A 56,892-nucleotide genomic window follows, 5' to 3' on the forward strand; every position below is an offset into this window, starting at 1 on the left:
GGAAGCTAAGCCTTTCAGCGCCGATGGTACTGCAGGGGGGACCCTGTGGGAGAGTAGGACGCCGCCGAACTATTATTGGCCTCAGGCCCTGGACTTCGTGTCCGGGGCCTGAGGCTTTTCTGCGTTCCGGCACAAGCCGGCAAGGTGGCCGGGCGGGCAGTTGAGGGGCGGTCAGCTTGCCCCACAGGACGCCGACTTCGGGGCGCACGGTCCGTCAGCGCCCGGTTAGGCGAATCCGTTCCTTCGAGGTATGCTTTAGCTCGTTGCCGAGGGGAAAACCCCGGAGCGACAAGCCGGCCCCTATAGCTCAGTCGGCAGAGCGTCTCCATGGTAAGGAGAAGGTCAACGGTTCGATTCCGTTTGGGGGCTCCGATACGAAGAAGGCCCCCGCCCAAGTGGCGGGGGCCTTCTTCGCGTTGACGGACAATCATTCCTGGTGGGGCTCCGGGACGCGCATCGCGAGGATGGCCATGTCGTCGGAGGGCGGCTCGGCGGCGAAGCGTTCGACCGCGCGCATGATGCGGGCGGTGACCGCGCCGGCCGTCAGGCCCGTACACGTGGTGAGGACTTCGGCGAGGCCGTCGTCGCCCAGCATGCGGGGGCCTTCGCGGCGCTCGGTGACGCCGTCGGTGACGCACAGGAGGACGTCGCCCGGGTCGAGGGTGACGGTCTGCTCGTACAGCTCCAGGTCCTCCATGACGCCGAGCAGCGGCTGCGGCTCGGCCGCCGGTTCCACCGAGCCGTCCTGGCGGAGGCGCAGGGGAAGCGGGTGGCCCGCGCAGACGACCTTGAGGAGGGCGCTGCCGTCCGGCTGGGGCCACAGCTCGCCGTACAGGAGGGTGAGGAAGCGGCTGCGGGCGCCCTCGTCGAGGATCGCGGCGTTCAGGCGCTCCAGGACCGCCGGGCCGCCGAAGCCCTCGCGGGCCAGCAGGCGCAGCGCGTGGCGGGCGAGGCCGGTGACGGCGGCCGCCTCCGGTCCCGTACCGCAGACGTCGCCGATGGCGAAGCCGTAGGCGTTCTCCCGGATGGGGAAGAGGTCGTAGAAGTCGCCGCCGACCTCGTTGCCCTCGCCGGCGGCGCGGTAGATGACGTCGACCTCGACGCCGGGGATCTGGGGGAGGCCCGGGGGCAGGAGGCTGCGCTGGAGGGACTGGCTGATGGCCGTGCGCTCCGAGTACAGCCGGGCGTTGTCCAGGGCGAGGGCGGCCCGGCGGGAGAGGTCCTCGGCGAGCTCCAGGATCTCCTGGCGGAAGTGGTCGTCGGAGGGCTTGCCGAGGGTCAGCATGCCGATGACGCGGTTGCGGGCGACCAGGGGGAGGACGACGGTCTCGCCGCCGACCGCGGAGGCCGTGGCCAGCGTCGTGCCGATGCCGGAGGACAGCGGGGTGGAGCCCAGGCCCAGCTCGCGCATGGAGGTGCGCAGCGCGGCCTGGTGGGCGGCGTCGGCGGGGGCGGTCCAGACGCGCGCTCCGGGGGACGGGACCGGCTCCGGTGGGGGGATCTTGGACAGGAGGGCCTTGAGGCCGTCGATACGCTCCTCGTCCTCGTGGAGGACGTACGACAGGTACGGCTCGGAGGTGGGGTCGGCGATCGTGTAGACGGCGCACCAGGTCGCGAGTGTGGGGACCGTCATCTGGGCCATGAGGGCGAGCGTCTGGTCGCGGTCGAGGGTGCCGGCGAGCAGGTCGGAAGCCTCGACGAGGAAGCTGAGCGAGCCCCGGCGGAGGCGTTCGAGCTCGCCGAGCCGGGCGGACTCGACGGCGAGGGCGATGCGGTCGGCGGCGAACTGGAGGCGGAGGGCCTCCTCGTTCGAGTACCGCCCGGAGGCTTCGGCGGCGACGCCGAGGGAGCCGGTGAGGCGGCCCTCGACCTTGAGGGGGACGGTGACCACGGACCGCATGCCGGTGCCGTTGAGCAGCGGGACGGAGCCGGGGACGGCGAGGAGGTCCTCGTGGACGGCGGGCATGCGGGCGGAGGAGTACCGGCCGGTGCCGGCGGCCTCGACGGGGACGCGGGCGAAGCGCTGGCGGGCGGAGGGCAGGCCCGTGGTGGCCCGTACCTCCAGCTCGGTCTCGTCGTCGGTGGCCAGGAGGAGGAAGGCGGCGTCGCCGTCCAGCATGTCGCGGGCCCGTTCGACGGTGCGCTGGAGGAGGCCGTCGAGGTCGTCGGGGGCGGGGGAGCCGATGAAGACCTCGAACGGGTCGGTGGTGCGGCTCTCGTTGCTGGAGTCGACGGGGGTGCGCGGCGGGGACTGGAGGATGGCGCGCTCGTAGTCCCGCACGAGGAGGCAGACGGTGGACGGCTCGCCGTTGGTGTCGCGTACGCGCAGGTGGGAGGCGTAGACGGGGATGACGCGGCCGTCGGTGCCGCGGATGCCGTAGCTGCCCTCCCAGCGGGAGAGGCGGAGGGCCTCGGCGATGCCGGTGCCGATGCCGGGGGTGTGCGGCCAGGCGGCGAAGTCGCCCAGTGGCTTGCCGACGACCTGGTCGGCGGCGTACCCGAAGAGGCGCTCGGCGTCCTCGTTCCAGGCGGTGATGCAGCCGCTGCGGTCGATCTGCGTGACGGCGACGCGGACCCGGTCGTCGGCGACGGGGAGGAGGTCGGTGGCCAGCAGGGGGCCGGCGGCGCGGGTGCCGACGGGGCGCTCGGGGAGGTCGAGCTGGAACCAGACCTGTTTGTGGGTCGGGGAGTACTCCACGCCCCAGCGGGAAGCGAGGGCGGCGCACAGGAGGAGGCCGCGGCCGTTCTCGCTGTCGGGGCTGGTCGCGGAGCGGCCGGTGCCCTGAAGGGGGACCTCGCGCTCGGGGTAGCGGTCGGCGACCTCGATCCGTACGCCGTTCTCCGTGCGGAGGCACAGGACGTCGGCGGCGGTGCCGGCGTGGATGACGGCGTTGGTGACGAGTTCGCTGGTCAGGACCACCGCGTCGTCGACGACGTCGGTGTACCCCCAGCCCTGGAGGGTGTCCCGGACGAAGGCCCGGGCGGTCGCCACGGACCGTCCCACGGGTTCGAAGGTGGCGGCCGCCCGAGCGGTGATCACAGAACTCCTCGTACGCGTCTCGACGCCCGGCTCTGCCATGATCGGCCCTGCCCCTCCCCCGTGCCCGGTGGTCGTGCGGCGTCGCGCCGCCCCTGCCGGGCGGACCGGGGCGGTTGGACAGCCGGATGCCAGGTTACTTACCTTCGCTGTCCGGGCGGATGGTGGTCACCGCTGTTTCCGTCCCCCGGGGACGGGGACGTTATGCGAAGCTGCCGAACTGTTATGGCCTGGTTCTGTCGTGGTGAAACACTGGGAAGGCTTCCAGCGGCAGAGGGAGCGGTAATGCCCGAGCAGTACGGTCAACCCCTTCGGGAGGGACACGGTGGAGTCTGGCGTGACGGCGCGGGGCGGTAGCACGCGCGCGAAGGGCGGACGGTCCCGGAGCGGCGGGACCGTCGAGGTGGACGCCGCCGCGCTGGAGCGGCTGCTGGCGGCCCTGGTGTCGATGCGGGACGGCAACGTCCGCAAACGCCTGACCGTGACCGGTGACGGCGTGATGGCGGAGATCGCCTCCGTCTTCAACGAGGTCGCCGACCGGCAGATGCACCTGACCGGTGAGCTGTCGCGGGTGCGGCGGGTCGTCGGGCGTGAGGGCAAGCTCTCGGAGCGGCTGGAGGTGGGGCCGGGCGAGGGGGCGTGGGCCCAGGCCGTCGAGGCCGCGAACGCCCTGGTGGACGACATGACGCGGCCGGTGTCCGAGGTGGGCCGGGTGCTGTCGGCGGTCGCGGAGGGTGACCTCGACCAGCGGATGGAGTTGCGTTCTGACGGCGCGGACGGGTCGGCGCGGCCGCTGCGGGGCGAGTTCCTGAAGGTCGCCCGTACGGTGAACAACCTGGTCGACCAGTTGTCGGCGTTCACCGACGAGGTCACGCGGGTGGCGCTCGAGGTCGGTACCGAGGGCAAGCTGGGCGGCCAGGCGCAGGTGCGCGGTATGTCGGGTTCGTGGAAGGACCTGACCGACTCGGTCAACACGATGGCGTACCGGCTGACCGCTCAGGTGCGTGACATCGCCCTGGTGACGACCGCGGTGGCCAAGGGCGACCTGTCGCGGAAGGTCACCGTCCATGTGGCCGGTGAGATGCTCCAGCTCAAGAACACCGTGAACACCATGGTGGACCAGCTCTCGTCGTTCTCCTCCGAGGTCACGCGGGTGGCGCGTGAGGTGGGTACGGAGGGTGAGCTGGGCGGTCAGGCCGAGGTGCCGGGCGTCGCCGGTGTGTGGAAGGACCTGACCGACTCCGTCAACACGATGGCGGGGAACCTGACGTCCCAGGTGCGCGGTATCGCCGAGGTGACGACGGCGGTGGCGAACGGTGACCTGTCGCAGAAGGTGACGGTGAGCGCACGGGGCGAGGTGGCGCAGCTCGCCGACACGATCAACCAGATGACCGAGACGCTGCGGACGTTCGCCGACGAGGTGACGCGGGTGGCCAGCGAGGTCGGTGCCGAGGGGCTGCTGGGCGGTCAGGCGCAGGTGCCGGGCGCGGCGGGGACGTGGAAGGACCTGACCGACTCGGTCAACACCGTCTTCCGGAACCTGACGACGCAGGTGCGGGACATCGCGACGGTGACGACGGCGGTGGCGAACGGCGACCTGTCGCAGAAGGTCACGGTCGATGTGGCCGGTGAGATGCTGGAGTTGAAGAACACCGTCAACACGATGGTGGACCAGCTCTCGGCGTTCGGTTCCGAAGTGACCCGTGTGGCGCGGGAGGTGGGCGTCGAGGGCCGGCTGGGCGGCCAGGCGGAGGTGCCGGGTGCGGCGGGGACGTGGAAGGACCTCACCGATTCGGTGAACACGGCCTTCCGTAACCTCACCGGCCAGGTGCGGGACATCGCGCAGGTGACGACGGCGGTCGCCAACGGCGACCTGTCGCAGAAGGTCACCGTCGACGTGGCGGGCGAGATGCTGGAGTTGAAGAACACCGTCAACACGATGGTGGCCCAGCTCTCGTCGTTCGCCGACCAGGTGACGCGGATGGCGCGGGACGTGGGTACGGAGGGCCGGCTCGGCGGCCAGGCACGCGTGCCGGGTGTGTCCGGTACGTGGAAGGAGCTCACCGACTCCGTCAACTTCATGGCCGGCAATCTCACCTCGCAGGTGCGTCAGATCGCGCAGGTGACGACGGCGGTGGCGCGGGGCGACCTGTCGCAGAAGATCGACGTGGACGCCCGGGGCGAGATCCTGGAGCTGAAGAACACCATCAACACGATGGTGGACCAGCTCTCCGCGTTCGCCGAGCAGGTGACGCGGGTGGCCCGCGAGGTGGGTACGGACGGCCGGCTGGGCGGTCAGGCGCAGGTGCCGGGCGTCGCCGGTGTGTGGCGCGACCTGACGGACTCGGTGAACGGCATGGCCGGCAACCTCACCGCCCAGGTGCGCAACATCGCGCAGGTCGCCACCGCGGTGGCGCGGGGTGACCTGTCGCAGAAGATCGACGTGGACGCCCGGGGCGAGATCCTGGAGCTGAAGAACACGCTCAACACGATGGTGGACCAGCTCTCCAACTTCGCCGAGCAGGTCACCCGGGTGGCCCGCGAGGTGGGTACGGAGGGCATCCTGGGCGGCCAGGCCGAGGTGCAGGGCGTCTCCGGCACCTGGAAGGACCTGACCCAGTCCGTCAACTCGATGGCGAACAACCTCACCTCCCAGGTGCGCAACATCGCCGAGGTGACCACGGCGGTCGCCAAGGGCGACCTGTCGAAGAAGATCACCGTCGACGCGCGCGGCGAGATCCTCGACCTGGTGACCACGGTCAACACGATGGTCGACCAGCTCTCCAACTTCGCCGACGAGGTGACCAGGGTCGCCCGCGAGGTGGGTACGGAGGGCATCCTCGGCGGCCAGGCCCGGGTGCGGGGCGTCACCGGCATCTGGAAGGACCTGAGCGACAACGTCAACGTGATGGCCAACAACCTGACGTCCCAGGTGCGGAACATCTCGCGGGTGTCGTCGGCGGTCGCCAACGGTGACCTGACCAAGAAGGTGACGGTGGAGGCGCGCGGCGAGGTGGCCGAGCTGGCCGACACGGTCAACACGATGGTGACGACCCTGTCCTCGTTCGCCGACGAGGTGACGCGAGTGGCCCGTGAGGTGGGTACGGAGGGCGAGCTGGGCGGCCAGGCACGGGTGCCCGGCGTCTCCGGTACGTGGAAGGACCTGACCGAGTCGGTGAACTCGATGGCGTCCAACCTGACCGGTCAGGTGCGCCAGATCGCCACGGTCACCACCGCCATCGCCAAGGGCGACCTCACCAAGAAGATCGACATCGACGCGCGCGGTGAGATCCAGGAGCTGAAGAACACCATCAACACGATGGTCGACCAGCTCTCCTCCTTCGCCGAGGAGGTCACCCGGGTCGCCCGCGAGGTGGGCACCGAGGGCATCCTGGGCGGCCAGGCGCGCGTGCGGGACGTCGACGGCACCTGGCGCGACCTGACCGAGTCGGTGAACGAGATGGCCGGCAACCTGACCCGCCAGGTGCGGGCCATCGCGGCCGTCGCCACGGCCGTGACCCGGGGCGACCTGAACCTGAAGATCGACGTGGACGCGGCGGGCGAGATCCAGGTCCTCCAGGACAACATCAACACCATGATCGCCAACCTGCGCGACACCACCCTCGCCAATGAGGAGCAGGACTGGCTCAAGGGAAACCTGGCCCGGATCTCCGGCCTCATGCAGGGGCGGCGCGACCTCGACGACGTGGCCTCGCTGATCATGAGCGAGCTCACCCCGGTCGTCTCGGCGCAGCACGGCGCGTTCTTCCTGGCGATGCCGACCGGTGGCGGCGAGATCGGGGCGGACGAGGACGGCTCGTACGAGCTGGTCATGCGCGGCAGCTACGGCTACTCGTCCGGGTCGATGCCCACGTCGTTCCGGCCGGGCGAGACGCTGATCGGTACGGCGGCCGAGGAGAAGCGGACCATCCAGGTCAATGTGCCGCCGGGCTACCTGCGGATCTCCTCCGGTCTCGGTGAGGCCGCCCCGGCGCACGTGGTCGTGCTGCCGGTGCTCTTCGAGGGGAAGGTCCTCGGGGTGATCGAGCTGGCGTCGTTCCAGCCCTTCACCCAGATCCAGCGGGACTTCCTGAACCAGATCGCGGAGATGATCGCGACCAGCGTCAACACCATCAGCGTCAACACCAAGACCGAGGTGCTGCTGAAGCAGTCGCAGGAGCTGACCGAGCAGCTCCGCGAGCGCTCCGCCGAGCTGGAGAGCCGGCAGAAGGCCCTCCAGGACTCCAACGCCGAGCTGGAGGAGAAGGCCGAGCTGCTGGCGCAGCAGAACCGCGACATCGAGGTGAAGAACACCGAGATCGAGGAGGCCCGGCAGGTCCTGGAGGAGCGGGCCGAGCAGCTCGCGGTCTCCATGCGCTACAAGTCCGAGTTCCTGGCGAACATGTCGCACGAGCTGCGTACGCCGCTGAACTCGCTGCTCATCCTGGCGAAGCTGCTCGCCGACAACGCGGACGGGAACCTGTCGCCGAAGCAGGTCGAGTTCGCCGAGACGATCCACGGGGCGGGCTCGGACCTGCTCCAGCTCATCAACGACATCCTGGACCTGTCGAAGGTCGAGGCGGGCAAGATGGACGTCAGCCCGACCCGGATCGCGCTGGTGCAGCTCGTCGACTACGTGGAGGCGACCTTCCGGCCGCTGACCGCCGAGAAGGGGCTCGACTTCTCGGTGCGGGTCTCGCCCGAGCTGCCCGCCACGCTCCACACCGACGAGCAGCGGCTGCTCCAGGTGCTGCGGAACCTGCTGTCGAACGCGGTGAAGTTCACCGACAGCGGGGCGGTGGAGCTGGTGATCCGGCCGGCCAGGGCGGACGTGCCGCCGTCGATCCGGGAGCAGCTCCTGGAGGCGGGTTCGCTGCGCGACCCGGAGGGCGACCTGATCGCCTTCTCGGTGACCGACACCGGTATCGGTATCGCGGCCAGCAAGATGCGGGTGATCTTCGAGGCGTTCAAGCAGGCGGACGGCACGACCAGCCGGAAGTACGGCGGTACGGGACTGGGGCTGTCGATCAGCCGGGAGATCGCCCGCCTGCTGGGCGGCGAGATCCACGCGGCGAGCGAGCCCGGCCGGGGGTCCACCTTCACGCTGTACCTGCCGCTGCACCCGAGCGAGCTTCCCCCGCAGGGCTACGGGCACGGTTCCGGCGCGGAGCTGCGCCAGGGCGTCGAGGACGGCGTACTGGAGGGCCACGTGGAGCGGCACGGCGACGGCGGGCGCCCCGAAAGGTCCGAGCGGCGCTCCGGCGCGGGTGCCCTGTTCCGGCACCGCCGCCGGGCGGCCCTGGGCGCCGCGGAGCAGCGGACGGCCCTGCCGGGCCAGCCCGGTCAGTCCGGCCAGTCCGGTGGGGCCGGCCAGGCGGGCGGGGCGGTGGGTGCGTCCGATGCTTCTGGTGTGCCGACCGGCGCGGCGACCGGGGGCTCAGGGGCTGCCGGGGCGGCGGAGACGTGGGCGGCGGCGGGGCAGGAGGCGCACGAGCCGAGGCCCAGCTTCGCGTTCCACGGCGAGAAGGTGCTGATCGTCGACGACGACATCCGCAATGTCTTCGCGCTCACCAGCGTGCTCGAGCAGCACGGGCTGTCGGTGCTGTACGCGGAGAACGGCCGGGAGGGCATCGAAGTCCTGGAGCAGCACGACGATGTGACGGTCGTACTGATGGACATCATGATGCCGGAGATGGACGGCTACGCGACGACGACGGCGATCCGCCGGATGCCGCAGTTCGCCGGGCTGCCGATCATCGCGCTCACGGCGAAGGCGATGAAGGGCGACCGGGAGAAGGCCATCGAGTCGGGCGCTTCCGATTACGTTACGAAGCCGGTGGATCCGGATCATCTGCTCTCCGTCATGGAGCAGTGGATGCGCGGAGAGTGAGCAGAGGAGGGCCTTTTCCTGGCGAGTTGCTGACTGACTGTGGTCGAAAGCGTGTGAGAGGGCGGGATTCGGGGAACCTTCTGGTCTCCCACCGCGTTTCTGCTACGTGCACAGTGACATCGCGGTGACAGGGTGTGGTGACAGGCGGGGTGCGGCTACCATGACCGGCACAAGGACGGACGGCGCAAGGGAGTCGTCCCCTGGGGCGGCGCCCGGCCAACTGCCGGGGCGAGGAGGACGGGCCATGGTGCAGAAGGCCAAGATCCTCCTGGTCGATGACCGACCGGAGAATCTGCTGGCGCTGGAGGCCATCCTCTCTGCGCTCGATCAGACACTGGTGCGGGCATCGTCAGGGGAGGAAGCGCTCAAAGCGCTGCTGACGGACGACTTCGCGGTCATTCTGCTGGACGTCCAGATGCCAGGTATGGACGGTTTCGAGACCGCCGCGCACATCAAGCGTCGGGAACGGACACGGGACATCCCGATCATCTTCCTGACGGCGATCAACCACGGGCCGCACCACACCTTCCGGGGGTACGCGGCCGGTGCCGTGGACTACATCTCCAAGCCCTTCGACCCCTGGGTGCTGCGCGCGAAGGTCTCCGTCTTCGTCGAGCTCTACATGAAGAACTGTCAGCTCCGCGAGCAGGCCGCGCTGCTGCGGCTCCAGCTCGAGGGCGGCGGCCAGGGCGGAACCGTCAAGGAGTCGCCGGGCCTGCTGGCCGAACTGTCCGCGCGGCTCGCGGCGGTCGAGGAGCAGGCGGAGGCGCTGTCCAAGCAGCTCGACGACGACTCGGCGGACGCCGCGGCCGTCGCCACCGCCGCCCACCTGGAGCGCAAGCTCACCGGACTGCGCCGCGCGCTGGACGCACTCGAACCGGGCACCGGGAGCGGCGGCTCCCCCACGCTGCCCGCGCAGAACTGACCCCCGGCCACCGGCTCCCGGCCACCGTGGCCGCCCGGTTGAGCGGCCGTCAGACCCTCGTACGCCGCACAGACGACACGAACGGGTGAAGCGGTGGGCACACGTGTCCACCGCGCCCCACACCGGTAACCTCACCCCCATGGCCTCACGTACGTCCGGCAAGGGTTCCCCAGGCACGGCGGGCACCGCGAAGCCGCGCGCCGGCCGTACGACCGGCGCAGCGAAGAAGGCGGCCCCAGGGATGCCTCCCGCGAAACCCGCGCGCACCGCGCAACCCGCGAAGAAGACCGCGCCCGCGGCGAAGGGCCCGGCCAAGGGCCCCGCCAGGAGCGCCAGGAAAGCACCCGCGAAAAGGGCGGCGGCCAAGAAGGCCGCGCCCAAACCCGCACCCTCACCCACCGGGGGCGTGTACCGGCTCGTGCGCGCCCTGTGGCTGGGCCTCGCACACGCGGTCGGCGCCATGTTCCGCGGCATAGGGCGCGGCGCCAAGGGACTGGACCCGGCGCACCGCAAGGACGGCCTGGCCCTGCTGCTCCTCGGCGTCGCCCTGATCGTCGCCGCAGGGACGTGGGCCAACCTGCACGGGCCGGTCGGCGACCTCGTCGAGATGCTCGTGACGGGCGCCTTCGGCCGGCTCGACCTGCTCGTGCCGCTCCTCGTCGGCGCGGTCGCCATCCGGCTGATCCTCCACCCCGAGAGGCCCGAGGCCAACGGCCGGATCGTCATCGGTCTGTCGGCACTCGTCGTCGGCGTGCTCGGCCAGGTCCACATCGCCTGCGGCTCGCCCGGCCGCGACCAGGGCAGCGAGGCGGTGCGGGACGCGGGCGGACTGATCGGCTGGGGTGCCTCCAAGCCGCTGATCTTCATGATGGGCGAGGTCCTCGCCGTACCGATGCTCGTGCTGCTCACCGTCTTCGGGCTGCTCGTCGTCACGGCCACGCCCGTGAACGCCATCCCGCGGCGCCTGCGGGCGCTCGGTGTGCGGCTCGGGATCGTCGAGCCCGGCGTACGGGACGTGACCGAGGACGACGAGCGCTACGACGACCAGTGGCGCGAGGCGCTGCCCGCCCGGTCGCGGCGGCGCGGTGCGGGGGCGGCCGCCGACGGGGCGTACGGCCCGGATCAGGCCGAGGAGGAGGCGCTCACCCGGCGCCGGCGCCCCCGGAAGGCCGTCGCGCCCGAGGACCCCGACTTCGACCGGCCCATGGACGCCGTGGACGTCGCGGCCGCCGCGGCCGCCGCGCTCGACGGGGCGGTGCTGAACGGCATGCCGCCCTCGCCGCTGGTGGCCGACCTGACCCGCGACGTCACGGGGGAGCGGGCGGGGCAGGCCCGCCAGGCCCGGAGCGGCCGGACGGCCAAGGTGGGCGACACCGGTTCCGTACCGCCCGCGCGGGAGCCCGCCGGGGAGGCGGAGGAGCCGGAGGGCCTCGTACCGGACCTCACCAAGCCGGCGCCCGTCCGCGAGGAGCCCGAGGGCGGCCTGCCCGCGCGCGCCGAGCAGCTCCAGCTCGCCGGGGACATCACGTACTCCCTGCCCTCCCTGAACCTGCTGGAGCGCGGCGGGCCCGGCAAGACCCGCAGCGCCGCCAACGACGCGATCGTCGCGTCCCTGCGGAAGGTCTTCGAGGAGTTCAAGGTCGACGCGGCCGTCACCGGCTTCACGCGCGGCCCGACGGTCACCCGGTACGAGGTGGAGCTCGGCCCGGCCGTGAAGGTCGAGCGGATCACGGCGCTGACGAAGAACATCGCCTACGCGGTCGCCAGCCCCGACGTACGGATCATCTCGCCGATCCCCGGCAAGTCCGCCGTCGGCATCGAGATCCCCAACACCGACCGCGAGATGGTCAACCTCGGCGACGTGCTGCGCCTCGCCGACGCCGCCGAGGACGACCACCCGATGCTGGTCGCGCTCGGCAAGGACGTCGAGGGCGGCTACGTGATGGCCAACCTCGCGAAGATGCCGCACATCCTGGTCGCCGGCGCCACCGGCTCCGGCAAGTCGTCGTGCATCAACTGCCTGATCACGTCCGTGATGATAAGGGCGACCCCGGAGGACGTCCGGATGGTCCTCGTCGACCCCAAGCGGGTCGAGCTGACCGCGTACGAGGGCATCCCGCACCTGATCACGCCCATCATCACCAACCCCAAGCGGGCCGCCGAGGCCCTCCAGTGGGTCGTGCGCGAGATGGACCTGCGGTACGACGACCTCGCCGCGTACGGCTACCGGCACATCGACGACTTCAACGCCGCCGTACGGGCCGGGAAGGTCACGCCGCCGGCGGGCAGCGAGCGGGAGCTCCAGCCGTACCCGTACCTGCTGGTCATCGTCGACGAGCTGGCGGACCTGATGATGGTCGCGCCCAGGGACGTCGAGGACGCGATCGTCCGCATCACGCAGCTCGCCCGGGCCGCCGGCATCCACCTGGTGCTCGCCACGCAGCGGCCGTCGGTGGACGTCGTCACGGGCCTGATCAAGGCCAATGTGCCCTCCCGGCTCGCCTTCGCCACCTCGTCGCTCGCCGACAGCCGCGTCATCCTGGACCAGCCGGGCGCCGAGAAGCTGATCGGCAAGGGCGACGGCCTGTTCCTGCCCATGGGGGCCAACAAGCCGGTCCGGATGCAGGGCGCCTTCGTGACCGAGGAAGAGGTCCAGGCGGTCGTCCGGCACTGCAAGGAGCAGATGGCGCCGGTCTTCCGCGACGACGTCACCGTCGGTACGAAGCAGAAGAAGGAGATCGACGAGGACATCGGCGACGACCTGGACCTGCTGTGCCAGGCCGCCGAACTGGTCGTCTCCACGCAGTTCGGCTCGACGTCGATGCTCCAGCGCAAGCTGCGCGTCGGCTTCGCCAAGGCCGGGCGGCTGATGGACCTGATGGAGTCGCGCAACATCGTCGGACCGAGCGAGGGGTCCAAGGCGCGGGACGTCCTTGTCAAACCCGATGAGCTGGACGGAGTACTGGCTGTCATCCGTGGGGAGTCGGACTCCTAGGACTCTCACTCGTTAGGGAACCGTGAGCAACCGTTTCCCACCTTCGTACGTCAAGTTGGAGGGAGGGGCGGAGAATAGGTGTCCCGTCCCTCGGGCGCGCGGCCATTCCGATGGCCTACAAAGTGCGTCCGCCCGGTTGCTCCACCCTTTCGTACCACCCATAGACTGAACCTCCAGCAGGTGGTTACACGCTCGAAAGGCGCCCCCGTGTCCATCGGCAACTCCCGCGAAGACGACCGGCCTTCGACCCCTGACGACGTTTCCCCGGACGCCAAGGACGCTCCGGCGGCCCCGGACGCCCCGGCTGCCCGGGACGCCTCGGACGCCCTGGACGCTCCGGAAGCCCCGGACGCTCCCGAGGACGCCCGGCCCTCGATCGGCCGTGTGCTGCGGCAGGCACGCGTCGACGCCGACCTGACGGTCGAGGAGGTCAGCACCTCCACCCGCGTCCGCATCCCGATCGTCCACGCGATCGAGGAGGACGACTTCTCGCGCTGCGGCGGCGACGTGTACGCCCGTGGCCACATCCGCACGCTCGCGCGTGCGGTCGGTCTCGACCCCGTCGCCCTCGTCGAGCAGTACGACGCCGAGCACGGCGGCCGCCCGGCGCCGACGCCGGCCGCGCCGCTGTTCGAGGCCGAACGCATCCGTCCGGAGCGGCGGCGTCCCAACTGGACCGCCGCCATGGTCGCCGCCATCGTGGCGGTGATCGGCTTCGTCGGCTTCACCATGTTCAACGGTGACGGCGGCGGCTCCCGGAAGAACCACGTGGCCGAGGGTCCCGCTCCGGCGCAGAAGGCCACCAGCAAGCCGAAGCCGCCCAAGGCGGTCGCCCCGCCGCCGGCCCCCTCGGAGAGCGCCATCGCGGCCGCCCCCAAGGACAAGGTCACCGTCCGGCTCACGGCGACGGACGACAAGAGCTGGATCTCGGCCAAGGCGCGCGACGGCAAGCTGCTCTTCGACGGGCTGCTCCTCAAGGGCGACACCAAGACCTTCCAGGACGACGAGCGGCTGGATCTGATCCTGGGCAACGCCGGGGCGATCGAGCTGTTCGTGAACGGCAAGAAGGTCGAGGACGAGTTCGAGTCCGGTCAGGTCGAGCGCCTGTCGTACACCAAGGGCGACCCCGAGGTGGGGTGACCCGGCTGGTGGGGTGGCCCGGCTGGTCGGGTGGCCCTGGTGGTGGGGCGACCCGGCTGGTGGTGGGGTGACCGCCCTGGCGGGGTGGCCAGCCTGGTGGGTGGGGCGCCGCTTGCTGGTGGGGCGGGGCCGGTCGGCCCCGCTCGCGTCCCGCCCTCCGGCCGGGTGGCAGGCCGACGGCCCGGTCGGCGGCTGGGGCCGGGCGCCGGACGGTCGTGAATGGGGCGTAGGAGGCCGTGGAGGGCCCCTGCGGGGCGGGGGACCACCGGGTCGGGTGGTTTATGGGGGCCGCGTCGGGTGTGGCCCTGTGCGGCGCTCAGGGGTGTGACCCCTGAGCGGTGGGGGTGTCGCTGGGACGAAGTAGTCTTGAGTCCATGCCCGAACGCCGTACCGTCGCCCTTGTCACTCTTGGCTGCGCCCGTAACGAGGTGGACTCGGAGGAGCTCGCAGGCCGCTTGGCAGCGGACGGCTGGGAGCTCGTCGAGGAAGCCGCCGACGCGGATGTCGCGGTCGTCAACACCTGCGGCTTCGTCGAGGCCGCCAAGAAGGACTCCGTCGACGCCCTGCTCGAAGCCAATGATCTGAAGGACCACGGCCGCACCCAGGCCGTCGTCGCCGTGGGCTGCATGGCCGAGCGGTACGGCAAGGAGCTCGCCGAGGCGCTGCCCGAGGCCGATGGAGTGCTCGGCTTCGACGACTACGCCGACATCTCCACCCGCCTCCAGACCATCCTCAGCGGCGGCAGCGTCGAGGCCCACGCCCCGCGCGACCGGCGCAAGCTGCTGCCGCTCAGCCCGGTGCAGCGCCAGGAGGCCGCCGCCGCGGTCGCCCTGCCGGGCCACTCCCAGGAGCCCGCGCCGGCCCCGGCGGACCTGCCCGAGGGCATCGCCCCCGCGTCCGGTCCGCGCGCCCCGCTGCGCCGCCGGCTCGACACCAGCCCGGTCGCCTCCGTGAAGCTGGCCTCCGGCTGCGACCGCCGCTGCTCGTTCTGCGCCATCCCGTCCTTCCGTGGCTCCTTCGTCTCCCGGCGCCCCAGCGACGTCCTGGGCGAGACGCGCTGGCTGGCCGAGCAGGGCGTGAAGGAGATCATGCTGGTCTCCGAGAACAACACCTCGTACGGCAAGGACCTCGGCGACATCCGCCTCCTGGAGACCCTGCTGCCGGAGCTGGCGGCGGTCGACGGGATCGAGCGCGTACGCGTCAGCTACCTCCAGCCCGCCGAGATGCGGCCCGGGCTGATCGACGTCCTGACGTCGACCGAGAAGGTCGCGCCGTACTTCGACCTGTCCTTCCAGCACTCGGCGCCCGAGGTGCTGCGCTCGATGCGGCGCTTCGGGGACACGGACCGGTTCCTGGAGCTGCTCGACACCATCCGGGGCAAGGCCCCCCAGGCCGGTGTGCGGTCCAACTTCATCGTCGGCTTCCCCGGCGAGAGCGAGGAGGACTTCGCCGAGCTGGAACGCTTCATCACGCACGCGCGTCTCGACGCCATCGGCGTCTTCGGTTACTCGGACGAGGACGGCACCGAGGCCGCCACGTACGAGAACAAGCTCGACCAGGACGTCGTCGACGAGCGGCTCGCCCACCTGTCCCGGCTCGCCGAGGAGCTGACCGCCCAGCGGGCGGAGGAGCGGCTCGGCGAGACCCTGGAGGTACTGGTCGAGTCGGTGGACGGGACGCCGGACGGGGACGGCGCCGTCGGCCGCGCCGCGCACCAGGCGCCCGAGACCGACGGCCAGGTGGTCTTCACGACGACCGAGGGCCTGGTACCCGGCCGCATGGTCACGGCCAAGGCCGTCGGCACGGAGGGCGTCGACCTGGTGGCCGAGTGCCTTGAGGAGGCGGCCAGATGACCGGAGCCCCGGCATCCGCTGCGGGCGGCACGGGTAGGCCGGTGCCCGGCGGCAAGCTCGGCGCTGCGGCCGTGAATCAGGCCAGCCTGTGGAACATCGCCAACATCCTCACCATGGTCCGGCTGGTGCTCGTGCCGGCCTTCGTGGTGCTGATGCTCCAGGACGGCGGGTACGACCCGGCCTGGCGCGCCTGGGCGTGGGCGGCGTTCGCCGTCGCCATGATCACCGACATCTTCGACGGTCACCTGGCGCGCGCGTACAACCTGGTCACGGACTTCGGGAAGATCGCCGACCCGATCGCCGACAAGGCGATCATGGCGGCGGGGCTGATCTGTCTGTCGGCGCTCGGGGACCTGCCCTGGTGGGTGACCGGAGTGATCCTCTTCCGTGAGCTGGGCATCACCCTGATGCGGTTCTGGGTGATCCGCCACGGAGTGATCCCGGCCAGTCGCGGCGGCAAGATGAAGACCCTGGCACAGGGCACGGCGGTCGGGATGTACGTCCTGGCGCTGACCGGGCCGCTGGCGACACTCCGCTTCTGGGTGATGGGGGTGGCCGTCGTGCTGACGGTCGTCACCGGTCTCGACTACGTGCGACAGGCGGTGGTCCTGCGACGTCAGGGACTCGCGGCGGAACGAGCGGAGCGCTCCCGGACGGAGCCGGGGCGATGAACGCGGCGGCGCGGGCTCTGGCCCTCCTTGCGGAGAGTGACCAGACGGTCGCCGTCGCCGAGTCCCTCACGGGTGGTCTGGTGGCGGCGGAGCTGACCTCCGTACCGGGCGCCTCGAAGTCCTTCCTGGGGTCCGTCACGGCGTACGCGACCGCGCTGAAGCAGGACCTGCTCGGCGTCGACGCGGCCTTGCTGGCCCGGCGCGGGGCCGTCGACCCGGACGTCGCGTTGCAGATGGCGGCGGGTGTACGGGCGCGGCTGGGGGCCGGATGGGGGATCGCCACGACGGGTGTCGCGGGCCCCGACCCCCAGGACGGGAAGCCCGTGGGCACGGTGTACGTCGCCGTGTGCGGGCCGGTCGGCGGGCCCCTCGGCGCGGGGAAAGTCGCGGCACTGCGATTGAACGGCGACCGTGCGGAAATCCGTAGAGAGAGTGTACGGAGCGTGCTGGAATTGCTCGCGGACCAACTCTCGGAGAATGCGCGGGCACAGGATACGGAACAGAACGGGGGGAACTGATGTTTGCAGCCCTGAGTGAACACGTCATCGCTCCCCGCACGGCCGCAGCGCGAGGCGGTACGGTGGGGCGTGAAGGATGCGGCTACACGGTCCGAGGAGGGAGCCACCGATGATTCTGCTCCGTCGCCTGTTGGGTGACGTGCTGCGTCGGCAGCGCCAGCGCCAGGGCCGTACTCTGCGCGAAGTCTCCTCGTCCGCCCGAGTCTCGCTCGGCTATCTCTCCGAGGTGGAGCGGGGGCAGAAGGAGGCTTCCTCCGAGCTGCTCTCCGCGATCTGCGACGCGCTTGACGTACGGATGTCCGAGCTCATGCGAGAGGTGAGCGACGAGCTCTCGCTGGCTGAGCTGGCCGAATCGGCAGCGGCGAGTGAGCCGGTGCCGGCACCAGTACGCCCGATGCTCAATTCTGTGTCCGTGACGTCGGTGACGGGTGTGCCGACGGAGCGGGTGACGATCAAGGCGCCAGCAGAGGCGGTGGACGTCGTCGCCGCCTGAGCACTCCAGCGCGCGTGACCTTTGTGCGCACGCGTTTTTGAGGGCGCACGTTTTGAGCTGAGCCCCGGTCGGGTACCCGAATGGCCGACCGGGGCTTTCGTTTACCCCCGAATGCCCGTTTTAGGTCGTATGTGCAATGGTGGTTGGGCGTGCGCTCCCGCCGCACGCCGGAACGGAGGATTCGGATGTCTGTCGTGAAGAGCCCGCTGTCGGACGACGACCTGAAGGTGGTCGGCGAAGCGCTGCAAGGGGCACTGGTGGACGCGGTCGACCTGTCGCTGGTGGCGAAGCAGGTGCACTGGAACGTGGTGGGACCGCGCTTCCGCTCCATCCACCTTCAGCTCGACGAGGTCGTCGCCACCGCCCGCCAGCACTCCGACGTCATGGCGGAGCGGGCTTCGGCTCTGGGCGTCACCCCGGACGGGCGAGCCGGGACGATCGCGTCCAGCACGGCGATCAAGAACGTTCCCACCGGATGGATCAAGGACGATGAAGCCGTCAGGATCATGGTGGACGCGCTCGTGACGGTGATCGGACGGATGCGTGCGCGGATCGAGGAGACCGACAAGCCCGACCCGGTGACGCAGGACCTGCTGATCGCCCTCACCGCCGACCTCGAGAAGCACGCGTGGATGTTCCAGGCGGAGAGCCGTCAGGCGGACAACCCGTAGGCCCCGGCGAGCACACGGATGAACCGGACGGGAGGGTGTGCCGCAGCGCCCGGCGTGCGCCGGAGCCGCGCAACGGTACGCCCTCCCGTCACGTGATCGTCCCGGTCTAGCGTCGACCGGAGGAGGCGGCCATGGTACGGCGACGGGTTCCGCTGCCGGCGCTCGCACTCGCGCTGGTGCTCGGTGGGCTGTGGTGGTGGGCGGTGCTGAGACTGGCACTGGCACCCGGGCAGGCCGGACTCGTCGAGGGCACCATGGCGGCGAGCGGTTGGGGGCTGAGCCTGCTCCCCGTACACGTCGCCTCCTCCCGTGCGGGTGGGACGGGCGGTTCCGGGGGTGGTTCCGGGGACGGTGGGGCGGGCGGATTCGGGGGTGGTGTCGCTGGTGCGGGTGGTGTGGGGGTCGGCGCCGGGGGTGATGGTGGTTCCGGTGGCGGGGTCGGCTCGGGTGTTCTCGGTGGGGTCGGCGCGTGGCGCGGGGCCGGTACGTGGCGCGAGGTGTCCCGCTCCTGGGTTCCGGCTACCAGGGCATGGCTACGCCGCCATTCGGGCGGAGGATCTGGCCCGTCGTGAAGCACGAGGCGTCCGAGGCCAGATGGAGGACCGTGTGGGCGATGTCCTCGGGCTCCCCGACCCGGCCGAGCGGGGACAGCCGCACCATGCCCGCCTCGATCCGCCGCTGACGGTCGGCCTCATGACGCTGCGTCATGGGCGTACGAACCCAGCCGGGCGCCACGGCGTTGACGCGGATGCCGTGCGGTCCCAGCTCGGCGGCGAGCGTCCGGGTGAGCTGGACCACGGCTGCCTTCGCGACGCCGTAGCAGAGCAGGCCCGGGCTCGCCGCGTCCACCGCCCCTGACGCCATCGTGACGATGGACCCCGCCACGCCGTGCGTGATCATCGACCGGGCCGCCTGCTGACCCGCGTACAGGACGCCCTTGAAGTTGATGGCGAACACGCGGTCGAAGTCGGCGTCCGTCGTCTCCAGAACCGTGCTGGTGTGCATGACGCCCGCGATGGCGGCCATCACGTGCAGGGGCCCGGCGCTCTCCACGGCGGCGCGCAGGGCGTGGCGGTCGGTCACGTCGAGCGGGTGGATGCGGGCCGTGCCGCCCTGGGCGTCGATGAGCGCGCGGGTCCCGTGCAGCCCTGCCGCGTCGCGGTCCGCGCAGTGGACAGTGGCCCCCGCCTCGGCGAGCAGGACGGCGGTCGCTCGGCCGATGCCGCCGGCGGCCCCGGTGACGAACGCGCTGCGGCCCGTGAGGTCGTACGCCGACAGTGGCATGCCGGGACCGTACGCCGCGATCTGACGGACCGTCAACCAGTGGGGGGCTCCGGGGCCGGTGCGGGGCCGGACTGGCAGCCCGGGCACCAGTAGGAGATGCGCTCCCGTGCGGTCTCGTCCTTGCGGTGGATGGGGGTGCCGCAGCGGTAGCAGGGCCGGTTCTTGCGCCCGTAGACGTACAGCTTGCGGTCGGGGCGGTCGGTGGTGGTGATCGTCCGCCGGTCGAAGCGTTCCTTGTTGGCCTCCAGCAGGCGGTGCGCGGTGGCGACCAGCCGTTCCGGTACCCCGGGCGGGAGTTCGCCGACCGGGAGCCAGGGCGTGACACGGGCGAGGAAGGCCAGCTCGCACTTGTACACGTTGCCGATGCCCGCCAGGTTCCGCTGGTCCAGCAGCGCTTCGCCGAGGGGGCGTGCCGGGTCGGCGCACACCCTGCGCACGGCTTCCTCGAAGTCCCAGTCGGGGCCCAGGAGATCGGGCCCCAGGTGCCCGACGACGGACGGTTCGTCGGTGGTGCGGATCAGCTCCAGGACGGGGAGGCGGTAGCCGACGGCGGTGTGCGTCGTGGTGCCGAGGATGGCCCGGATCTGGTGGCCGGGGCCGCCGGTCCAGCGCTCGTCGGATGCGTAGACGCGCCAGGCGCCGTCCATCTGGAGGTGGGAGTGGAGGGTCAGGCCGCCCTCGATGCGGGTGAGGAGGTGCTTGCCGCGCGGCGTGACGTCGAGCAGTGTCCGGCCGGTGAGGTCGGCGGTGGCGAACCGCGGGACCCGCAGGTCGGAGCGGGTCAGCAGCTTGCCCGCGAGGGCGGTGTGCAGACGACGGGCGGTCAGCCAGACGGTGTCTCCTTCGGGCATGGGTCCATGATGCGGGACGTAGGGCGGGGGAGGGGCGGCGACGGCTACGGGACCGTACGGCTCTCGTGGCCGGTCCATGCTGACGGCTTACGGCGCCGCTGCGGGGCGCTAGGCGCGGAGGCGGAGTCCTCGGGGGGTGGCGTGGAAGCCGGCCGCCTCCAGGGAGCGGGAGAGGGGCGAGGTGAGGGCGGCGGCGCCGTTGATCCGCTCGACCGTGACGGTGCCGAGGGAGCCGGCGCGGGCGGCTGCCGCGAGGGCGTCGGCGGCGGCCTGGAGGGCGGGGTCGTCCGGTTCGGTCGGCCAGGACAGCAGGGTCTTGCCGCCGCGCTCCATGTAGAGCGTGAGCTCACCGTCGACGAGGACCACGAGGGAGCCCGCCTTGCGGCCCGGTTTGTGGCCGGCGCCGGTGGGGGGTTCGGGCCAGGACAGCGCGGCGCCGTACGCGTTGGCCGGATCGGCGGCGGCGAGGACGACGGCGCGCGGGGCGGCCGCGGAGTCGGCGCGGTCGCGGGCGGTGGCCGCCGCCCGGAGACGGTCGACGGCACCGTCCATCGCGAACTGGGCGGCTCCCAGGCCCTCGACGACATAGCCGCGGCGCGCCTGGCCGCTGTCCTCGAACGCCGACAGGACGCGGTACGTCGCGGAGAAGCCGCCCTCCACACCCTCGGCGGCCACCGCGCCCCGGGTGACCACGCCGTGCCGGTCCAGCAGGGTGCGGGCCAGGGCGTGGGCGCGGTGGGTGGGCTCCGGCTCCGGTGGCGGGAGGAGCGACCAGCGGCCGCTGACGGTGGGCGGGCCGGAACGGGACACGGGGCGGCCGGAGGGGCGGGCGGCCGCGGTCAGGGTGCCGTACCGGCCGCGCGGGACGGTGCGCTTGGCGCGGTGTGCGGTGGACCCCGCCGTACGCCCCGAGCCGAGCAGGGAGCGCAGGGGTGCCAGGGTGTCGTTGGTGAGCCGCCCGGACCAGGCCAGGTCCCACAGGGCGTCGGCGAGCTGGGGGTCGGTGGCGTCGGGGTGCGTGGTCGCGCGGACCTGGTCGGCGATCTGGCGGAAGAACAGGCCGTAGCCGCCGGAGAGGGCGGTCAGCACCGACTCGTGGAGCGCCGTCAGCTCCAGGGGGTGGGGCGCCGGAAGCAGCAGGGGCGCCGCGTCGGCCAGGTAGAGCGACACCCAGCCGTCCTTGCCGGGCAGGGCGCCCGCGCCGGCCCACACGACCTCGCCGGTGGTGGTGAGCTCGTCGAGCATGGCCGGGCCGTAGCCGGCCACGCGGGACGGCAGGATCAGCTTCTCGAGGGCGGAGGCGGGGACGGGGGCGCCCTGGAGCTGCTCGATGGCGCGGGCCAGCCCGTCGATGCCGCGCAGGCTGTTGCTCCCCAGGTGCTGCCACTGGGGCAGGAACGTGGCGAGTGCGGCGGGCGGGACCGGCTCCAGCTCATGGCGGAGCGCGGCCAGCGAACGGCGGCGCAGCCGGCGCAGTACGGCCGCGTCGCACCACTCCTGGCCCATGCCGGACGGGTGGAACTCACCCTGCACGACGCGGCCCGCGGCGGCCAGCCGGTGCAGCACCCCGTCGGTGACCGCGATACCGAGACCGAACCGGGCGGCGGCCTGGGCGGAGGTGAACGGCCCGTGCGTGCGCGCGTACCGCGCCAGGAGGTCGCCCAGCGGGTCCTTGACCGGCTCGGTGAAGGCCTCCGGCACGCCGACCGGCAGGGCGGTGCCCAGGGCGTCGCGCAGCCGGCCCGCGTCCTCGACGGCCGCCCAGTGCTCGGCGCCCGCGATACGGACCCGGATGGCCCTGCGGGTCTTCTCCAGGTGCTCCGGCCACTGCGGATCGGCGCCGCGCTCGACCAGCTCGGCGCCGGTGAGGGGGCCGAGGACGCGCAGCACGTCGGCCACGCCCTCCACGTCCTTGACACGCCGGTCCTCGGTCAGCCACTGGAGCTCGCCCTCCAGCTCGGCCAGGACGTCCGCGTCCAGCAGCTCGCGCAGCTCCGCCTGGCCCAGCAGTTCGGCCAGCAGCCGCGAGTCCAGGGACAGCGCGGCGGCCCGCCGCTCGGCGAGCGGCGAGTCCCCCTCGTACAGGAACTGCGCCACATAGCCGAACAGGAGGGAACGTGCGAAGGGGGACGGCTCGGGGGTGGTGACCTCGACCAGCCGGACGCGGCGGGACTCGATGTCGCCCATCAGCTCCCGCAGCCCCGGGACGTCGAACACGTCCTGGAGGCATTCGCGGACCGCCTCCAGAACGATGGGGAACGAGCCGAACTCGCTGGCCACCTGGAGCAACTGGGCGGCACGCTGACGCTGCTGCCACAGGGGCGTGCGCTTGCCCGGGTTGCGGCGCGGCAGCAGCAGGGCGCGGGCGGCGCACTCGCGGAACCGGGACGCGAACAGCGCCGAGCCGCCGACCTGGTCGGTGACGATCTGGTCCACCTCGCCCTTGTCGAACAGGACGTCGGCGGCGCCGACCGGCGCCTGGTCGCTGTCGTACTCCGGGCCGGGCGTGGCCGGGTCCTGGTCGAGCAGGTCCAGGCCCATGAGGTCCGCGTCGGGCAGCCGCAGCACGATGCCGTCGTCGGCGTGCATCACCTGGGCGTCCATGCCGTACCGCTCGGTGAGCCGGGCGCCGAGCGCCAGCGCCCACGGGGCGTGCACCTGCGCGCCGAACGGCGAGTGCACCACCACCCGCCAGTCGCCCAGCTCGTCGCGGAACCGCTCCACCAGGATCGTCCGGTCGTCCGGCACGTGGCCGCACGCCCGGCGCTGCTCGTCCAGGTACGCCAGGACGTTGTCCGCCGCCCAGGCGTCCAGGCCCGCCGCCAGCAGGCGCAGCCGCGCGTCGTCCGGCGCCAGGGAGCCCACCTCGCGGAGGAACGCGCCCACCGCACGGCCCAGCTCCAGCGGCCGCCCGAGCTGGTCACCCTTCCAGAACGGCAGCCGGCCCGGCACACCGGGCGCGGGGGAGACCAGCACCCGGTCGCGCGTGATGTCCTCGATCCGCCACGAGGAGGTGCCGAGCGTGAACACGTCACCGACCCGCGACTCGTACACCATCTCCTCGTCGAGCTCGCCGACCCGCCCGCCGCCCTTCTTCGGGTCGGCGCCCGCCAGGAACACCCCGAACAGGCCCCGGTCGGGGATCGTGCCGCCGGAGGTGACCGCCAGGCGCTGCGCCCCGGGGCGGCCCGTCACCGTGCCGGCGACGCGGTCCCACACCACGCGCGGGCGCAGCTCGGCGAACGCGTCGGACGGATAACGCCCGGCGAGCATGTCCAGGACGGCGGTGAACGCCGACTCGGGCAGCGACGCGAACGGCGCGGCCCGCCGCACCAGGGCGAGCAGGTCGTCGAACTGCCAGGTGTCCAGGGCGACCATGGCGACGAGCTGCTGGGCCAGGACGTCCAGCGGGTTGGCCGGGACACGCATCGACTCGATGGCGCCCGAACGCATCCGCTCGGTCACCACCGCCGCCTGCACCAGGTCGCCCCGGTACTTGGGGAACACCACGCCCGTCGACACGGCACCCACCTGGTGCCCGGCGCGGCCGACGCGCTGGAGGCCGGAGGCCACGGACGGCGGCGACTCGACCTGCACCACCAGGTCGACCGCCCCCATGTCGATGCCCAGCTCCAGGCTGGAGGTGGCGACCACGGCGGGCAGCCGGCCCGCCTTGAGGTCCTCCTCGACCAGGGCCCGCTGCTCCTTGGAGACCGAGCCGTGGTGCGCCCGCGCCAGCAGGGACGGGGCGCCCTTGGCCGCGCCGGACTGCGCCATCACCTCGGCCGGGGACTGGTCCTCGGGCAGGGCCTCTCCGGTGGCCCGCTCGTAGGCGATCTCGTTGAGCCGGTTGCACAGCCGCTCGGCCAGCCGCCGGGAGTTGGCGAAGACGATCGTCGAACGGTGGGCCTGGACGAGGTCGGCGATCCGCTCCTCCACGTGCGGCCAGATCGACGGCCGCTCGGCCTGATCCGTGTCGGTCGCCGGGGACCCGCCGAGCTCGCCCAGGTCCTCGACCGGGACCACCACCGACAGGTCGAACTCCTTTCCCGACGGCGGCTGGACGATCTCCACCTTCCGCCGCGGGGACAGGTAGCGGGCCACCTCGTCCACCGGGCGGACCGTGGCGGACAGGCCGATGCGGCGTGCCGGGCGCGGCAGCAGCTCGTCCAGCCGCTCCAGGGAGAGCGCGAGGTGGGCGCCCCGCTTCGTGCCGGCGACCGCGTGCACCTCGTCCAGGATCACCGTCTCCACGCCGGACAGGGCGTCCCGCGTGGCGGAGGTGAGCATCAGGAACAGCGACTCGGGGGTGGTGATCAGGATGTCCGGCGGCCTGGTGGCGAGCGAGCGCCGCTCGGCGGCCGGGGTGTCGCCCGAGCGGATGCCGACCCGCACGTCCGGCTCCGGCAGGCCGAGACGGACCGATTCCTGGCGGATGCCGGTCAGCGGACTGCGCAGATTGCGCTCGACGTCGACCGCGAGCGCCTTGAGCGGAGACACGTACAGCACGCGGCAGCGCTTCTTCGCGTCGGCGGGCGGCGGCGTGGACGCGAGCCGGTCCAGAGAGGCGAGAAAGGCGGCCAGGGTCTTGCCGGACCCGGTCGGGGCCACGACGAGGACGTCCGACCCCTCGCCGATCGCCCGCCAGGCGCCTTCCTGGGCCGCGGTGGGCGCGCGGAAGGCCCCCGTGAACCAGCCGCGTGTGGCGGGGGAGAAGGAGTCGAGCGCAGTCCTGGCCATGCCCCCCATCGTGCACCCCGCCACTGACATTCCGGCGCGAGCAGCGCTGTCCGCACCATGGACGCCGAGGTCAGCGGGGTGCGGCCGGGGCGCAGAATGGAGGAATGGCGAGCAGACGGGGGCAGGAACAGCACGGCGAATGGGCCCGGCACTGGCAGTACCCCGGCGTGCCCGGGCTCGACCTGCTCCGCGCCCGGTACGTACGCCACTCCTTCACCCGCCACAGCCACGAGGGGTTCGTTCTGGGTGCCGTGCGGCGCGGGGTCGAGGACGTCGTCATGCCCGAGGGCACCATCCGGGCCCGCCCCGGCACCGTCGTCATGATCAACCCGGAGGTGCCGCACGCCGCGCACGCCGGGGTCCCCGAGGGCTGGTCGTACGCGACCCTCTACCCGTCGTCGGCGCTCGTCGCCGCGATCGCGGAGGAGGAGACGACCCTGCGCGGCACCGCCGGCTTCGCCGAGACCATCGTCGAGGACGAGGACACCGCCCGGCTCATCAGCGCCGTGCACCGGGCGGCCGAGGAGGGCAACGCGCTGGCCGCCGACAGCGTCCTGCGGGTGGCCGTCGCCCGCCTGCTGCGCCGCCACGGCCAGTCCCTGCCCCAGCGCCGGCCCCTGGCCGCCGGGGCCCGCACGGCCGCCCTCGCCAGGGAAGCCCTCCAGCAGCGCATGGCCGAGCCGCCGTCCCTGGACGCGCTGGCACGGGAACTCGGCACCAGCCCCTTCGCCCTGCTGCGCGCCTTCAAGGCGGCCTACGGCATGCCCCCGCACACCTGGCTGACCAACGCGCGCGTGCGTACCGCCCGCCGCCTGCTGGAGTCCGGTACCTCACCGGCCGCTGCCGCCGCCGCGGTCGGCTTCACCGACCAGCCCCACCTCAACCGGCACTTCACCCGGATCGTCGGCGTGCCGCCCGGCGCCTACCAGCGCGAGCGCGCAAGAACGTACAAGACCGGGCAGCTCCCGGATTCGTAACGTCGGGGCGTGGCAGAACAGACAGCACAGACAGCGCTCAGGGAAACAGGACCGCCGGCCGCGGTCCGGCCCGACCGGGCCGTCGTACGGGACGCGCTCGGCGTCGGCGTGGCCGTCGGGCTCTCCGGCTTCGCGTTCGGCGTGACCTCCGCCGGGGCCGGGCTCGGACTGCTCCAGACCTGCGCCCTCAGCCTGCTGGTCTTCACCGGAGCCTCGCAGTTCGCGCTCGTCGGGGCGCTCGCGGCGGGCGGGAACCCGTTCACCGCCGCCGCGGGAGCGTTCTTCCTCGGTACCCGCAACGCCTTCTACGGGCTGCGGCTGTCACAGCTCCTCGCCCTGCGGCGCCCGGTGCGGCCGTTCGCCGCCCACTGGGTCATCGACGAGACGGCGGCCGTGTCGCTCGCCCAGCCGGACCGGCGGGCCGCCCGGATCGGCTTCACGGTCACCGGACTCACCCTCTATGTGCTGTGGAACCTGACCACACTCCTGGGAGCGCTGGGCGCCGAGGCCATCGGTGACACGAACGCCTGGGGGCTGGACGCCGCCGGGCCGGCCGTCTTCCTCGCCCTGCTGGCGCCCATGCTGCGCACGGCCACCGAACGGGCGGTCGCCGCGCTGGCCGTCGTCCTGGGGCTCGGCTTCCTGCCGGTGCTCCCGGCGGGAGTACCGGTGCTGGTCGCGGCGCTCGCCGCGCCCGCGGTGCTGTGGTTCGAAGGACGCAAGGCCCTGCGTGCGGGCGGGAAGGGGACGGACCGATGACCGTCTGGATCGCCATAGGACTGACCGCCGCCGGCTGCTACCTCCTGAAGCTGGCCGGCCTCCTGGTGCCCGCCGGGGCGTTGGAGCGCCCGCTCGTGCAGCGGCTGTCGGCGCTGCTCCCCGTCGCCCTGCTGGCCGCGCTGACCGCGCAGCAGACCTTCAGCACGGACGCCTCGCTCGTCGTGGACGCGCGCGGGGCGGGCCTCGCAGCGGCGGCACTCGCCCTGGTGCTGAGGGCGCCCTTCCTGGTCGTGGTCGCCGCCGCTGTCGTGGTCACGGCGGGCGTACGCGCCATCGGCGGCTGACGGCGGCCTTGCGCGGCCCGACACGGCACGGAGAGGCCCCGTCACCCGGCCGCCGAGGTGGCCGGCGGTGAGCGGTCAGCCGTCGATCCGGCGGCCGTGGGCCCTGAGCGTACGCAGCGCCTCGATGGTCACGACCGGACGCGACTCCAGGGCGGTGCCCGGCGCCCACTGGCGCCATCGGACCGGCCAGCCGCCGTCCTCCTCCTGGTCCGCGGCGAGACGGTCCAGGGACCGGGCCATCTCCTCGTCGGTGAACCAGCGCCGGGCGAGTGAATCCGGCACGCGCGCGTAGTCGTGCGGGAAGTGATGCTCACCCGGGGCGTAGCCCGGCGCCACCGGAAACGCGTCGACGCGCTCCGGGTCGAGCACCGCCAGCCGCTGCTCCCGCACCAGGCGGCCGAGCCGGTCGGCGGCCGCCTCCGCGCGGGCCCGGTCCGGAACGCCGTCCAGGAACGCGACGGCGGCCTGGATTTCGTACGGATGCGACTTCTCCAGCGCCTCCACGGCCGCCCAGCAGAAGTCCGTGGCGCGGAACAGCCACGCGTGCCAGACCTGGTTGCGGTGGAGCACCCCGACCACCGGGCCGGTCGCCAGCAGCTCGCTCGGCGGGTCGTCCACGACCGGCATGAACGGCGCGACCGGATAGCCCCGGATCGAGGGGTGGAGGGCCGGGAGGGCCCCGTCGTGCGTGGACACCCCCGTCAGGTAACGGCAGACGCGCTCCACGCGCAGCCCGCCGCAGCGCCCGATGGAGTCCAGCACCCGCAGGGCCATCGCGGTGTGCAGCGGCTGGCTCACGGGCCCGCGCAGATCCGGCTCCAAGGCGTGTCCGTACCCTCCGTCCTCGTTGAGGTACGCGCTCAGGGCGGTCTCCACGGGGTCGGCGCCACCACCCAGGAAGTGATAGGCGAACCGCCGCTGTTCGAGCACGCGGGCCGTCAGCCAGATGAAGTGCTCGGCGCGGGAGAGGAGAGTTCCAGCCATGTTCCGACCGTAGGGCGGAAAGGGCTTTCGGCAAGCGGCGCGGACCGGGCTGCACTCTCAGGAGCGGGATACTTGGGGCATGCGGTTGACGATTTTCTGGGAGCGGATGGCGGACCACTTCGGTGAGGGGTACGCCGAGTCCTTCGCTCGGGACCATGTCATGTCCGAGCTGGGCGGCCGGACGGTGTACGAGGCGCTGGACGCCGGGTGGGAGGCGAAGGACGTCTGGCGCGCGGTCTGCGCGGCCGTGGACGTCCCCGCGGACAAGCGGTGACGCGGGCGGGATGACGCGGTGACGGGGCGATCGCCGGGCTGACCGGCCGCTTGTCACCGCTGTGCGCGAGACTTGCTCCGTGGCCCCGACTGACGAGACCGAGACGACGACCACCGAGCCCGTGACCGGCGACCCCGCGTCACCGGGCGACCACGCGGCCTCCGTGCCGCCGAGCAGGACCGAGGCGCCGGCGGCGGACGCGACGGCCGGGGCGACAGAGCCGGCCGGAGCCGGGGCCGACGGGTCCTCATCCGCCGAGGCCGAGGCCGAGGCCGTCGTGCCCGTGCAGGCCGGGTCCGGCGCGTCCGTAGTGACGTCGGCGCGGCCGGGGCCGGCGTCCGGATCCGTTGCGGCCTCCGTGTCCGTGCCGGGCGGCGGTGGGGGCGGGGGCGCGCCGGCCGCGGGCGGGGCTCCCGCCGCCCGCATGCCCCGCTGGCTCCCGAAGGCCATGGTGCTGGCCCTCGCCCTCTACGCCTGCTTCCAGCTCGGCAGTTGGGCGTTCCACCAGCTCATCGGCCTGCTGATCAACATCCTCATCGCGTTCTTCCTGGCCCTCGCCATCGAGCCGGCCGTGGGGCGGATGGCCGCCCGGGGGATGCGCCGCGGTCTCGCCACCTTCCTGGTCTTCTTCGCCGTCCTGGCGGCGAGCATCGGCTTCGTCGTGCTGCTGGGCTCGATGCTGGCCGGCCAGATCGTCGAGATCGTCGAGGACTTCCCCCGGTACCTCGACTCGCTCATCAACTGGATCAACCGCACCTTCCAGACCGAGCTGTCCCGGGTCGAGGTCCAGGACAGCCTGCTGCGCTCCGACTGGCTGCGGAAGTACGTCCAGAACAGCGCGAGCGGGGTGCTGGACATCTCGGCGACCGTGCTCGGCGGGCTGTTCAAGCTCCTGACGATCTTCCTGTTCTCGTTCTACTTCGCCGCCGACGGCCCACGGCTGCGCCGGGCGCTGTGCTCGGTGCTGCCGCCCGCCAAGCAGGCCGAGGTGCTGCGCGCCTGGGAGATCGCCGTCGACAAGACCGGCGGCTACCTGTACTCCCGCGGGCTGATGGCGCTGATCTCCGGCGTCGCCCACTACGTGCTGCTGGAGTTCCTGGCGGTGCCGTACGCGCCGGCGCTCGCCGTCTGGGTGGGGCTGGTCTCCCAGTTCCTGCCCACCATCGGTACGTACCTGGCCGGGGCGCTGCCGATGCTGATCGCCTTCACCGAGAACCCCTGGTACGCGCTGTGGGTGCTGGCCTTCGTGGTGGTGTACCAGCAGTTCGAGAACTACGTGCTTCAGCCCAAGCTCACCGCGAAGACCGTCGACATCCACCCGGCCGTGGCCTTCGGGTCGGTGGTGGCGGGCACCGCGCTGCTCGGCGCGGTCGGTGCGCTGATCGCGATCCCGGCGGTCGCCACGCTGCAGGCGTTCCTCGGCGCGTACGTGAAGCGGTACGACGTGACCGAGGACCCGCGGATGCACGGCCACCGGCGGCACGGCGAGGCCGTCCTGGCCCGTGTGCAGCGGGCTCTGCGGGCCAAGAAGGAGAAGGAGCCGGACAGCGGATCGCCGGCCGCGGACGGCTCCTGACCCGTCCCGGCGCGCCGGTGTGGCTCGCTTGACACCAAAATCGAACATCCATTCTCATGGGGGTTCCGGGCCCGGAAACGCGGGGGCGGCGAGGTGTCGGCCGCCGAGTTATCCACAGGCCGGAGGGACGTCGGGGCCCATTGTCAGTGGCAGGGGTTAGCGTCTTTGACGTGAAGCGATCGACTCAAGCAAACCGGGTGGAACCCATGGCAGGAACCGACCGCGAGAAGGCGCTCGACGCCGCGCTCGCACAGATTGAACGGCAATTCGGCAAGGGCGCAGTGATGCGCATGGGCGAGCGGTCGATGGAGCCCATCGAGGTCATCCCGACCGGCTCGACCGCGCTCGACGTCGCGCTCGGCGTCGGCGGCCTGCCGCGCGGCCGTGTGGTGGAGATCTACGGCCCGGAGTCCTCCGGTAAGACGACCCTGACCCTGCACGCCGTGGCCAACGCGCAGAAGGCCGGCGGCCAGGTCGCGTTCGTCGACGCGGAGCACGCCCTCGACCCCGAGTACGCGAAGAAGCTCGGTGTCGACATCGACAACCTGATCCTCTCCCAGCCGGACAACGGTGAGCAGGCCCTGGAGATCGTGGACATGCTCGTCCGCTCCGGCGCGCTCGACCTGATCGTCATCGACTCCGTGGCCGCGCTCGTGCCGCGCGCGGAGATCGAGGGCGAGATGGGCGACTCGCACGTCGGTCTCCAGGCCCGTCTGATGAGCCAGGCGCTCCGGAAGATCACCAGCGCGCTCAACCAGTCCAAGACCACGGCGATCTTCATCAACCAGCTCCGCGAGAAGATCGGTGTGATGTTCGGCTCGCCGGAGACCACGACGGGTGGCCGGGCGCTGAAGTTCTACGCCTCGGTGCGTATCGACATCCGCCGCATCGAGACCCTGAAGGACGGCACGGAGGCGGTGGGCAACCGCACCCGGTGCAAGGTCGTCAAGAACAAGGTCGCGCCGCCGTTCAAGCAGGCCGAGTTCGACATCCTGTACGGCCAGGGCATCAGCCGCGAGGGCGGCCTGATCGACATGGGCGTGGAGCACGGCTTCGTGCGCAAGGCGGGCGCCTGGTACACGTACGAGGGCGACCAGCTCGGTCAGGGCAAGGAGAACGCCCGCAACTTCCTGAAGGACAACCCCGACCTCGCGAACGAGATCGAGAGGAAGATCAAGGAGAAGCTGGGCGTCGGCGTCCGGTCCGAGACCCCGGCGGCCGAGCCGGCCACGGACGCGGCGGGCGCGGCGGCGGCCGCGGACGAGCCGGCCAAGTCGGTCCCGGCCCCGGCGGCCAAGGCGGCCAAGGCGACCAAGACCGCGGCCGCCAAGGCCTGACCCCGTGGTCCGGCGCACCGAATGGCCGGGCGACAGCGCCGACTCGTCGAGGGCCGAGAAGGAGCTGTCGCCCCAGGATCCGGCTGAGCGGGCGCGGGCGATCTGCCTGCGCCTGCTCACCGGGACCCCGCGCACCCGCAAGCAGCTCGCGGACGCGCTGCGCAAACGTGAGATTCCGGACGAGGTCGCCGACGAGGTCCTCTCCCGCTTCGAGGACGTCGGCCTGATCGACGACGCGGCCTTCGCGGGCGCGTGGGTGGAGTCCCGGCACCACGGCCGGGGCCTGGCCCGCCGCGCCCTCGCGCGTGAACTGCGCACCAAGGGGGTGGATGCCGAGCTGATCGACGAAGCGGTGGGTCAGCTCGACTCCGAGCAGGAGGAGGAGACGGCCCGCGAGCTGGTCGCCCGCAAGCTCCGGGCCACCCGCGGTCTCGACCGCGACCGCCGCCTCCGCCGCCTCGCGGGCATGCTCGCCCGCAAGGGCTACCCGGAAGGCATGGCCCTGCGGGTCGTGCGCCAGGCACTGGAGGAGGAGGGGGAGGACCTGGAAGACCTCCCACCCGAGGGCTTCTGACCGCCCGGCCCCGCGCCGGTGGCTCGGACGGCGTGCCTGGCACACCCGCCCCGCCACGGGGGCAGGCGGCCGGGGTGGGGGCTGCGTCAGGGGGAGGGGGTGGTGGGGAGGTCGTGGGCCTTCCAGGCTTGGAAGCCGCCGATGAGGTCGGTGGCGCGATGGAGGCCCAGTTGGTGCAGGGAGGCCGCCGCGAGGGAGGAGGCGTAGCCCTCGTCGCAGATCACCACGACGCGCAGGTCGTGGCTCACCGCTTCCGGGGCGCGGTGACTGCCCAGGGGGTCGAGGCGCCACTCCAGTTCGTTGCGCTCGACGACCAGCGCGCCGGGGATCAGCCCGTCGCGCTCGCGCAGCGCCGCGTACCGGATGTCGACCAGCAGCGCGTCACCCGCCCCGGCCGCCGCGAACGCCTCGGGCGGGGTCAGGCGGTGCAGGCCGGCCCGGACCCGTTCCAGCAACTCGTCGATGTTCACTGCCAGTCCTCCGGGCGCTCGACCTGCTCCAGCCGCAGCACCGGGCCGGTGCGGCTGAAGCGGCGGATCAGCGGGAGCGGCGGGTAGTACGCGTGGACCGAGACCGCGTGCTCGGTGACGGACTCGTTCAGCACCTCGTGCACATGGTGCCGGCCGAACGCCCGCCCCTGGCCCGTGCGCAGCAGGCGTTCACGGTCGACGCCGTCGTGCAGCTCCAGAGCGCGCCAACCGCCCGAAGGCAGCCGTACGGCAAGGGAGTTCTCCTTCAGGGCGCCGCGCGCCGTGGCGAAGGCGCCGATGGACTCGGCGTGGTCGTGCCACCCCGTGCCGGTGCCGGGCGGCCAGCCGATGAGCCAGGCCTCACTGCCGCCAGGGCCGTCGAGCCGTACCCATGTGCGGCCCTCCGGGTCGAGCGGGAGGGAGGCGACCAGTGCGGTGTCGGCCGCCGTGCGGCGGACGAAGTCGAGCAGGTGGGCAGCCGTCGGCGCGTCAGTGGCCGCGGCGGGGGAAACAGACTGGGACACGGAAAACCGTCCTGGGTCCTGGAGGCGAATTCGCGGGAGGAGCGCGCACGGAGAACGGCGCGCAAGAAAAACAGCGAGTTCAGCAGGACCGACGACACACGCAGCCCGCGTAACGGACCAGGTCCATATGGACCCTCCGCCACAGGCGCACGTCGGTGCCGTTCATGATCGGGAGTACAGCACGTCCTCCCGATCGCGTCAATCGCGTCAACCACGTCAGACGCGCCGAGCGCGTCGGTCGCGTCAGCGGTGTCAGTTGACGTCGGCGGTCCGGTCGCTGTGCTCGGGCGACGGCGCGCCGCCCCGCACGGCGTCGGCCGCCGCGTGCAGTTCCGCCGGGCGCACCCCGGAGAAGGCCGCCGCCAGGTGCCCGTCGGGCCGCACCAGCAGCAGGGTGTGCGCGGCAGCGCCCGGGTAGGCCTCCGTGACCAGCACCTCGCCCTCCACCGGCAGCCCGGCCACCGCCTCCACCAGCCGGGGCATCACGCCCGCCGACATCCAGTGCCGCCGGTCCCACACCCCCGTACCCGGCGCCACCAGCACCGCCAGGAGCCGGCCGCGGCCCAGCCGGTCCCGCAGCCGCACGGTCGTGCCGTCCTCCGGAGCCGTGACCCGCACATCGGCGACCGGCGCGCCCGGCGGCGTACCGACGCCGGTGTGTCCCTCTGCGGGCGGGGGCGCCAGGGGGGAGTGCGGGTACGCGGGCGGGGCGCCCAGCGGGCCGCGCCCCACGTGCCCGTCCGTCAGCAGGGTGTCGTGTCCGCCACCGCGCAGGTACGTCCGCAGTCCGCCCGCCCCGCGCAGCACCGGCAGCGCCTGGTCGGCCGCCCGCAGCCGGGCGGCGACCGCCGTGCGCCGCTCGGCCTGGTAGCTGTCCAGCAGCGCGTCCGAGGCGCCGTGGTGCCAGGCCAGCGACAGCTTCCAGGCCAGGTTCTCGACGTCCCGCAGCCCCTCGTCGAGCCCCTGCGTACCGAGCGCGCCCAGCAGGTGGGCGGCGTCCCCGGCGAGGAAGGCCCGGTCCACCCGCCACCGCTTCGCGAGCCGGTGGTGCAGCGTGTAGACACCGGTGTCGACCAGGTCGTACGCCGGTGTCGCACCGCACCAGCCGGACAGCGTCTCGCGGATGCGCGCCACCAGCGCGTCGGGTGTCACCAGGTCACCGCGCGGCGGCAGCAGCCAGTCGAGCCGCCAGCCCCCGTCCGGCAACGGCCGGGCGGTGACCTCCTCGCCGACGCCGCGCCACGGGGGCTGACGGTGCAGCACCGCCTCGTCCGGCCAGGGGAGTTCGACGTGGAGGGCGGCCACGGCGTGCCGTTCCACCGCCGTGCGCCCCGGGAAGCGGACGCCCAGCAGCTTGCGCACCGTCGAGCGGGCGCCGTCGCAGCCGACCAGGTGGCTGCCGCGCCAGGACGTCGCCCCGGGACCGCGGGTGTGGGCGGTCACGCCGTGCGGGTCCTGCTCGACGCCGTCCACGCGGCTGTGCGTGACCACCCGGACCAGGTCCGGGTCCGGGAGCGCGGCGATGGCCTCCCGCAGTCCGCGGGTCAGGGAGTGCTGCGGGATGTGCAGCGGCGAGGGCGCGTCGAGCCCGAACTCGACGTGCCGCATCTGCTGCCTGCGGCGCATCGACCGCCAGCCGGTCCAGCGCGCGCCCTCGTCCCGTACGGTGGCGCAGCCGAGGCGCTCCACGAAGGCGGCCGTGTCGGGGCGGAGCACGGCGGTGCGCGCGGCGCGCGGTTCCTCCTTGCCGGGGCCCTCGTCCAGCACGACGGAGGGGACGTCCTGGGCGGCGAGCGCCAGGGCGGCGGCCAGTCCGACGGGGCCGGCTCCGACCACGATCACCGGGTCCACGGCGCGGCTCCTGAAACCCGTACGCCTGAGACCTGTGAGGCCCGTACGGTCATGCGGTGAGCAGGGGAAACACCGGAATGTTCGGCTGGAGCCGGACGCGACGCGATCACAGAACGTATGCAACCCACTGCCGGTGCTTGCGTCAAGTGACGGGGGCAGCGGCGCGACCGCCACTGCCCCCGTTCAACGCGTAGGACACCCGGATGATGTCACATGGCGTCAGTTGTTGGCCGGACCTCCCGCGCCGCCGTCCGCGCCGGGTCCGCCGATCGCGGTGGTGCCGGCGGCGTTCCCGGCGTCACCGGCCAGGACGGCCACGGTGCCGGCGGCGTCGGGCGTCTGGATGCCCGTCTTGGCGCGGCGGCCGCGCTTCTCGACCCAGGTGGCGAGCGCGGAGAGCGCCAGGCACATCGCGACGTAGATGGCACCGATCACGACGATCGTCGACACGTACGGGTACATGCCGTTGACCTGCGTGTTCGAGGCGATCAGCCGGGCCGTCTGGAGCAGCTCCGGGTACAGGATGATGAAGCCGAGCGAGGTGTCCTTGAGGGTCACCACGAGCTGGCTGATGATCGTCGGCAGCATCGCCCGGACGGCCTGCGGCATCAGCACGGTCGTCATGACCTGCGTCTTGCTCATGCCGAGCGCGTAGGCGGCTTCCCGCTGGCCCTTGGGTACGGAGTTGATGCCGGCGCGCAGCACCTCGGCCTGGACGCAGCCGTTGTAGATCGACAGGCCGACCGCGAGGGCCCACATCGAGTAGTCGGTCAGGAAGCCGACCCACACGGCGTAAATGGTGATCAGCAGCGGGATGGAGCGGAACAGCTCGATGAAGCCCGTCGCCAGCCACCGGACCGGCTTGTGGTCGGAGAGCCGGGCGACGGCGAGGAGCACGCCGAGCACCAGCGAGCCGACGGCCGCGATGCCGAACGCCTTCAGGGTGGCGAGGAGGGCGTCGGCGATGTTCTGCCGGATGCCCGCGTAGTTGAAGATGTCCCACATCTCGGGGGCGAGGTGCCCCTTGTCGCCCAGCCGGACGATCGTGACGGCGAGGAGCCCCACGATGGCCAGGGTGCCGATGACGGCGTAGATGCGGTTGCGGATGACGGCCTTGGGGCCGGGGGCGTCGAAGAGAACGCTGGCGCTCATCGGGCGACCTCCAGGCGGCGCTCAAGGATGCGGAAGACACCACTGATGGAGAAGGTGACCACCAGGTAGGCGAGGGAGACCCAGATGAAGATCGGGATGATGTCGTAGCCGTCCTCGCTCATCAGCTTCTGCCAGCCGAAGAGTTCGGTGACGCTGAAGGCGCCCGCGATGGCCGAGTTCTTGGTGAGCGCGATGAGGATCGAGCTCAGCGGCGGCAGCACGGTCCGGGTGGCCTGCGGCAGCACGATCAGCCGCAGGGTCTGGGAGAACGTCATCCCGAGGGAACGGGCCGCCTCGGCCTGGCCCAGCGGCACCGTGTTGATGCCGGAGCGGACCGCCTCGCAGACGAAGGCGGAGGTGTAGAAGCCGAGCGCGATCGAGCCGAGGACGAAGGCGCTCATGCCCGGGAACAGGATCTCGGGCACCACGAACGTCGTCACCAGGAACAGTAGCGTGAGCGGCGTGTTGCGCAGCAGGGTGACCCAGGCGGTGCCGAACCAGCGCAGCGGCGGGACGGGGGAAACCCGGAAACCGGCGATGGCGATGCCGAGGACCAGCGCGATGGCGGTGCTGACGGCGGTGATCGACACGGTTCCTATGAAGCCGTCGCGGAACTCTGAGAAGTGGTCGAGCAGTACGTTCATGGGGTCTCCGCGTCGGCGGTCAGCGGCTGGCGGTCAATGTGCGTGCGGTGTGGCCGTGCCTGCGTGGCACAGGGTGCGTGGCGCATGGTGCGTCGTGCGTCGTGCCGCGCGTGCGGCGTGATGCGTACGTGGTGCGGGGTCGTGCCCGGGTGGTGCGGTGCACCGCCCGCGGGTGCGTGGCGCGCGGGGGTGTCCGTGGGGCACGGGGCGGAGCGCCCCGTACGCGGCGGGTACGGGGCGCTTCCGGTGAAGCGGTGGCGCGGAGCGCGATCAGTAGCGCTCGAGCGCCGGCGGCGCGGTGTAGGCCGAGCCGGACAGACCCAGGGTGGCCTCGTAGATCTTCTTGTACGTGCCGTCCTTGATCCCCTTGTCCAGCGCGTTGTTGACCGCGTCGCGCAGGACCTTGTCCTCCTTGTTCATGCCGATGCCGTAGGGCTCCTGCGTGAACGGCTTGCCGACGACCTTCAGCTTGCCGGGGTTCTGGGCGGCGTAACCCTTGAGGATCGCGTCGTCCGTCGTCACCGCGTCGACCTGCTTGGTCAGGAGCTGCTGGACGCAGTCCGAGTACTTGCCGAGCTCGGTGGTCTGGGCGCCGTACTGCGGCTTCTTGATCTCCTGGAGCGGCGTGGAGCCGGTGATGGAGCAGACCTTCTTGCCCTTGACGGAGTCGGGGCCGGTGATGGAAGTGTCGTCCTTGCGGACCAGGAGGTCGGCGCCGGCCTTGTAGTACGGACCCGCGAAGCCGACCAGCGCCTTGCGCTTGTCGTTGATCGTGTACGTACCGACGTAGTAGTCGACCTGGCCCTTGGAGATGGCGGTCTCGCGGGTGCTGGAGTCGACCGTCTTCCACTCGATCTGCGACTCGGTGAAGCCGAGCTCGGCGGCGATCATCTTGGCGATCTCGACGTCGAAGCCGGAGCGCTTCTTGGTGGCCTGGTCCTCGAAGCCGAGGTACGGCTGGTCCGCCTTGGAGCCGATGATGAGCTTGCCGCGCTCCTTGGCCGCCTTGAAGGTCGGCGAGTCCAGGCTGACGCCCGTGGCGACGACGTACTTCGGCAGGGCCGGCGCGTTGGTGGCGCCGGGCTGGACGCCGGCCGGCTTGTCGCCCGCGGAGCCCTCCTTGCCACCACAGGCGGTCGCGGACAGCGCGAGCACGGCAACGGCCAGTGCGGCCGACTTGCGAAGCTTCATGGTGAACATCCCTTGTGTCGTGGTTCGTTGGTCGTCATCGCCGCTCGTCACCGGCGGATCAGTGGCAACCGTCAGTGGTGCAGGATCTTCGACAGGAAGTCCTTGGCCCGGTCGCTGCGCGGACTGCTGAAGAACTGCTCCGGAGTCGCCTCTTCGACGATCCGGCCGTCCGCCATGAAGACGACCCGGTTGGCGGCGGACCGCGCGAAGCCCATCTCGTGGGTGACGACGATCATCGTCATCCCGTCCCGCGCGAGCTGCTGCATGACCTCGAGGACCTCATTGATCATCTCGGGGTCCAGCGCCGACGTGGGCTCGTCGAAGAGCATCACCTTCGGGTCCATCGCCAGGGCCCGGGCGATCGCGACGCGCTGCTGCTGCCCGCCGGAGAGCTGCGCCGGGTACTTGTCGGCCTGGGAGCCGACGCCCACCCGGTCGAGCAGCGTCCGTGCCTTCTGCTCCGCGGCCTTCTTCTCCGCCTTGCGGACCTTGACCTGGCCCAGCATGACGTTCTCCAGCACGGTCTTGTGCGCGAAGAGGTTGAACGACTGGAAAACCATGCCGACGTCGGCCCGCAGCCGGGCGAGCTCCTTGCCCTCCTGGGGCAGCGGCTTGCCGTCGATGGTGATGCTGCCGGAGTCGATCGTCTCCAGGCGGTTGATGGTGCGGCACAGCGTGGACTTGCCGGACCCGGACGGTCCGATGACGACCACGACCTCGCCACGGGCGATGGTCAGGTCGATGTCCTGGAGCACATGCAGCGCGCCGAAGTGCTTGTTGACGTTGCTCAGCACGACCAGGTCGCTTGCCGTCGGTACGGCGTCCTCCGCGCCCTTGGTCACTGACACTCCGCTCATCGGCTTCTTGCTCCGTCCTCCTCGGTTGCAGAGGACATTAAGCACGCGGTGCGACCAGCGTCATTACATCTGAGCGGAAATTGAGCATAACGATCCGGCTGCAACCGGACACTATGCGTGAACAGGACGGCGCCGGGACGGCGGTCCGGAGAACGGGTGCATAACGGAACGCCCGATGGCCCCGGAACCCTCTTGACTCGTGGGCCGCCCATCGGCGTTCATGCCCAGGTGGCCGTAAGGTCACCCAAGCGATCGCACCTTTCGGAGGGGGGCCCATGAGACTGCTGCTCGTCGAGGACGACGACCACGTCGCCGCGGCCCTGTCGGCGATCCTCAAGAAGCACGGGTTCGACGTCACGCACGCCCGCAACGGCGAGGAGGCGCTCCAGGCCCTGCTGCCCGCCGCCAACGCCGGCCGGGCGCCCTTCGGTGTCGTCCTGCTCGACCTCGGCCTGCCCGACCAGGACGGCTACCAGGTGTGCGGCAAGATCCGGAAGCTCACCACCACCCCGGTGATCATGGTGACCGCGCGCGCCGACGTCCGCTCCCGCATCCACGGCCTCAACCTCGGCGCCGACGACTACGTCGTCAAGCCCTACGACACGGGTGAACTGCTCGCCCGCATCCACGCCGTCAGCCGGCGCTCCGTCGCACCCGACACCGACGACGCCACCGGCGCGGCCGGCCCCGGTGGTGGCACGGACGCGGCGGCGCCGCTGCGCCTGGGCTCCCTCAGCATCGAGCTGCCCACCCGCAGGGTCAGCGTGGAGGGCGCGGAGGTCCAGCTCACCCGCAAGGAGTTCGACCTGCTCGCCCTGCTCGCGCAGCGCCCAGGCGTCGTCTTCCGGCGGGAGCAGATCATCAGCGAGGTCTGGCGCACGAGCTGGGAGGGGACCGGCCGCACCCTGGAGGTCCACGTGGCGTCCCTGCGCGCCAAGCTGCGGATGCCCGCCCTCATCGAGACCGTGCGCGGCGTCGGCTACCGCCTGGTCGCGCCGGCCGCGTAACCCCCTGAAGCCCCGGTGCGCACCCGTCTGCTCCCCCTGCTCCTCGTCCTCATGGCGGGCGTGCTGCTCGCGCTCGGCTTCCCGCTCGCGGCCAGCCTCGCCGCCGCCCAGCAGCAGACCGTGGTCGTCGACCGGATCGACGACACCGCCCGCTTCGCGGCGCTCGCCCAGTTCGTCACCGAGCGCGGGCCCGGCATCGACGAGCGGCAGTCCACCCTGCACGGCGAGCTCGTCCGCTACCACGAGGTGTACGGGATCGAGGTCGGCGTCTTCTACCGCGACACCACCGCCATGGCCCGCGCCCCCAAGGACTGGGACGTCCCCGCGAGCGGCGAGCCCCGGCGCGCCTTCCGCGAGGCCCTGCTGGGCCGCCGCAGCCACGACCCGCCCCAGGTGTGGCCCTGGCAGCCCGACGCCCGGCTCGCGGTCGCCTCGCCCGTCGTACGGGACGGGGACGTCGTCGCCGTCGTGCTCACCGACTCGCCCACCGGGCAGCTCCGCTCCCGCATCCTGCACGGCTGGCTGCTGATCGCGGCCGGTGAGGTCGCGGCGATGCTGCTGGCGGTCGGCGCGGCGTTCCGGCTGACCGGGTGGGTGCTCAAGCCCGTACGGGTCCTGGACGCGGCCACCCACGACATCGCCACCGGCCGGCTGAACTCCCGCGTCGCGGCCGCCGGCGGCCCGCCGGAACTGCGCCGCCTGGCCCGGTCGTTCAACGAGATGGCCGACAACGTCGAAGAGGTCCTGGAGCAGCAGCGCGCCTTCGTCGCCGACGCCTCCCACCAGTTGCGCAACCCGCTCGCCGCGCTGCTGCTGCGCATCGAGCTGCTCGCGCTGGAGCTGCCCGAGGGCAACGAGGAGATCGCCTCCGTACGCACCGAGGGCAAGCGCCTGGCCCAGGTCCTGGACGACCTGCTGGACCTCGCCCTGGCCGAGCACGCCGCCGCCGACCTCCGGCTCACCGACATCGGCGCGCTGGCCGCCGAGCGCGTCGCCGCGTGGCGGCCGCTCGCCGAGGAGAAGGGCGTCCGGCTGACCGGGGCCGGCCCGGCCGTCACCGCCTGGGCCGACCCGGTGGCCCTCTCCAGCGCCCTCGACGCCGTGATCGACAACGCGCTGAAGTTCACGCCGGCCGGTGAGGAGGTCGCCGTCACCGTGGCCGCCGACGGGGACACCTCCACGATCGTCGTCACGGACGGCGGCCCGGGCCTCACCGACGACGAGCTGACCCGCGTCGGCGACCGCTTCTGGCGCAGCGGCCGCCACCAGAACGTCAAGGGCTCCGGCCTCGGCCTGTCCATCTCGCGCGCCCTGCTCGCGGCGGGCGGCGGCTCCATCTCCTACTCCCACCACGAACCGCGCGGCCTGCGCGTCACGCTGGCCGTCCCGCGCACTGCGCCGGAGAACCCCGCGAGGCCCGGAACCGCCACGGCGTGACCGTGCGGCCCGTACGGCGGCGGTACGGCGCTACGACGTGACCTGACCGCTACGGCTTGACCGAGCGGTAGTAGCGGCGTGCTCCCTCGTGCAGCGGCAGGGGGTCGGTGTAGAGCGCGGTCCGCAGGTCGACGAGCTGTGCGGGGTGGACCTGGCGGCCGATGCGGTCCCGGCTCTGGATCACCGTGCGGGTGAACGCCTCGGCCAGCGCCGGATCCGTGCGGTCGGTGGTGACGAGCAGGTTGGCCACCGCCACCGTCTCGACCGGCCGGCCCTCGGTGGCCAGGGCGTACGCGTCGGCGGGCACCACCGCCGAGCGGTAGTAGCGGCCGCTGCCGCCGCCCTCGTGCACCCGGTTGATCAGGTCGCCCTCCAGCGGCACGAGCCGGATCGGGAACCGCTCCGAGAGCTTCTGCACGGCGCTCGTGGGCAGGCCGCCCGACCAGAAGAACGCGTCCAGCTTGTCCTGCTCCAGCAGCGCGGGCATGGTGTCGATCCCGGCCGACACCGGCGTGATGCCCGTGTCCGGGTCGATCTTGGCGGCCTGGAGCAGCCGGTTCGCCAGCAGCCGTACGCCCGAGCCGTCCTGTCCCACACCGACCCGCAGGCCCCGGAGATCACGGGTCGAGCGCACCTTGGAGGACTTGGGCACGATCAACTGGACGTAGTCGTCGTACAGCCGGGCGCAGCCCCGCAGGTCGTAGGCGCCCGGTCTGCTGTCCCGGATGTACGTCGCCACCGCGTCGGCCGTGGCGATGGTGAAGTCGGCCTCCCCGGACGCGAGCCTCTCGAGGTTCTGCCGGGAGCCCTCGCTGTTCTGGAGGGTTATCGCGACCTCCGGGACGGTGCGGCCGAGGGCGTCCTCGAGGAGCTCGCCGTACCGCTGGTACACCCCGGTCGGCACGCCGGTGCTGAAGGTGACCTTCCCGCTCGGCGACGGCTCACCGGCCGGAACAAGCCACCACAGCAGCAGGCCCAGCACCACGAGTCCCGCCGCGGACCCCTGGAGGGCGCGGCGGCGGCTGATGCGGGACAGGACCTGGAGCATGGCGCGATCCTGCCAGCTCACGGACGGTGCTGGCCAGGCCCGCCGGGCAACGGTTCGGCACCACGCCGGGCCGTGCTCGCTGTCGGTGAGCCGCCCTGTGCGCGCTGTCCCGCTGCCGGCCGCCCCGGCCCCGCTGCCGCGCTCGCTGTCAGTGACACGTCAGCGCGCCCCGGCAGCATGAGCGTGGGACGAGTGGCTGGACCGGGAGGACGAGCCGATGAGCAGCGCACCGCCGATCGAGAACGCCGTCAGCGTCGTCGACGACCACCGGGAGACCGGCCCGGCGCCGGCCCGGACGGTCGTGGACATGCTCCTGGACCGCGCCACGGGCCCCGACGCCGACCGGCCCCTGTTCACCGCCCTGGGGCCGGGAGGCGACCGGATCGCGCGCCTCAGCGCGGCCGAGCTGGACGCCCGTGCCCGGGCCGTGGCGGCCGCGCTGCACCGGACGGGGAGGCCCGGCGACCGGGTGATCGTCCCGCCCATGCCGGCCCTGGACTTCCCCGTCGCCCTCTTCGGCTGCCTGTACGCCGGGATGGTCGCCGTACCCGTGGCGGCCGCCACCGGGCCCGCCGTCGCCGCCGTCGCCCGCGACTGCCGCCCCGTCGCCGTGCTGGTGCCCGGCACCGCCCGCCACCCGGCGCCGTCCCTGCCGGGCGTGCCCGGGCTCGCCGTACGGGGGCCGCGGGCGCCCCGGCACCGTCGCGGCACCCCCGTGGCCTCCGACCCCCTGGCACCCGCGCTGCTCCAGTACGCCGCGCGGCCGGCCGGGCGGCCGCCGGGCGCCGTCGCCGTCGGCCACGGGGCCCTGGTGGCCGCCCAGGCCGCCGTGCGCGACCGGTGCGACGTCGACCGCGGCACGACCGTCGTGAGCTGGCTGCCGCTCTGGCACGGCACCGGGCTGGCCACGGCGCTGGTCCTGCCGCTGGCCTCCGGGGCCGCCGCGGTGACCATGGAGCCCGCCGCCTTCGTGCGGGACCCGCGGGTGTGGCTGCGTGCCGTCGAGGCGGAGGAGGACGTCTTCGCCGCGGCCCCGGACGCCGGGTACGAGCTGTGCGTCCGGCGCGTCCCGGTGGCGGAGCGGATGCGCATCGACCTGTCGACATGGCGGGTGGCCGCCGTCGGGGGCGCGGGGCCGGTCAGGGCCCGGACGCTGCGGCGGTTCGCCGACGCGTTCCGCCCCGGCTTCTTCCGCGAGGAGATGTTCGCCCCCGGCTACGGCCCCGGCGGGGCCACCCCCGGCGGAACCCTGGCGCGGCCGCTCTACCCGGTCGTGACCGGGCGCTACGACCGTGCGGCCCTCGCTCATGGGCGGGCCGTGCCGGCGGGCCGGGCCGGTCGCGGCGCGGTGGAACTGGTCGGCCGGGGGACGCCGTTGCCGGGCACCGGCGTGCGGATCGTCGACCCCGCCACGCGCCGGGCGGTCCCGGAGCGGGTCGTCGGCGAGATCTGGGTGGACGCGCCGGGAAGCGGGGCGCGCCCCACCGGGGACCTGGGCTTCACCGACGGAGGCGAGCTGTTCGTGGCGGGACGACGGGGCTGACGGGACGGCCCGGGGTGATCGAGCGGATCCTGCCGCCGTACGTCGCCGCCGTCGAGGTCTTCGCCGACCTGCCGGACGCCCGGCTGCTCCCGGAGGAGCGGGCCGTGGTGGCGGGCGCGGCGGAAGGGCGGCGGCGCGAGTTCACGACCGTACGCCACTGCGCCCGCCACGCCCTCGCCGAGCTGGGCCGGCCACCGGTACCGCTCCTGCCCGACGCCCACGGCGCCCCCCGGTGGCCAAAGGACGTGGTCGGCAGCATGACGCACTGCCGGGGCGGCTACCGCGCCGCGGCGGTGGCGACGCGCACCGCCGCACGTGCCATCGGGCTGGACGCCGAGCCGCACCGGCCGCTGCGGGACGGCGTGCTGGCGAGCGTCGCGGGCCCCGGCGAGCGCGCCCGGCTGGCCGAGCTGGCGGGCAGCGGCGCGGCCGTGTGCTGGGACCGGCTGCTGTTCTGCGCGAAGGAAGCCGTCTACAAGGCGTGGTTCCCGCTCACGGGGGTGTGGCTGGGCTTCCACGACGTGGACGTCGACTTCGAGCCCCGTACCGATGTGTTCCGGGCACGTGTGGTGGCAGCAGGGGCGGACGGGGCGGCGGGGCGGGAGCGTGTGAACGAGCCGTCGTTCTTCGACGGGCGGCTGCGCGGCCGGTGGGTCGTCGGGCGGGGCGTGGCGGCCGCCGCGGTGACCGTGGGGTCGTTTGACATCCGCGCAGGTCGTGGGAAAGTCTCGTCCTAAAGTTTCCCGGGATGTCAGAGGTGGGCCATGACCAGCGAGGAGCTTCTGGCTGTTCTCGCTGCTGTGGGCCACGCACAGCGCCTGCGCGTCATCGCCGAACTGGCCGAGGGCCGGATGTACGTCAGCGAGCTGGCCCGCCGCCTCGGGATGTCCCGCCCCCTGCTGTACATGCACCTGGAACGGCTGGAAAAGGCCGGTCTGGTGATCGGCAACCTGGAGCTGTCCGACGACGGCAAGGCGCTGAAGTACTTCGAACTCGGCGCGTTCGACCTTCACTTGAATGTCGATACGATCCTCGCGGCCGTACGGGCCGACGAGGCCCGGGCGGGGGACGCCGGTGCCGCGCCGGAGCGGGCGGACGCGGAGGGCCCGAACGACCAGAAGGGCCTGAAAGACGTGAAGGGGAAACGCACATGACCGGGGCCATCATCGCCATCGCCGTCGTCCTGATCATCGTCGGCGGCATCACAGCGAGCGTGGTCGCGTACTTCAGACTCCAGCGCCACCGTGCCGACGCCGTGGCCATGGCCTCGTACCGCAAGCTCGCCGAGGAGGCGGTCGCCCAGCAGGAGTCCCTGCGGGGCCAGCTCGCGGAGCTGGGCGACCGGGTGAAGGCCGTCGAGACGCTGCTCCGCAGCGTCGAGTAGTCCGTCGCGGTCGTCGCGCCTGTCGCTTCCGTCGCGTTCGGGCGGAACGGGGCGCCCCGGTGGGCGGGCTTCGGTCGCCTGCCGCGTCGTGGGCCCGACGGGACCGGGGCGGTGCCCTCGCGGTGGGCGCCCACGCGGCGGTGCCGGGGCGGCGTGGCCCCTGCGGGCTCGCCTCCTCGAGGCCGGCGGCCTCGGCCGCCAGGAGAGGGAGCCCACCCTTCGCCGCCAACCTCTGCGGGGGCGACCCTGCACGGCCCCGCCTCACGCCGTCCGCCGTCCGCCGTCTGCGGGCCGTGAGGGCGAATCTGCCGCGAAAGGCCGGATGACCTGCGATTTTCGCCCGGAACTTAAGGGCATGGCTCCCGCCGGAGCCCCTTCCTAGACTCGTGCACGTTCCTACTGAGCACGGCGCCAAGCCTGTTGACGCACGACCAGAAGCCGAACACGTCCCATGGTGCCGCCGGGCTCCCGGCGGTGTCACTCCGTCGGGCAGACCGAAGCGGCCTCGGACGAGGCGCGGCCGGTGTCTGCGACCACGAGAGGAAGGGATGGTCGGGAATGTTCGGTCCTGGCGTCTCATTCAATGACGAGATCTATCCGCCCCTGCTCCGGTGCGAGGCACCGGACGTCGACGCGGTGGAGTGGGCGGCGCGGCACCGTCCGGCCATCGACGGACTGCTCCTCACCCACGGCGCGGTCGTCCTGCGGGACTTCGGCGTCGCGGACGCCGACGCGTTCGAGGCCGTGGCCTCCTCCCTGGTGACCACCCTGTACGGCGATTACGGCGACCTCCCGCACGAGAAGGACGCCGACCGGGTCTACAAGTCGACGCCCTACCCCGCCCAGCAGTCGATCCTGTTCCACCACGAGAGCTCCCACATGCCGCAGTGGCCCAGCCGCCAGTTCTTCTGCTGCATACAGCCCTCCAGCAAGGGCGGCGCGACACCGATCGTCGACGGGCGCAAGGTCTGGGAGGCGCTCCCGGACGAGCTGCGCGGCCGGTTCGAGACGCTCGGCATCCGCTACGTACGCAACTTCATCCCCGGGCTCGACGTCGGCTGGGAGCAGATGTTCGGCACCGGTGACCGCGACGAGGTGGAGGAGCGCTGCAGCGCCCAGGGCGTGGAGTGCGAGTGGCTGCCCGACGGCGTGCTGCGGACGGTGCAGAACGCGCCGGCCGTCGTCCAGCACCCCCGTACCGGTGAGCAGGTCTTCTTCAACCAGCTCTTCCTGCACCACACGGCCTGCCTGGAGCCGTCCGTCCGGGAGGTGATGCGGTCGCTGTTCGGCGACGACGAGACCGCCTACCCGCGCAGCGCCTCCTTCGGTGACGGTTCGCCGATCGACGACGACACCGTCGACCTGCTGCGCTCGCTCTACGACTCCTTGGCGCAGCGGTTCCCCTGGCAGCGGGGCGACGTGGCGATCATCGACAACATGCTGGTCTCGCACGGCCGTGACCCCTTCGAGGGCGAGCGGAAGATCATCGTGGCCATGGGCGACATGGTCAGCCGTGCCGCGCTGACCTGAGCCCTTCATCCCTTGCCGGGGCGCGGGCGCCGGGCGCCCGCGCCCCGGACCCGACAGCCGACAACAGGAGCAGCGATGGTCTCGTCAGCGGCGCACCCCGGCATGCTGGCCGGTGAGGTGCGCGACATCGAAGCGGACTCGGTGGTGCGGATCGTCCGGGCGCACGCGCGTCTGCGGCCGGACGCCGTGGCCGTCCGGTCCGGGAACGCGTCCACGACGTACCGCGAGCTGTGGCACCGCGCCCTCGTCGTGGCCTCCGTGCTGGAGGAGGCGGGAGTGGGCCCCGGCGACCGGGTGGCCGTGTGGGCCGACCGGACCGCCGGGGTGATCGCCGCCGCGCTCGGCGCCATGTCCCTCCGCGCCGCCTACGTGCCCGTCGACCCCACCCACCCCGCCGAGCGGGTCGCCACCGTGCTCGCCGGCGCCCGGCCGGCCGCGCTGGTCCACGACGGGCCGGCCGCCGGCCTGTTGCCCCCCGTCGACGTACCCGTCGTCGACGTGGCGGAGCTCGCGGACGTACCCACCCCGCCGGAGCGGGAAATGCCGCGCGGCGAGGACGTCGCGTACGTCGTGTTCACCTCCGGCTCGACCGGCACGCCCAAGGGCGTCATGGTGCCGCACGCCGCGCTCGCCAACTACGTGGCGTGGTGCGGTTCCCTGGTCGGGGCGGGCGGGAACGGCAGCCCCCTGTTCGCCAGCCTCGGCTACGACCTGGCGATGACGTCCCTGTGGGTGCCGCTGGCGCAGGGCGGGCGGGTGGTGACCGTGCCCGGCCTGTACGACCAGGCCACCCTGTTCGGCGCGGGGGCGGACCCGTACACCTTCATCAAGCTCACCCCCTCCCACGCCCGGTTCTTCGAGGCCCTCGCCGAGCCGCCGCGCTACGACCGGACGACCCGGCTGCTGATGTTCGGCGGCGAGGCGCTCGACCCGGCGCTCATCCGCGCGCTGGGCCCCCGGCTCGACGGGGTGCGGCTGGTCAACCACTACGGGCCCACCGAGACCACGATCGGCTGCTGCGCCCACCGCTTCGACAGCGCCACCCTGCCCGGTACGCCCACCGTGCCCATCGGCACCCCCGCCTGGAACACCCGCGCCTACGTGGTCGACGAGGACCTGCGGCCGCTGCCGCCCGGCCGGCCCGGCGAGCTGGTGATCGCCGGGCGTGCCGTCGCCGCCGGGTACCTGGGCGGCACGGGCGCGGGCGACCGGTTCATCGACGAACGGGATCTGGGTGGCGCGCCGGGCCCGGCGTACCGGACCGGCGACATGGCCGAACTGCTGCCCGAGCGGCTCCTGCTCCACCTCGGGCGCCGGGACGACCAGTGGAAGGTCAACGGCTACCGCGTCGAGCTGGGCGAGCTGCGCCACCACGTGCTGGCCGTCCCGGGGGTCGCCGACGCGGCCTTCGACGTCGTGCGGGGCCCCGTCGACAGCCTGGAGCTGTTCGTCCGGGCCACCGACCCGGAGCGCACCGACGGCGAGGCGCTCGCCGGGAGCCTGCGCCGGGCCCTGGCCGAGGCGCTGCCCTCCGGCCTGGTGCCCAACGAGGTGCACGTGGTGCGGGAGATCGTGTTCAACTCCAATGGCAAGTGCGATGTCGCCGCCACCAGGCGGCAGTTGGAGCGGTCGGGCCGCTCCTGACGTATCAGAGGACGGTCAGTGGCGTGTCAGTGGAATCCGACAGCATGACGGTGCGTCGGGCACACCACGTGCACGGCATACGACTCGGATACGGGAGTGAGTGGGCGACGTGTCGAACCCCTTTGACGATCAGGACGGAACGTTTCTCGTACTCGTGAACGACGAGGGCCAGCACTCCTTGTGGCCGGCCTTCGCCCAGCGGCCCGACGGCTGGACGGTCGCCCTCGACGAGAGCCCCCGCGACGCGGCGCTGGCGTACGTCGAGGAGAACTGGACGGACATGCGCCCGCTCAGCCTGCGCGAGGCCAGTGCCCCGCGGGCCTCTTGAGGGACCCCGACCCGTGGACATGGCGATTGAGGCGGAGGGGCTGTGCAAGGGCTACGGGTCGACCCGGGCCCTGCGCGGGGTCGACCTCGCGGTGCCGGCCGGCACGGTGCTCGGGCTGCTCGGCCCCAACGGCGCGGGCAAGACGACCACGGTGCGCACGCTGGCGACGCTGCTCGTCCCCGACGGCGGCCGCGCCGAGGTCGCCGGGTACGACGTGGTGCGCCGGCCGCACGAGGTGCGCCGGCGCATCGGCCTGGCCGGCCAGTACGCGGCGGTCGACGAACTGCTGACCGGGCGCGAGAACCTGGTGCTGATCGGCACCCTGCTGCACCTGGGCAGGCGGGCCGCGCGGGCGCGGGCGGCGGAGCTGCTCGACCGGTTCGACCTGACGGGCGCGGGCGACCGCCCGGCCCGCACCTACTCGGGCGGTATGCGGCGGCGCCTCGACCTGGCCGCGTGCCTGGTCGCCCGGCCGTCGGTGCTCTTCCTCGACGAGCCCACCACCGGACTGGACCCGGTGAGCCGGATGTCCCTGTGGTCCGCCGTGCGGGAGCTCGTCGCCGACGGGGTCACCGTCCTGCTGACCACGCAGTACCTGGAGGAGGCCGACTACCTCGCCGACCGGATCGTGGTCGTGGACGCGGGCCGGGTGATCGCCGACGGCACGCCGAACGAGCTCAAGCGCAAGGTCGGTGAGGAACGGCTGGAAATCGTTGTCACGCACCCGGACGGGGTGCCGGCGGCGGTGTCGGCGCTGCGCCGGGTGACCGCCGGTGAGCCGGTCGTGGACCGCGACAGGGGGGTCGTCTCCATCGCCGTCGGCGAGGGCGTGGACAGCATGGACGGCATCGCCACGGCGGCCGCCGCGCTGCGCCGGGAGAACGTGGCGGTCGCCGACTTCGCACTGCGGCGGCCGACCCTCGACGACGTCTTCGTCTCCCTCACCGGCCGTTCTGCCTGAACGGTCCGGCGCATAAACGTTTCTGCGCGTCTTCTCTCCTCTTGTCGTTTTTCTCTTCCCGCGCCTGCCCGCGGGACTACGGGGGCCACCATGCAGAGAATCCACTTCGACGCCGCCGACTTCGCCAGAACCCGGCTGCGGCCCACCGTGGGCCCGCTCGTGGAGACGGCCTTCGCGGCCGGGCTCCTCAGCCGCAGCGTCGGCGCGCCCTACGCGCGCTGGCGCGGCCAGGTCACCAAACGGCTGCCCCGGTGGTCGTCGCCGCCCGGCCACGGCGGTGGCGTCCCCGACCCCGAAGCGCTCATCGAGCAGGCCGAGCGGTACGGCGAGGACGCCGGCGCCGTGGACCGGCCCTCCGAACTGCCGGACGTCTGGCAGGCGGCCGTGGCCCCGTACTGGGACCAGTTGCGCGCGTACCTGGAGGCCGAGTGCGAGGCGCGCGGCCGCATCGTGATGGCCGGGGGAGTGGAGCAACTGCTGGCCACGCTGCACCCCCGGATGATCTGGCGCTCACCCGTCCTGGAGATCCCGGGCGGGCCCGACGAGGACATCCACCTCGACGGGCGCGGCCTGGTCCTCGTACCGTCCGTGTTCCTCAACCACCGGCCCGGCCGGCTGATGGCGGCCACGGCGGAGAACGGCCAGGCCGTGCTGGCGTTCGCCGCGCCGCCCGACCCCGCACGCGCCGCCGCGCTGTGGGAGGAGCCCGACGGCCGGGAGCAGTCACTGGGCGCCCTGGTCGGCCAGACCCGGGCGGCCGCGCTGCGCGTCCTGCGCGCCACCTGCACCACCAGCCAGCTCGCCGACCAGCTCGGCATCTCGGCGGCCGGCGCCAGCCAGCACACCGCGGTGCTGCGCGAAACCGGCCTCATCACCACCCGCCGCATCCGCAACACCGTGCTCCACACGGTGACCCCGCTGGGCGTGGCCCTGCTGGACGGCCGGGTCGTCCGCTCGGTGTCGCCCCAGAACGCCGTCCGCCAGCGGACGCGGTCCGCCCTGGAGAGCGTCCCCCAGCAGCGGCGCGCCTCCTGACGGCGTCCGCCGCACCACATCACAGAGCCCCGGTACGGGCAGCGTACCGGGGCTCTCGCGTGTGCCTGACGTTCCCTACTCGCGCACGCCCGCCATCTCGCCGGGCTTGCCGCGCAGCACCAGCCGGGCCGACAGCAGCGTGGTGACGAGGGTCAGTCCCAGCGCGGCACCGACCACCGCGACGAAGATCCACGGGGAGCCGTCCGGGACCGGCGAGCCCAGCACGCTGATGCTCAGCGGTACGAGGGTGAGCGCCGCGACCAGCACGCCGAGCACGATGCCCGCGGCGGCCACGAGGAAGGCCTCGACCGTCATCATCTGCATGACCTGCCGGCGCGTGGAGCCGATGAGCCGCTGGAGCATGAACTCCCGCCGCCGCTCGGTCGTGGAGACCACCTGGGTGTTCACCAGGGCGATGGTCGCGTACCCCACCACCATGCCGAGCAGCAGGTACGACATCCACGTCTGTGTCTCGTCCGCCTCCGCCTGCACGACGGCCAGCGCCGCCCGGTCGGCGACCCGCAGCCCGGGGTGGTCGGCCGCCAGCGCGGACAGCGACGCGGCCAGCTCGGCCCGGTCCGCGTCCGGCTCCGCCTTCACCATGATCTGCGGCAGCAGCCCGGAGTCGGTGTGCGGCACCAGGAGGGCGGCGGGCAGCAGCGCGGTCTCGTAGCCGCGCTTGCCGTCCAGCGTGGCGACCAGGGTGAGTTCGACGCGGGTTCCGTCGCCCAGCCGCATCGGCACCTTGTCGCCCAGCTTGTGGCCGGACGCCTTGGCGAACGACGTCGGCAGGGCGACCGTGTCGCCGGTCAGCTCCGACAGGCTGCCGCTGGAGGCGCGGTACGCGGTGGTCCGGTCCAGGCCGGCCGGGGTGACACCCTGCATCGGCACCTCGGTGGGCTCGGGCTCGTCGGGCTCGTCCCCCTCGTCCTCGCTGCCCGGTGCGGGCCGGCGGGGAGCGGGCGGGTCGATGTAGCCGATGGTGGAGACCTGGGCGGACGCGGCTTCCACACCGGGCCGGCTCGCGACCGTCTCCACCAGGTCCAGCGGCAGGCCGCCGCCGACGGAGGTGACGACCAGGTCGGCCCGCAGGTTCTCGCGGAACGCCCGCTCCCCGCCGCTGGACTGGGTGGTCTGGAGGTAGATCAGCGCCAGGGCCAGGCCGCTGGCGAGCATGACGGGCATCACCGCGCTCGCGAACCGGCTCGTACGGGCCTTGGCGTTGAGCGAGGCGAGCGAGCCGGCGAGGCCGGTGAAGGCACGCAGCGGTCCGCGCAGCACCGCGGTGATCATCTTGGCGAGGCCCGGACCGAGCAGGCCGAAACCGGCCGTCCAGAGCATCGCCGCCGGGGTCGCCGTGCTGCCCGCCGACGGGCCGGCCATGTTCGCGGTCACCAGGGCGAGCGCGGTGCCGCCGCCGAGGAAGAGCAGCGCGAAGACCAGCCGGGACTTGCTGAACCAGCGCTGCTGGAGGGACGCTTCGGCCAGTGCCTCGGTCGGCCGGGTGCGGGTCGCGGCCCGGGCGCCGAGGAACGCCGCGCCCAGCGCGGTCAGCAGCGCCGTGGCGACACCGACGGCCATCGGGACGAAGCCCGCGCGGAAGGCGATGGTCTCCGGGACCACACCGGCACTGGCGAAGGCGTCCAGCAGCCACCGGCCGATCATCGGACCCGGGAAGCAGGCGAGCGCGGTGGCGAACACGGCGATGAACAGGGTCTCGCCCAGCACCATCCGCCGCAACTGCGCCGGGGTGGCGCCGATCGCCCGCAGCAGCGCGGACTCCCGCTGCCGCTGGTTGAGCGACAGCCCGACCGTGCTGGAGACGACGAAGACGGTGACCGCGGCGGACAGGCCGCCGAACACGGAGGCGAGGGTGACGAGTTTGCTGCCCTCGGCGATGACGTCCGGGTTCTCCGCCCAGCCGCGTTCGTCGCCGGACAGCACCTGCACCGGGCCGTCGCCGACCGCCTTCTCGATGGCCTGCTCGACCGGTCCGAGGGCGGTTCCCGGCGCGGTGAACACGCCGATGGAGTCGGCCCGGCCGGGCCTGCCGGTCGCCTCGGCCGCCTCGGTGTCGGTCAGGAAGACCGTCGCCGGGTCGCCCGTGCCGGAGCCGGAGACCAGGGCGGTGACCTTGTGCTCCCCGGCCGTGCCGCGCACCGCCAGGCGCAGTTCCTGGCCGACCCGTACGCCGTGCTCGGCGGCGAACCGGGCGTCCAGGGCGATCTCGCCCGCCGCCGCCGGTGCCTTCCCCTGGTCGATCCGGTACGGGGCGAGGCGGGTGGACGACCAGCCGTGGCCGGTCAGCCGGGCGCCGGCCTGCCGCTCGGCCAGCACGGCGGCGGGGAACGAGACGTCCGCCACGGCGTCGGTGACGCCCGGTACCGCCTCGAGGCGCTCCACCAGGGCGGCGTCGACGCGGATGCGCTCGGGGAACATGTCGCGCCGGGTGCCGGGGTAGCGCTGGTCGCCCGTGACGACGACCTGGGCGGCGGCGAGGCGCTCGGGCGGGGCGGCCCGGTGCAGCCCCGTCTCGAAGAGGCCGCCGCATCCCACGACGATCGCCGCACCGAAGAACAGCGCGATGAACGTCGCGATGAAGCCGCCCTTGTGGAACCGCAGCGTCTTGAGTGCGAGCCTGATCATCGCCGGGCCCCCCGGCCGTGCGGGGCGGCACCCGGGGCGGCGGCGGGCTCGTTGCCCCAGGCGCCGAGGTGGGTCATGCGCTCGGCGACCTGGTCGGCGGTCGGCCGGTCCAGGGCGCTGACGATCCGTCCGTCGGCCAGGAACAGCACACGGTCGGCGTGCGCGGCGGCCATGGGGTCGTGGGTGACCATCACGATGGTCTGCCCGGCCCACTGGACGGCCTCGCGCAGCAGCGTGAGCACCTCGCGGGCGGTGTACGTGTCCAGGGCGCCGGTGGGTTCGTCGCCGAAGATGACGGCGGGCTTGGTGATCAGCGCCCGGGCGATGGCGACGCGCTGCTGCTGGCCGCCGGAGAGTTCGCCGGGCCGGTTGCCCCGGCGGGCCGACAGGCCGACGCGCTCGATGACCTCGTCGACCTCGGCCCGCTTGGGGCGGCGGCCGGCGAGGCGCAGCGGCAGGGTGACGTTCTCGACCACGTTGAGCGCCGGCAGCAGGTTGAACGCCTGGAAGATGAAGCCGATGCGCTCGCGGCGGAGCTTGGTCAGCTCCTTCTCGCCGAGCGGGGAGAGGTCCACGCCGTCCAGCAGCACGGTTCCCGAGGTCGGCCGGTCCAGCCCGGCGGCGCAGTGCAGGAAGGTGCTCTTGCCGGAACCGGAGGGGCCCATGACGGCCGTGAAGCTGCCGCGCGGTAAGCCGATGGTCACCCCGTCCAGCGCGGCCACCTGGTTCTTCGAGCCGCCGTACACCTTGCGTACGGAGTCGAGCTTGACGACCTCGTAGCCGGCGCCCTGGGGTGCGTGGGCGTGCGGGCTCGGTGTCCCGTTCATGAGCGGTGTCCTCCGTGTGCGGTGGGCCCGGCGGCCGGGCGTGATCGGGTGAGCGAGAGCGGGCCGGGCGCGGCGAGGACCTGCTTGGCCTCGGCGAGCGGGTCCGGCGGGGGGCGGAGCAGGCAGTGCGCGACGGTCAGGTGGAGCCGGGCGGCCGCCACCACGGCGTACGAGGCGTACATGGCCAGGACGAGGAAGACGGCCGACGCCACCAGCGCGGCCGGCCAGGTGTCGATCCAGATCCCGGCGCCCGTGCCGTCCGACCGGCCGAGCCGCACCCCGTCCGCGAAGGTCCCGTCCGCCTGCCGGGATTCGACGGCCCAGAACCACAGGGGCAGGGACACCCCGGTGAGCAGGGGCAGCCAGACCGCCAGCGTGAGCGCGTCCAGGAGCAGCAGGAACGGGTGGAGCAGGATCAGGTAGCAGCAGTCGCGGTAGAAGGCGGGATCGGTGCAGCGGGCCTTCAGGTGCCCGGCGAGCCCCGGTTCCGTGACCTCCTGGTAGGCGTACGGGATCGGCGCGTCGACCAGGACGGCCCGGCCGCGCTCGACCTGGGCGCAGCACCGGACCACCCACACCGAGCCGATGGTGAGCGCCACCGTGACCGTGAGCTGGCTGAAGACCGCGCCCACGAGGACGGCGGCGGTCGCCACGGCGAAGAACACCGTGCCGGCCACCAGGTACCCGGCGAGGTACCCGGTCGCCCGCCAGGGTGCGGCGGACAGCAGCATGCGCGGTGCGCTGCCCTGCCGCGGCAGGCGCCGCGCGGGCCGCAGCGATGCCCGGAGCGACGCCGCCACCGAGGGCCGCCGCGCCCGTGCGGCTCCGGCGCCGCCGCCGACGGGTGCCCTCCCGGCGGCGGGGCCGCGGGACGCCTTGGGGGCAGGGCCCCCGGACGCCGCCCACGCGGGGGTGCGGCGGGGGCTGCCGGAGCGGGTGCCGGGTGCCGTGCCGTACGGGGTGCCCGGGCGGGTGGCCGGGGTGCGGCCGAACGCGGTGCCCGGGACGGTGCCCGGGACGGCGGTGGACGGCGCGCCGCGGGTGGTCTCGGGGGGCGGTGGTGCCCCCGCGCCCGGCGGGGTGTCGGGGGTCATCCCACACTCCGCAGCAGGGTCTCGATGGACTCGAGCCGGGCGTCGAGCGCGCCCAACTGCCGCCGCAGGGCTTCGTGTCCGGCGCCGGCCTCCTCCGCGAGCCTGCGGTACGAGGCCATGGCGACCGCGTCCGCGCGGTGGCGCTGGAGCCGGAAGTAGGCGACCACACTGAGGGTGCTGCCACCGGCGATGATCAGGATGATGGCGATCGTGATGACGGCGCCGGTCATGTGGGGATTCCCTTCACGTCACTGACTGTGCCTTCCGTGTCCGCCGCCACGGCCGCGGCTATCGTCCGGGCGTTCACCCGCAGGTCGAACGGCGCCAGTTCGAAGTACTTCAGGGCCTTGCCGGTCTTGGACAGCTCCAGGCTGCCGACCACCAGGCCGGCCTTCTCCAGCCGCTCCAGGTGCATGTACAGCAGCGGTCTCGACATCCCCAGGCGGCGGGCCAGCTCGCTGACGTACATCCGCCCCCCGGCGATCTCCGCGATCACCCGGAGGCGCTGTGCGTGGCCCACGGCGGCGAGCACGGCCAGCAGCTCCTCGCTCGTCATGGTCCACGCCCTCTCACTGCCGGAAGCATGTCAGTCGAGACTTACACATGCCTTTGGAGGCTGTCAAACGTCACGCGGGACCTTCTCCTGTATTGGACAGCACGAAGGCCCGGCCCCCGGAGAGGGGAACCGGGCCCGGGCGTGACGGACCGTCACATGGCGGACCAGGAACGGAACTGCCGCTGCCCGTACAGGAGCGGGGGCCGCGCGTGCCGCTCGACGATGTGGCGCGCCGAGCCGAACACGGTGACGTGGCTGCCGATCTTCTGGGTCAGGACGACGTCGCAGTCCGCCACGGTGTGCGCGTCCCGCGAGAGGTGGGGGCCCGCCATGTCCGGCGTCTGCTCCCAGGGGAGGAGGTCGAAGCGGCGCGGGTTGCCCGAGGCGAAGAGCTCGGCGGCGTCCCGGGCGCCCTCGTGCAGCAGGTTGACCGCGAACACGCCGCTCTTCATGATCGCCTCCAGCGTCGGGCTGCCGTCGCGGAGGCAGACCAGCAGGGTGGGCGGGTCGAGCGACACGCTGCACACCGAGGAGCAGGTCATCCCGCGCGGCGCGCCCTCGTGGTCGGTGGTGGTCACCACGCAGACACCGGTGGGGAAGCCGCTCATCATGGCCCGGAAGCCGTCGGGGGTGGCCGGGGCGGAGACGGGCGGGGCGGTGGGGGTCGGGGTCCGTATCGCGGGGTCGGTCATCGCGTACCGCTTTCTGTCTCTACGGGAAGCTTGTCGCGGTCGGAACGGTGCCGGGCCGGGCGTTCCCCGGGCCGTCGTCCGGTGAGGCGCTCCGTGCGGCGCCGTGCGCGGCGCCCGTCGCGGCGGTCGAGCACGTTCAGCAGCGGGCCGGTCATGGCGGTCGTGACCAGGGCCATCACCACCAGCGCCAGCACCAGCGGGGGCGACAGGATGCCGGCGCTCAGACCCGCCTGGAGCACGATCAGCTCGGTCAGGCCCCGCGTGTTCACGAGCGCGCCGATCCGCCACGCGGTGCCGCGCGGCAGGCCGCCGAGGCGGGCACCGGCGTAACCGCCGAACAGCTTGCCCGCGCAGCCGAGCACCACGGCCACCACGATCAGCGGCCAGGAGGCGGCGGAGAACGCGCCGGTCAGCACGGTGATGCCGGTGACCACGAAGAACGCGGGCGCCAGGGCGCGGCCCGACCGGGACACCGTGGACACCGCGCCGGCCCAGGGGGCCCGCTCGTCGCCGGGCACGGCCAGCCCGACCAGGGCCGCACCGAGGATGGCGGTCATGCCCATGTGCTCCATGGCCAGTGCCACGCCCAGCGCCGAGGCGCCGAGCGCCACCGCGGC

General features: G+C 72.7%; 47 protein-coding genes, 1 tRNA gene, 1 rRNA gene and 1 pseudogene (1 of these 50 only partly in view). 29 read left to right on the forward strand and 21 right to left on the reverse strand.

Annotated features, from left to right (window positions below; genetic code table 11):
• A 5S ribosomal RNA gene (rrf, locus tag E2B92_RS34135) occupies positions 1-70 on the forward strand; the annotation flags it as partial.
• Positions 71-296: 226 nt separating this feature from the next.
• Positions 297-369, forward strand: a tRNA-Thr gene (locus E2B92_RS17265).
• Positions 370-427: 58 nt separating this feature from the next.
• Here the strand turns inward: E2B92_RS17265 and E2B92_RS17270 are convergent.
• Positions 428-3,079 (reverse strand): SpoIIE family protein phosphatase, encoded by a 2,652-nt coding sequence (locus E2B92_RS17270; RefSeq protein WP_126888116.1) that lies wholly within the window; start codon positions 3,077-3,079, stop codon positions 428-430.
• A 283-nt stretch (positions 3,080-3,362) separates the two neighbouring features.
• Between E2B92_RS17270 and E2B92_RS17280 the strand changes: the two genes are divergently transcribed.
• From E2B92_RS17280 to E2B92_RS17320, 9 genes are all read left to right on the forward strand, one after another.
• The gene (locus E2B92_RS17280; protein ID WP_185923712.1) at positions 3,363-8,927 is read left to right on the forward strand and encodes a hybrid sensor histidine kinase/response regulator; all 5,565 of its coding nucleotides are present in this window, start codon (positions 3,363-3,365) and stop codon (positions 8,925-8,927) included.
• 244 nt (positions 8,928-9,171) lie between these two features.
• A complete protein-coding gene (locus E2B92_RS17285; RefSeq protein ID WP_126888114.1) occupies positions 9,172-9,852 on the forward strand; it encodes a response regulator in 681 nt (226 codons plus the stop codon).
• A 139-nt stretch (positions 9,853-9,991) separates the two neighbouring features.
• Positions 9,992-12,847 (forward strand): DNA translocase FtsK, encoded by a 2,856-nt coding sequence (locus tag E2B92_RS17290; RefSeq protein ID WP_235023861.1) that lies wholly within the window; start codon positions 9,992-9,994, stop codon positions 12,845-12,847.
• A 207-nt stretch (positions 12,848-13,054) separates the two neighbouring features.
• A complete protein-coding gene (locus E2B92_RS17295; protein ID WP_235023862.1) occupies positions 13,055-13,987 on the forward strand; it encodes a helix-turn-helix domain-containing protein in 933 nt (310 codons plus the stop codon).
• A gap of 374 nt (positions 13,988-14,361) precedes the next feature.
• Positions 14,362-15,840, forward strand: coding sequence for a 30S ribosomal protein S12 methylthiotransferase RimO (rimO, locus tag E2B92_RS17300; RefSeq protein WP_126887633.1), 1,479 nt, complete (start codon positions 14,362-14,364; stop codon positions 15,838-15,840).
• The gene (gene pgsA / locus E2B92_RS17305) at positions 15,837-16,511 is read left to right on the forward strand and encodes a CDP-diacylglycerol--glycerol-3-phosphate 3-phosphatidyltransferase (protein WP_126887634.1); all 675 of its coding nucleotides are present in this window, start codon (positions 15,837-15,839) and stop codon (positions 16,509-16,511) included. The genes rimO and pgsA overlap by 4 nt, the downstream gene beginning before the upstream one ends.
• Positions 16,508-17,029, forward strand: coding sequence for a CinA family protein (locus E2B92_RS17310; protein WP_126887635.1), 522 nt, complete (start codon positions 16,508-16,510; stop codon positions 17,027-17,029). Before pgsA ends, E2B92_RS17310 begins: the two co-directional genes overlap by 4 nt.
• 109 nt (positions 17,030-17,138) lie before the next feature.
• A complete protein-coding gene (locus E2B92_RS17315) occupies positions 17,139-17,522 on the forward strand; it encodes a helix-turn-helix domain-containing protein (protein WP_126887636.1) in 384 nt (127 codons plus the stop codon).
• Positions 17,523-17,707: 185 nt separating this feature from the next.
• Positions 17,708-18,193: a Dps family protein gene (locus E2B92_RS17320; protein ID WP_126887637.1), complete on the forward strand. Its 486-nt coding sequence runs from the start codon at positions 17,708-17,710 to the stop codon at positions 18,191-18,193.
• Positions 18,194-18,712: 519 nt separating this feature from the next.
• On the opposite strand, the gene E2B92_RS17330 is transcribed toward E2B92_RS17320, so the two are convergent.
• The 3 genes from E2B92_RS17330 to E2B92_RS17340 all read right to left on the reverse strand — a co-directional run bounded on the left by E2B92_RS17330 (position 18,713) and on the right by E2B92_RS17340 (position 25,068).
• Positions 18,713-19,477, reverse strand: a complete 765-nt coding sequence (locus E2B92_RS17330) for an SDR family NAD(P)-dependent oxidoreductase (protein ID WP_126887638.1) — start codon at positions 19,475-19,477, stop codon at positions 18,713-18,715.
• Between the two features lie 32 nt (positions 19,478-19,509).
• Positions 19,510-20,328, reverse strand: coding sequence for an Fpg/Nei family DNA glycosylase (locus E2B92_RS17335; protein ID WP_126887639.1), 819 nt, complete (start codon positions 20,326-20,328; stop codon positions 19,510-19,512).
• Between the two features lie 108 nt (positions 20,329-20,436).
• Positions 20,437-25,068, reverse strand: coding sequence for an ATP-dependent helicase (locus tag E2B92_RS17340; RefSeq protein ID WP_126887640.1), 4,632 nt, complete (start codon positions 25,066-25,068; stop codon positions 20,437-20,439).
• A 104-nt stretch (positions 25,069-25,172) separates the two neighbouring features.
• On the opposite strand from E2B92_RS17340, the gene E2B92_RS17345 reads away from it, so the two are divergent.
• From E2B92_RS17345 to E2B92_RS17355, 3 genes are read left to right on the forward strand one after another with little or no spacing between them, the layout of a single operon-like run.
• On the forward strand, positions 25,173-26,045 hold the full coding sequence (locus E2B92_RS17345) for an AraC family transcriptional regulator (protein WP_126887641.1): 873 nt from the start codon (positions 25,173-25,175) through the stop codon (positions 26,043-26,045).
• Between the two features lie 9 nt (positions 26,046-26,054).
• Positions 26,055-26,804 carry an AzlC family ABC transporter permease gene (locus E2B92_RS17350; protein WP_126887642.1) on the forward strand — a complete coding sequence of 250 codons (750 nt, stop codon included), beginning with the start codon at positions 26,055-26,057 and terminating at the stop codon, positions 26,802-26,804.
• A complete protein-coding gene (locus E2B92_RS17355; protein WP_126887643.1) occupies positions 26,801-27,109 on the forward strand; it encodes an AzlD domain-containing protein in 309 nt (102 codons plus the stop codon). Before E2B92_RS17350 ends, E2B92_RS17355 begins: the two co-directional genes overlap by 4 nt.
• Positions 27,110-27,184: 75 nt before the next feature.
• On the opposite strand, the gene E2B92_RS17360 is transcribed toward E2B92_RS17355, so the two are convergent.
• The gene (locus E2B92_RS17360) at positions 27,185-28,093 is read right to left on the reverse strand and encodes a hypothetical protein (RefSeq protein ID WP_126887644.1); all 909 of its coding nucleotides are present in this window, start codon (positions 28,091-28,093) and stop codon (positions 27,185-27,187) included.
• Between the two features lie 79 nt (positions 28,094-28,172).
• Between E2B92_RS17360 and E2B92_RS17365 the strand changes: the two genes are divergently transcribed.
• The 4 genes and pseudogenes from E2B92_RS17365 to recX form a co-directional block, all read left to right on the forward strand.
• A complete protein-coding gene (locus E2B92_RS17365) occupies positions 28,173-28,367 on the forward strand; it encodes a DUF3046 domain-containing protein (RefSeq protein ID WP_126887645.1) in 195 nt (64 codons plus the stop codon).
• Positions 28,368-28,725: 358 nt separating this feature from the next.
• On the forward strand, positions 28,726-29,943 hold the full coding sequence (locus tag E2B92_RS17370) for an AI-2E family transporter (RefSeq protein ID WP_392917955.1): 1,218 nt from the start codon (positions 28,726-28,728) through the stop codon (positions 29,941-29,943).
• A 206-nt stretch (positions 29,944-30,149) separates the two neighbouring features.
• On the forward strand, positions 30,150-31,280 hold the full coding sequence (gene recA, locus E2B92_RS17375; protein WP_126887646.1) for a recombinase RecA: 1,131 nt from the start codon (positions 30,150-30,152) through the stop codon (positions 31,278-31,280).
• Positions 31,171-31,854, forward strand: a pseudogene (recX, locus tag E2B92_RS17380) (recombination regulator RecX); the annotation flags it as partial. The gene recA and the pseudogene recX, both read left to right, overlap by 110 nt.
• Before the next feature lie 86 nt (positions 31,855-31,940).
• Here recX and E2B92_RS17385 read toward each other — a convergent pair.
• From E2B92_RS17385 to E2B92_RS17415, 8 genes are all read right to left on the reverse strand, one after another.
• The gene (locus E2B92_RS17385) at positions 31,941-32,324 is read right to left on the reverse strand and encodes a rhodanese-like domain-containing protein (protein ID WP_443070285.1); all 384 of its coding nucleotides are present in this window, start codon (positions 32,322-32,324) and stop codon (positions 31,941-31,943) included.
• Positions 32,321-32,848, reverse strand: a complete 528-nt coding sequence (locus E2B92_RS17390; protein ID WP_126884010.1) for a cysteine dioxygenase — start codon at positions 32,846-32,848, stop codon at positions 32,321-32,323. Before E2B92_RS17390 ends, E2B92_RS17385 begins: the two co-directional genes overlap by 4 nt.
• Positions 32,849-32,927: 79 nt before the next feature.
• Positions 32,928-33,014, reverse strand: a complete 87-nt coding sequence (locus tag E2B92_RS34140; protein ID WP_338015579.1) for a putative leader peptide — start codon at positions 33,012-33,014, stop codon at positions 32,928-32,930.
• 86 nt (positions 33,015-33,100) lie between these two features.
• The gene (locus E2B92_RS17395; protein ID WP_126884009.1) at positions 33,101-34,699 is read right to left on the reverse strand and encodes an FAD-dependent monooxygenase; all 1,599 of its coding nucleotides are present in this window, start codon (positions 34,697-34,699) and stop codon (positions 33,101-33,103) included.
• Between the two features lie 219 nt (positions 34,700-34,918).
• Positions 34,919-35,851 carry an amino acid ABC transporter permease gene (locus tag E2B92_RS17400; RefSeq protein WP_126884008.1) on the reverse strand — a complete coding sequence of 311 codons (933 nt, stop codon included), beginning with the start codon at positions 35,849-35,851 and terminating at the stop codon, positions 34,919-34,921.
• A complete protein-coding gene (locus tag E2B92_RS17405) occupies positions 35,848-36,495 on the reverse strand; it encodes an amino acid ABC transporter permease (protein WP_126884007.1) in 648 nt (215 codons plus the stop codon). Before E2B92_RS17405 ends, E2B92_RS17400 begins: the two co-directional genes overlap by 4 nt.
• A gap of 270 nt (positions 36,496-36,765) precedes the next feature.
• Entirely contained in the window at positions 36,766-37,686 is a 921-nt protein-coding gene (locus tag E2B92_RS17410; RefSeq protein WP_126884006.1) for a glutamate ABC transporter substrate-binding protein, read from the reverse strand.
• Positions 37,687-37,757: 71 nt separating this feature from the next.
• Entirely contained in the window at positions 37,758-38,543 is a 786-nt protein-coding gene (locus tag E2B92_RS17415) for an amino acid ABC transporter ATP-binding protein (RefSeq protein ID WP_126884005.1), read from the reverse strand.
• A gap of 275 nt (positions 38,544-38,818) precedes the next feature.
• On the opposite strand from E2B92_RS17415, the gene E2B92_RS17420 reads away from it, so the two are divergent.
• Positions 38,819-39,550 (forward strand): response regulator transcription factor, encoded by a 732-nt coding sequence (locus tag E2B92_RS17420; RefSeq protein WP_126884004.1) that lies wholly within the window; start codon positions 38,819-38,821, stop codon positions 39,548-39,550.
• A 15-nt stretch (positions 39,551-39,565) separates the two neighbouring features.
• Positions 39,566-40,987 (forward strand): sensor histidine kinase, encoded by a 1,422-nt coding sequence (locus tag E2B92_RS17425; protein WP_126884003.1) that lies wholly within the window; start codon positions 39,566-39,568, stop codon positions 40,985-40,987.
• 49 nt (positions 40,988-41,036) lie between these two features.
• On the opposite strand, the gene E2B92_RS17430 is transcribed toward E2B92_RS17425, so the two are convergent.
• Positions 41,037-42,035 carry a TAXI family TRAP transporter solute-binding subunit gene (locus E2B92_RS17430; RefSeq protein ID WP_126884018.1) on the reverse strand — a complete coding sequence of 333 codons (999 nt, stop codon included), beginning with the start codon at positions 42,033-42,035 and terminating at the stop codon, positions 41,037-41,039.
• A gap of 217 nt (positions 42,036-42,252) precedes the next feature.
• On the opposite strand from E2B92_RS17430, the gene E2B92_RS17435 reads away from it, so the two are divergent.
• The 9 genes from E2B92_RS17435 (at position 42,253) to E2B92_RS17475 (ending at position 50,460) form a co-directional block, all read left to right on the forward strand.
• On the forward strand, positions 42,253-43,578 hold the full coding sequence (locus tag E2B92_RS17435; RefSeq protein WP_126884002.1) for an AMP-binding protein: 1,326 nt from the start codon (positions 42,253-42,255) through the stop codon (positions 43,576-43,578).
• Between the two features lie 14 nt (positions 43,579-43,592).
• Positions 43,593-44,315, forward strand: a complete 723-nt coding sequence (locus E2B92_RS17440) for a 4'-phosphopantetheinyl transferase family protein (RefSeq protein WP_126884001.1) — start codon at positions 43,593-43,595, stop codon at positions 44,313-44,315.
• Positions 44,316-44,342: 27 nt separating this feature from the next.
• Complete coding sequence (locus E2B92_RS17445; protein WP_126884000.1) at positions 44,343-44,732, forward strand: ArsR/SmtB family transcription factor; 390 nt, start codon at positions 44,343-44,345, stop codon at positions 44,730-44,732.
• A complete protein-coding gene (locus E2B92_RS17450; protein ID WP_126883999.1) occupies positions 44,729-44,962 on the forward strand; it encodes a hypothetical protein in 234 nt (77 codons plus the stop codon). Before E2B92_RS17445 ends, E2B92_RS17450 begins: the two co-directional genes overlap by 4 nt.
• 558 nt (positions 44,963-45,520) lie before the next feature.
• Entirely contained in the window at positions 45,521-46,492 is a 972-nt protein-coding gene (locus tag E2B92_RS17455) for a TauD/TfdA family dioxygenase (protein WP_126883998.1), read from the forward strand.
• 75 nt (positions 46,493-46,567) lie between these two features.
• Complete coding sequence (locus tag E2B92_RS17460) at positions 46,568-48,136, forward strand: amino acid adenylation domain-containing protein (protein ID WP_126883997.1); 1,569 nt, start codon at positions 46,568-46,570, stop codon at positions 48,134-48,136.
• A 109-nt stretch (positions 48,137-48,245) separates the two neighbouring features.
• Positions 48,246-48,464 carry an MbtH family protein gene (locus E2B92_RS17465; protein ID WP_126883996.1) on the forward strand — a complete coding sequence of 73 codons (219 nt, stop codon included), beginning with the start codon at positions 48,246-48,248 and terminating at the stop codon, positions 48,462-48,464.
• Between the two features lie 19 nt (positions 48,465-48,483).
• A complete protein-coding gene (locus E2B92_RS17470) occupies positions 48,484-49,425 on the forward strand; it encodes an ATP-binding cassette domain-containing protein (RefSeq protein WP_126884017.1) in 942 nt (313 codons plus the stop codon).
• Between the two features lie 90 nt (positions 49,426-49,515).
• Entirely contained in the window at positions 49,516-50,460 is a 945-nt protein-coding gene (locus E2B92_RS17475; protein ID WP_126883995.1) for an ArsR/SmtB family transcription factor, read from the forward strand.
• 75 nt (positions 50,461-50,535) lie between these two features.
• Here the strand turns inward: E2B92_RS17475 and E2B92_RS17480 are convergent, their stop codons facing one another.
• The 7 genes from E2B92_RS17480 to E2B92_RS17510 form a co-directional block, all read right to left on the reverse strand.
• On the reverse strand, positions 50,536-53,106 hold the full coding sequence (locus tag E2B92_RS17480; protein WP_126883994.1) for an FtsX-like permease family protein: 2,571 nt from the start codon (positions 53,104-53,106) through the stop codon (positions 50,536-50,538).
• Positions 53,103-53,933, reverse strand: coding sequence for an ABC transporter ATP-binding protein (locus E2B92_RS17485; protein ID WP_126883993.1), 831 nt, complete (start codon positions 53,931-53,933; stop codon positions 53,103-53,105). The genes E2B92_RS17480 and E2B92_RS17485 overlap by 4 nt, the downstream gene beginning before the upstream one ends.
• Positions 53,930-55,027 carry a sensor domain-containing protein gene (locus tag E2B92_RS17490; protein WP_133087592.1) on the reverse strand — a complete coding sequence of 366 codons (1,098 nt, stop codon included), beginning with the start codon at positions 55,025-55,027 and terminating at the stop codon, positions 53,930-53,932. Before E2B92_RS17490 ends, E2B92_RS17485 begins: the two co-directional genes overlap by 4 nt.
• Positions 55,024-55,257, reverse strand: a complete 234-nt coding sequence (locus tag E2B92_RS17495) for a hypothetical protein (protein ID WP_133087593.1) — start codon at positions 55,255-55,257, stop codon at positions 55,024-55,026. The genes E2B92_RS17490 and E2B92_RS17495 overlap by 4 nt, the downstream gene beginning before the upstream one ends.
• Positions 55,254-55,583, reverse strand: coding sequence for an ArsR/SmtB family transcription factor (locus E2B92_RS17500; protein ID WP_126883991.1), 330 nt, complete (start codon positions 55,581-55,583; stop codon positions 55,254-55,256). Before E2B92_RS17500 ends, E2B92_RS17495 begins: the two co-directional genes overlap by 4 nt.
• 152 nt (positions 55,584-55,735) lie before the next feature.
• Positions 55,736-56,275 carry a flavin reductase family protein gene (locus E2B92_RS17505; RefSeq protein ID WP_133087594.1) on the reverse strand — a complete coding sequence of 180 codons (540 nt, stop codon included), beginning with the start codon at positions 56,273-56,275 and terminating at the stop codon, positions 55,736-55,738.
• Positions 56,272-56,892, reverse strand: partial view of a cation:proton antiporter gene (locus E2B92_RS17510; protein ID WP_126883989.1) — the 3' portion only. The gene runs 729 nt beyond the window's last position; 621 of the gene's 1,350 nt are visible here — the last part of the coding sequence; the start codon falls outside the window, past its right edge — the gene reads right to left on this strand; its stop codon occupies positions 56,272-56,274. The genes E2B92_RS17505 and E2B92_RS17510 overlap by 4 nt, the downstream gene beginning before the upstream one ends.

This window comes from Streptomyces sp. WAC05374 (assembly GCF_004353505.1).
Taxonomy (GTDB): Bacteria; Actinomycetota; Actinomycetes; order Streptomycetales; family Streptomycetaceae; genus Streptomyces.

Excerpts from the sequence above, each read along its gene's own strand:
- E2B92_RS17270 (WP_126888116.1), bottom strand. The coding sequence starts at position 3,079 with ATGGCAGAGCCGGGCGTCGAGACGCGTACGAGGAGTTCTGTGATCACC.
- E2B92_RS17285 (WP_126888114.1), top strand. The coding sequence starts at position 9,172 with ATGGTGCAGAAGGCCAAGATCCTCCTGGTCGATGACCGACCGGAGAAT.
- E2B92_RS17290 (WP_235023861.1), top strand. The coding sequence starts at position 9,992 with ATGGCCTCACGTACGTCCGGCAAGGGTTCCCCAGGCACGGCGGGCACC.
- rimO (WP_126887633.1), top strand. The coding sequence starts at position 14,362 with ATGCCCGAACGCCGTACCGTCGCCCTTGTCACTCTTGGCTGCGCCCGT.
- pgsA (WP_126887634.1), top strand. The coding sequence starts at position 15,837 with ATGACCGGAGCCCCGGCATCCGCTGCGGGCGGCACGGGTAGGCCGGTG.
- E2B92_RS17310 (WP_126887635.1), top strand. The coding sequence starts at position 16,508 with ATGAACGCGGCGGCGCGGGCTCTGGCCCTCCTTGCGGAGAGTGACCAG.
- E2B92_RS17315 (WP_126887636.1), top strand. The coding sequence starts at position 17,139 with ATGATTCTGCTCCGTCGCCTGTTGGGTGACGTGCTGCGTCGGCAGCGC.
- E2B92_RS17320 (WP_126887637.1), top strand. The coding sequence starts at position 17,708 with ATGTCTGTCGTGAAGAGCCCGCTGTCGGACGACGACCTGAAGGTGGTC.
- E2B92_RS17330 (WP_126887638.1), bottom strand. The coding sequence starts at position 19,477 with ATGCCACTGTCGGCGTACGACCTCACGGGCCGCAGCGCGTTCGTCACC.
- E2B92_RS17335 (WP_126887639.1), bottom strand. The coding sequence starts at position 20,328 with ATGCCCGAAGGAGACACCGTCTGGCTGACCGCCCGTCGTCTGCACACC.
- E2B92_RS17340 (WP_126887640.1), bottom strand. The coding sequence starts at position 25,068 with ATGGCCAGGACTGCGCTCGACTCCTTCTCCCCCGCCACACGCGGCTGG.
- E2B92_RS17345 (WP_126887641.1), top strand. The coding sequence starts at position 25,173 with ATGGCGAGCAGACGGGGGCAGGAACAGCACGGCGAATGGGCCCGGCAC.
- E2B92_RS17355 (WP_126887643.1), top strand. The coding sequence starts at position 26,801 with ATGACCGTCTGGATCGCCATAGGACTGACCGCCGCCGGCTGCTACCTC.
- E2B92_RS17360 (WP_126887644.1), bottom strand. The coding sequence starts at position 28,093 with ATGGCTGGAACTCTCCTCTCCCGCGCCGAGCACTTCATCTGGCTGACG.
- E2B92_RS17365 (WP_126887645.1), top strand. The coding sequence starts at position 28,173 with ATGCGGTTGACGATTTTCTGGGAGCGGATGGCGGACCACTTCGGTGAG.
- recA (WP_126887646.1), top strand. The coding sequence starts at position 30,150 with ATGGCAGGAACCGACCGCGAGAAGGCGCTCGACGCCGCGCTCGCACAG.
- E2B92_RS34140 (WP_338015579.1), bottom strand. The coding sequence starts at position 33,014 with ATGAACGGCACCGACGTGCGCCTGTGGCGGAGGGTCCATATGGACCTG.
- E2B92_RS17400 (WP_126884008.1), bottom strand. The coding sequence starts at position 35,851 with ATGAGCGCCAGCGTTCTCTTCGACGCCCCCGGCCCCAAGGCCGTCATC.
- E2B92_RS17405 (WP_126884007.1), bottom strand. The coding sequence starts at position 36,495 with ATGAACGTACTGCTCGACCACTTCTCAGAGTTCCGCGACGGCTTCATA.
- E2B92_RS17410 (WP_126884006.1), bottom strand. The coding sequence starts at position 37,686 with ATGAAGCTTCGCAAGTCGGCCGCACTGGCCGTTGCCGTGCTCGCGCTG.
- E2B92_RS17415 (WP_126884005.1), bottom strand. The coding sequence starts at position 38,543 with ATGAGCGGAGTGTCAGTGACCAAGGGCGCGGAGGACGCCGTACCGACG.
- E2B92_RS17420 (WP_126884004.1), top strand. The coding sequence starts at position 38,819 with ATGAGACTGCTGCTCGTCGAGGACGACGACCACGTCGCCGCGGCCCTG.
- E2B92_RS17430 (WP_126884018.1), bottom strand. The coding sequence starts at position 42,035 with ATGCTCCAGGTCCTGTCCCGCATCAGCCGCCGCCGCGCCCTCCAGGGG.
- E2B92_RS17435 (WP_126884002.1), top strand. The coding sequence starts at position 42,253 with ATGAGCAGCGCACCGCCGATCGAGAACGCCGTCAGCGTCGTCGACGAC.
- E2B92_RS17445 (WP_126884000.1), top strand. The coding sequence starts at position 44,343 with ATGACCAGCGAGGAGCTTCTGGCTGTTCTCGCTGCTGTGGGCCACGCA.
- E2B92_RS17450 (WP_126883999.1), top strand. The coding sequence starts at position 44,729 with ATGACCGGGGCCATCATCGCCATCGCCGTCGTCCTGATCATCGTCGGC.
- E2B92_RS17455 (WP_126883998.1), top strand. The coding sequence starts at position 45,521 with ATGTTCGGTCCTGGCGTCTCATTCAATGACGAGATCTATCCGCCCCTG.
- E2B92_RS17460 (WP_126883997.1), top strand. The coding sequence starts at position 46,568 with ATGGTCTCGTCAGCGGCGCACCCCGGCATGCTGGCCGGTGAGGTGCGC.
- E2B92_RS17470 (WP_126884017.1), top strand. The coding sequence starts at position 48,484 with ATGGCGATTGAGGCGGAGGGGCTGTGCAAGGGCTACGGGTCGACCCGG.
- E2B92_RS17475 (WP_126883995.1), top strand. The coding sequence starts at position 49,516 with ATGCAGAGAATCCACTTCGACGCCGCCGACTTCGCCAGAACCCGGCTG.
- E2B92_RS17480 (WP_126883994.1), bottom strand. The coding sequence starts at position 53,106 with ATGATCAGGCTCGCACTCAAGACGCTGCGGTTCCACAAGGGCGGCTTC.
- E2B92_RS17485 (WP_126883993.1), bottom strand. The coding sequence starts at position 53,933 with ATGAACGGGACACCGAGCCCGCACGCCCACGCACCCCAGGGCGCCGGC.
- E2B92_RS17490 (WP_133087592.1), bottom strand. The coding sequence starts at position 55,027 with ATGACCCCCGACACCCCGCCGGGCGCGGGGGCACCACCGCCCCCCGAG.
- E2B92_RS17495 (WP_133087593.1), bottom strand. The coding sequence starts at position 55,257 with ATGACCGGCGCCGTCATCACGATCGCCATCATCCTGATCATCGCCGGT.
- E2B92_RS17500 (WP_126883991.1), bottom strand. The coding sequence starts at position 55,583 with ATGACGAGCGAGGAGCTGCTGGCCGTGCTCGCCGCCGTGGGCCACGCA.
- E2B92_RS17505 (WP_133087594.1), bottom strand. The coding sequence starts at position 56,275 with ATGACCGACCCCGCGATACGGACCCCGACCCCCACCGCCCCGCCCGTC.